Below are 55225 nucleotides of genomic sequence, written 5' to 3' on the forward strand. Positions count from 1 at the left end.
CGTGTCATACGGCCGGACGGGCCGCGCCTGTGGACACCCCGGGAACTCCGGGACGGTGACATCTGCCTTACCCAGAGTGACCAAAATCTGCACCCGTGAGCCGCGCGCCGCTCCCCACTGAGGCACAAGCGGCCTCCAAGTACGGGATGGCTCCATCGAGATCGTGAAACGAATCCTGCTCGCCTTCCTCGTCCTGTTCCTGTTACCCCTGCATCCGGCGGAAGCCACGCCGGTGCAGGGGTATCTCAACTGGTCCGTCCTGATGTGCAAGTTCGCCGACCGGCCCGGGGAGCCGCGGGACCGGCTGTTCTTCGAGGAGCTCTTCACGCCGGTCGGCGCGGGTCAGCGCGGCCTGCACGACTTCATCGCGTCCCAGTCACGCGGACGCGCCACCACCGGGGGAACGGTGGTCAAGGGCTGGTTCACCATGCCCTACACCTGGCAGCAGTCCAAGGAGGCCCCTCGCGCCGAACGCATCGACCAGTGCGTCCGCACGGTCAGGGCCGCGGGCTACACGCCGCCGCCCGAGCACCGCATCGCGGTCATGCTCAACGCCGGCGACATCGACTCCGGTGCCTACGGCACCGCCTTCCTGCTGGACGCCCATGGCTGGAACTCGGCCTGGGCCGTGCACGAGGCCATGCACACCCTCGGCGTCGGTCACGGCTTCTCCGACGACCTGACGCTCAAGCGCTACGACTGGTCGCAGCCGGGCGAGTACGACGATCACTGGGACGTCATGAGCGTCGACCACATCCACCACTCGCGCTGGAGCGACAAGTTCGGGCAGGGCGCCATCGGCTTCAACGCCCCGCGCCTGGACGAGGTGGGCTGGCTGCCGCAGAACCGCGTGCTCACCGCGGGCAAGGACGGCCAGGTGACCACGAGTGTGCAGCTCGCCCCGATCGAACGGCAGGACCTGCCCGGCACGCTCATGGTGCGCGTGCCGTACGACGCGAAGAACCTCAACCGCTACTACACGGTCGAGTTCAGGAAGAAGACCGGCCTGAGCGAAGGCATCCCGAAGGCCACCGTCCTCATCCACTCGGTCGAGGGCGGGCTGCCCCGGCTGATGCGCGACATGAGCCTGCCGAACCGTGACCCGATCCAACGGGTGTCGGCCAACGGCGTCACCATCAAGGTCGACGAGGTGGGCGCCAATTCGGCCATCGTCACCGTCTCGGTCAGCAAGACGCTCATCGATACCTGCCTGGGCGACTGGGTGCACCGCAAGGCCATGCCCCACGACGTGACCTGCGTCAGCACCGCGGTCCGCGACCAGACCGCCATGGACAACCGCAACGCGGCGGAGTACGTGGACGAGTACGGCAACTGCACCTTCGGCCGGGTCCGGCGGCTCGCGGTCCCCGGCGACCTCGTCTGCGTGACGCCGCTCACCCGGGGCCAGGTGGCCAACGACAACAAGGCCGCGGAGAGCCGGCGGAACCCGATCAAGAACCTGTGGGGGCCGAACGCCTGCAAGGCCGGGTTCGTCTGGCGGGGCGCCGACGAGAGCGACCAGGTCTGCGTGCCGCTCTCGACCCGGGAGCAGATCCTCGTCGACAACGGCCTCGCCGCCTCCCGCTGGGTCGACGGACCGTACGGCCCGCAGACCTGCGTCCCTGGGTACGTGTGGCGGGAGGCGTTCATCGGCGACAAGGTCTGCGTGACGCCCGAGACCCGGGCGCTGGCCAGGGCGGACAACCTGCGCACGCACGACCGGGTGGACCCGCCCTGGGACTAGCCCCTCTCCGTCCGCCTATCCTTGCCGTCGGCCGGGCACTGGCGGCGAGGTGGGCTGGAGGCGGGTCTGATGGAGTGGCAGCGGATCCTGCGGCGGCGACGGCTGGCCCGGATCGGTGACCTGGTCCTGGACGATGTCACCTGCGTCGGCGGTTCGGCCCGGTGGTCGCCGGTCGAGCCCGACGAGGGCTGGGCCGTGGTTCTGGTCCGGGCGGGGGCCTTCCGCCGCGAAGCGGACGGCCGCGCGGCCTTCCTCGACCCCAGCCGGGGCTACCTCAGCAGGGAAGGCACGGAGGAGCGGTTCGCCTTCACCGCCGGCGGCGGCCAGCGTTGCACCGTGATCGGGCTGACCGCCGAGCTGTACGACGCGCACGCGCTGGCCGCGGCCTCGGACTGGTTGCTCGCGCCGCCGACCCGGTTCGACCTGCGCCACCGGAGCCTGCTGGCCGCCACGACGCGGGGCGTGGACGGCTTCGAGGCCGCAGAACGGGTGCTGCGCCTGCTGGGCTCGCTGGGCCCGGCCCCCGAGGCCGCCGCGTCCCGGCGTCCGGCCACGCGGGAGGCGCACGGCCGGCTCGTCGCCTCGGTGCAGGAGGCGCTCGCGACGGAGCACCTGTCCGCCGGACTGGACGAGCTGGCCGCTCGGGTGGGCGCGTCGGCGCACCACCTCAGCCGGGTCTTCCGGCAGGTCACCGGCCGCACGCTCACCGACTACCGCAACGAGCTGCGGGTCCGGCGGGTGCTGCAGGACCTGTCCGAGGGGAGCTCGGCCGGGCTCAGCACGCTCGCGGCGGCGTACGGCTTCGCCGACCAGGCCCACCTGTGCCGGGTGGTCAAGCAGTACGCCGGCCGTACGCCCAGCGAGTTGCGGCGGGAACTGAGCATGAATCTTCAAGCGGGCGCCACCCTCGGCGGCCGACCATGACGTAGCCCCTTTCCCTCGTCATGCGGAGGCCGGCTTGTCAGCGCCGAAGAAGGCCGTCATCGCGGCGCTCGTCGTCGCCGCCGCTCTGGCGGCGTGGTTCGCCGTCGGCCGCACGTCCGTTGTGGATCGGGACGCCGAGATCGCGTGCGGCCTCGTCGCCGGCACCTCGGGTTCGGCCAACCGCATCCTGGCCGGGATGGAGTTCGCCTCCGCCGCCGCGGCGACCGACCCGGAGCACCGCCCGCTGGCCGAGGCCTTCGTACGGCTGGCCAAGGCGGTCACCGGCTCCTCGGCCCCGGACGCTCCAGCGATCGACGAGGCCCTGGCCGCGGTCACCGGCCACTGCGGGGCGGCCCGCCCGCTCGACTCCCTGGCCGGGACCGCGTGCGAGAGCCTGCACCGGTCGCCGAGCTGGCGCACCGACAACGGTGACGCGCCCCGGCGCATCGGCGCCGAGCGGCTCGCGGACGCGGCGGCCGAGGCCGACGCCCGCTACGGGGCGCTGGCCGAGGCGATGGGGGCGGTGAACCTCGAGAGCTACCCGGACGGGTGGCGGAAGCCGGTGGTCGTCGAACTGGACCAGCGGGTCCGCAGCCTCTGCGCCGCCACCCGCTAGGGCGCGGCTCACGGAGCCGCGCCCTACCGGCCTACCCCCAGATGACGTCGGGAGCACCCCAGATCACTTCCGCGGTGTGCCAGGTGGAGTCGCGCGTGATCCGCATGTCCATCGCCTCTTCCCATGTCGAGCGGTGCTTACGTGCTCCAGTCTGGGAAGCCGGGTGCCGGTGAGGCTTGAACATTCATGCTCGTTCCCGGCAAGCACATCGGAGTGGCGGATAGTCGTCGCAGAACGGCAGTTCTCGGTCTCATCGCCGCCCAGGCACGGCTGCCAGCATGAATCCGTCATCGCCCAACGAGCGGAGGAATCATGCGACGCCTCATCACGATCCTGCTGACCGCCGGAACCCTGGCCGCCGGTCTCGCCACCGTCACCGCGCTGCCGAGCTCGGCCGACAGCGTGCGCATCACCGGTGGAGGGACCGAGAACCGCGAATGGTGAACAGCCCGCACGCTCACCTTCACGGCCTGGCTGGACCACCGGTCGGCCGTGCCGTTCGCCGGGGCGGCTACGCATCCCCGGTCAGGTCGCCGGACGTCGTGAAGGTCTTCCGGCCGACCGGGAACGGGCGGTGGCGGCCGGCGATCGAGGCGCACACGGAGAAGATCCTGGCCAACGCGCCGGGGTGGACGCCCGGCGGCCCGATCCTCTGCCAGTTCGTCCAGGCGGGCTGATCCCGGACCGGCCGCGGAAGGGGAGGATGGCGTCATGCCCAGTTCCTCCGGCCGCCGCCGCCCGCACGTGGTCGCGGTCGCCGTGACCGATCTCGTGCCGGCCTTCGAGCTCGCGGTGCCGTGCGAGGTGTTCGGCGTGGACCGCGCCGATCTCGCCGACCCGTGGTACGACCTGCGCCTGTGCGCGGTGGAGCCGGGCGAGGTGCGGACCGCGGCCGGGCTCCGGATCGCCTCCGGACACGGCCTCGACGACCTGGTCGAGGCCGACACGGTCATCGTCCCGGCGCTCGCGCGCGGCATCCAGCTCAACCCGCCCCAGCTCCTGGTCAAGGCGGTCCGGGCGGCGCACGAGCACGGCCGCCGCGTCGTCTCGCTGTGCACCGGCGCGTACGTGCTCGCCGCCGCCGGGCTGCTCGACGGGCGCAAGGTCACCACCCACTGGATGAACGCCGGCGACTTCGCCCGCCGCTTCCCGGCGGTCGAGGTCGATCCCCGAGCGCTCTACACCGACGACGGCGACGTCCTGACCTCGGCCGGGACGGCCGCGGCCATCGATCTGTGCCTTCATCTCGTCCGGCTCGACCACGGCGCCGCGGTGGCCGCCGAGGTCGCCCGCCGGATGGTCGTCCCGCCGCCGCGCGAGGCGGCCGAGGCGCAGGTGGCCAGGCTGCTGGTACGGCCCGGCACCGGTGACGCCCTCGCGCCGGTGCTGAACTGGGCGAGGGAGCACCTCGACCAGCCGCTCACCGTCGCCGACTTCGCCCAGGCGGCCCGGATGAGCGAGCGCACCCTCGCCCGCCGCTTCCGCGACGTCGTCGGCCTCACCCCGAAGCAGTGGCTCCTGCAGCAGCGGGTACGGCTGGCGCAGGAGCTGCTGGAGACCTCCGACGAGACGATCGACCGGATCGCCAGGCGGACCGGGTTCGGCGCCGCCGCCAACTTCCGGCACCACTTCCGCCGCCTCACCGGGCAGTCCCCGAAGACCTACCGCCACGTCTTCCGCGACCGCGCCGCCCGGCGCGACCTGCTCGACTGACGGTCACGCCCCGCCGAGGTGGACCGCGACCGGTTCCAGGAGGGTCGTGATGTCGCGCGTCGGATCCCCGGCGACGATCAGGAGATCGGCGTCCCGGCCGGGCTGGATGCGGCCCTTCCGTCCGGCCAGCCCGAGGGCGTGCGCCGCCACGGAGGTGGCCGCCGCCAGCGCGGCCTCCGCCGGCCAGCCGGAGCGCACGTACTCCTCCAAAGTGCGGGGGAGCAGGCCGTGCGGCTTGGCCGGGCCGATGCCGCCGTCGGACCCGGCCACCATGCGCACCCCGCGCGCCCGCAGCCGGGCGGCCGTCTCCTGGAGCGCCGCCTCGGTGATGCCGGCCCGGGCCGCGTAGGCGATGACCTCGGGCGGGACGACGATGGCGGGGTCGGAGCCCAGCGTCGCGCAGACCGCGATCCCCGAACCGGCCAGGCGGTCCACGAGCTCGTCGTCGAGGCGGACGCCGTCGGCGGTGAGGCAGGTGCAGTGCTCGATGCCGTCCACGCCCGCGTCGGCGGCCAGCCGTACCGCCTCCAGGGCGTGGGCGTGCGCGGTGACCGGGACGCCGAGGCGGTGCGCCTCGTCCACCGCCTGGCGCAGCTCGTGCCCGCTGAACTGCGCCTTGGTGGTGTCGGTCCCCGGCGTGAGCACGCCGCCGCTGGCCATGATCTTGATCACGTCGGCGCCGAGCGCGGCCCGCTCCCGCACCGCCTGAAGCAGCTCGTCCACGCCGTTCACCGCGCCGCCGAGCGTCCAGCAGTGCCCTCCGGCGCTGGTGAGCGGCCGGCCCGAGGCCACGACGTACGGCAGGCCGGGCGCGCCGCCGCCTCGCCAGTGCAGCACCGCGTCACGCAGGTCGCCGAGGTCGCGGACGGTGGTGACGCCGGCCGCGAGGTGCGTGCGGAGCGACGCCTCGATGGTCGCCGCCACCTGCTCGGCGTCGCTGTGCGCCAGCCGGTCGAGCGCGCCGGGACCGCTGTCCGCGCACAGGTGCACGTGCGCGTCGATCAGCCCCGGCAGCAACGTGCCGTCGTGGCGGTGGGCCGGCCAGCCGTCCGGAGCCCGGACGCCCGGCTCGACCGAGACGATCCGCCCCTCCTCGACGAGCACCACGTGCGGCCCGTCGAGCAGGCGCTCGCCGTCGAACACCCGCGCCACCTCGAACGCGGCCCTCATACGCGAGCTCCCGCTGCCGTCCCCGGCAGATCACGCAGCACCACGGTGCACCCTCCAGAACGAATGGAACGCCACAGCCGTACTCGGGTGATTCTCGCCGCGAACCGCCCGCCGCGGACAGGGCCGGTCCGGTCAAGGTCCGCCCGATTCCCGCCACCCGCTCAGCAGCGCCCGCGGTCCGGCGCGCAGAGGCGCACCTCGGGGTAGCGCGCGGACGGCTGGTCGAGCAGCGGCCGCTTCTTGCCGCGCAGGTGGGTGTCGAAGAAGGCGCTCACGTAGGCGCGGGTGATCGCCAGCGCGCGCTTGCCGGGCAGCTTCGCGCCCACGTCGAGCCCAAGCTGCTCGGCCAGCGGCCCGATGTCGTTGAACGACGCGTGCACGGTGCCGTCCACCAGCAGCCACCGCTTCCAGCCGGTCATCAGCTTCCAGTCGCGCTCCCAGCTCGCCGCCTCGGGCCCGGTGCCGGGGGTGTAGGTGGACGGCTTGCCGAGGAACAGGAAGGGACGCGCCAGGGCGCCGGTCAGGATCTCGGCGTCGGTGGTGCCGTCGAGGTCGATCCCGGCGCGCAGCCGGGAGTCCTCGACCAGGGCGGCGATGGTGCTGGCGCCGCCGACCGAGTGCCCGGCCATGGCCATCCTGGCGGGGTCGATCAGGGTGGGGTAGCGCCTGGTCAGCTCGTCGAGCACGAAGGAGACGTCGGCCGCGCGGCCCCGCTGCAGCTTGACGAAGAGCGCGGGGGTGCGCGGGCCCTCGCACGGGATGCAGGTGGTGACCCGGCCGTCGGGGAAGGTCGTGGCGACGCTCTCGTAGGTGTGGTCGATGGCGGCGACCATGTACCCCTTGCTGGCCAGGTCCTCGGCCAGCGCGGTCAGCGTGCTGCGCGGCTTGGAGAAGCCGGGGGAGAGCACCACGAGCGGCAGGCCGCGGCCTGCGGGCCGTACGTCGGTGAAGGCGTTGGTGCGCGTCCGGCTCAGCAGGTCGGGGGCCACGCCGGGCACCTTCTCGTCCTTCAGCAGCAGCTCGGACTCCTTCGGCGTCATGTAGCGCGCCCGCTCGCGCCCCTTCCCCTTCGCCGGGTACCACAGGGACACCATCAGCTCACGCGTGTCGGCTCCGGCCTTCCACGGATCGGGGCGGGAGGTGTCGGTCAGGTGCAGGGCGGTGGTGCCGACGCTGCGCGCTCCCGTCGGTCTCTCCAGGTACGGCAGGCGTCCCTCCGCCGAGGCGGGCTGGGCCGTGAGGGCGGCCGTGAGGGTGAGCACCCCGGTGACGATGGCCATTCGGCGCACGGATATCGGTCCTCTCAGCAGACGTTCTGGCCGGCCCGACGCTAAGAGAACCCGCGGTCCGGGCACGTCGGTCGCTGCGCCGAAATCGGGTCGTCCTGGAGGACGACCCGCCGCCGGGTCATCCCTGCGATGTACTCCGGACGGTCATCGAGCACGATGCACGACATATCGCCCGAACGGCACAATGTCCTGATGCTCGCGGCACCTCGATCCCGATGGCAGCGCCTGGCCGGCCTGCTGCGCCCCTCGCACCGCGCCGACCTGGTGCTCGCCCTCGTCCTGACCGCCCTCGCGCTGCTGACGGCCGACGGCTCCGGGCCTCGCCACCCCGGCGGCGAGCAGCCGAGCCCCGTCGCCGAGCTGGTACGGCTGGCGCCCCCGCCGCCACCCCTGCCGTCCTTGCCGTCCACCGGCACCGGGCCGATCACCCTTCCGGCGGATCAGAGCGAAGCGCCGCTCCCCCTGGTCGCGCTGACCACGCTGCCCCTGGCCTACCGGCGCCGCCACCCGGTGGGCGCCTTCGGCGTCGTCCTGCTCGCGGTGCTCATCATGGACGGCGGCGAGACCTGGATCACCGTGCTGGCCGCGGCGATCGCCGCCTACAGCGCCGTCGCGCACAGCCGCAGCCGGGCCGTGGCGGTGGCCGCGCTGCTGGCCGGCGCGATCGTCGCCGGGGCGCTGGAGCGCGACCTCGTGCCGAGCCTGCCCGTCTGGCTGGGGCCGTACGTCATCCTGATCAGCGCCGGCGCCCTGGCCGGGCTCGTGCAGGTGTGGCGGCAGAACCGCGAGCGGCTGGCCGCGCTCGGCCGGGAGCGGGAGAGCGCGATGCGCGAGGCCGTCCAGGCCGAGCGCTCCAGGATCGCCGGCGAGCTGCACGACGTGGTGACCCACAATGTGAGCGTGATGCTGATCCAGGCCGGGGCGGCGCGCAAGGTGATGGACGCGCACCCGGAACAGACGCGCCGGGCACTGGAGGCGATCGAGGCCAGCGGCCGGGCGGCCATGGCCGAACTGCGCAACGTCATGGGGCTGCTGGCCGGCGACGAGGACCGGGCGCGGCCCGACGGGCTGGAACCGCAACCGGGCCTGGGCGAGATCGAGGACCTGGTCGAACGGGTGCGCGCCGCCGGGACCGAGGTGGACCTGAGCCTCACGCCACCGCGCGAACCCCTGCCCGACGGGGTGGGCCTGGCCGCCTACCGGGTGGTCCAAGAGGCACTGACCAACACCATGAAGCACGCCGCCGGGGCCACGGCGGCGGTGGTGGTCGGCCACGACGGCGAGCACCTGCGGATCGAGGTCACCGACACCGGCGGCGATCCTGCGCGGGCCGTGAGCGGGAACGGCAGAGGCCTCATCGGGCTGCGCGAGCGGCTCGCGCTCTACGGCGGGACCCTGGAGGCGGCCCGCCACGGCGGCGGCTTCCGGCTCCTCGCCCGCATCCCGTGGAGGAGCGCGTGAGCGAGACCCTGCGGGCCGTCATCGCCGACGACCAGGCGCTGGTCAGGACCGGTTTCGGCATGATCCTCGGCGCCGACGGCATCGACGTGGTCGCCGAGGCGGCCGACGGCGAGGAAGCGATCGCCGCCGTCCGCCGTACCCGCCCGGACGTGGTGCTGATGGACATCCGGATGCCGCGCATGGACGGCATCGAGGCCACCCGCCGGATCACCGAGGCCGGGTCGCAGGAGACCAAGGTGCTGATCCTGACCACCTACGACCTCGACCGCTACGTCTACGCCGCCCTCCGCGCCGGGGCCAGCGGGTTCCTGCTCAAGGACGTCAGCCCCGAGCACCTGGTCAGCGCGGTCCGCCTGGTCCGCACCGGCGACGCCCTGCTCGCCCCGGCCATCACCCGCCGCCTGGTCGAACGCTTCGCCCTCCGCGACGACGCCCGGTCCGGGCTGCACCGCGACCTGGCCGAGCTGACGCCGCGCGAACTGGAGGTGCTGCGCCTGCTCGCCACCGGCCTCAGCAACGCCGAGCTGGCCGAACGGCTCACCCTCAGCTCCACCACGGTCAAGACCCACGTGGCCCGCATCCTGGCCAAGCTCGGCCTGCGCGACCGTGTCCAGGCCGTCGTCCTGGCCTACGAGAGCGGCCTGGTCTCGCCCGGCGCCTCATGACCTCACCGCCGGTACGGCTCTCGCCGGAGCGAGCGAGGTCGTGTGGCACAACGATCTGTGGCCGGGCGCCATCGTCCACCACGATCTCGGGCGTAGGTGATCCGAGCAGGTCAAGGCGGACCACGCCTGGGTGAGCCAGCACCGCGAAGAGCTGGTCAGCGGGACACGGTGGCCTCCGGGTAGCGCGGGTCCGGGCCGTCGAACAGCGTGGTCGTCCGGCCCTTGAGGTGCAGGTCGAAGAAGGCCCCCAGGTAAGCCCGTTGCGCGGCCACGGAGTGGGACGGGTCGATGGTGCCGACGAAGTCGGTCAGCTCGGGGACGAGCGCCTGGAGGTCGGTGAAGGAACCGTGGGCCGCACCGGCCAGCCGTACCTCACGCTTCCAGCCGGGGGTGGCGGACCAGAAGGTCTTCCAGGTCGGGTCGCCGGCCCGGGTGTGGTCCTGCGCGGCGAACTGGAGGAAGGGCTTGCGCGCGCCGGTGCGGGCCACGGGGCCGACGTAGGAGCCGTCCAGGTTGACGGCGGCGTCCACGCGGTCGTCGGCGCGGGTGAGGTGGGCGGCGACCGAGCCGCCGATGGACTGGCCGAGGACGCCGACCTTCGACAGGTCCGCCGCCGCGCTCAGCCCCTCGACGGCCGGGAGCCGGTCGAGGACGAAGCGCAGGTCGGCGAGGCGGATCCTGGCATGGCTGCGGAGCAGCTTCGCGATCACGGCCGGGGTGAGCTTGTCCGGCAGCGGGACCGCGCGCTCGACCCGGCCGCCGGGGAACTCGACCTGGTCGGCCTCGTAGGTGTGGTCCACGGTGACCACCAGGTAGCCGCGGCTGGCGAGGTCCTCGACCAGGGCGGTGCCCAGCGTGCGGGGGCCGCCGTCGCCGGGGGTGAACAGCACGACCGGGAGGCGGCCGGCGGTGGGGTCGAAGGGGGCGTTCCGGCGGGCGTGGGTCCGGGTGCCGGACCAGTCCAGGGTGCCCGGCCTGATCCCCATGCCGGGGGCCGAGCGGGTGTCCCAGTCGGCCGCCGCCTTCGGGGCCATGTGCGGGGCGAGGGGGTCGGGGGAGTCGGCGGCGGGGTACCAGAGGCTCACCATCAGTTCACGGTACGGCTTGGCCTTGACCAGGGGGTCGCGGCGGGAGGTGTCCACCAGGCGGACCGAGCGGGTGCCGATCCGGTGGGCGCCGGTGGGGGCGGGCAGGGTGAGCTCGCGGGGCTTGGCGACGGCGTCGGTCGTCGCGCCGGTCGTCGCGGTGGCGGAGGTCGCTGCCAAGGGGAGGAGCGCGGCTGCCAGGCCGAGGGCGGCGGCAGCCGTACGGCGAGCAAGAACAGGGGCGCCGGTACGGCCGGCAACCAACGGGGCAGCCGTGCGGTGGGCGTGGGTGGAAGTCGGCATGGGTGGGCTCCGTTCTGGTCGGTGAAAACGGAGCCTCGCAGCGGCGACGAGGTTCGTACGAGCGGCCACGGACTGAGCCGGCCGTACGACTTGGAGCTGACCCTCCTCCCGGAGGAGGAGCCGATCGCCGCAGGCGGGTGACCTAGGGTGGCGGCATGAACGCTCGGTCCTGGGCGGTGGACGCCCTGCTGGCCGCCGCGATCTGCCTGTTCACCCTCGGTCCCGGACAGGTGCTGCCCGGCGGGCCGGGCGTGCTGGCGCTGCAGGCCGGGCTGACCGTGCCGCTGGCGTGGCGGCGGCGGGCGCCGGTCGCGGTGTTCGGGGTGATCGCGGCGGTGGCGGCGGTGCAGTGGCTGGCCGGGGTGCGACTGCCGGCCGACGTGGCTTTGCTGGTCGCGCTCTACACGGTCGCGGCGACGGCCGCCTGGCCGTACCCGCTCGTGGCGTCGGCGGTGACCGGGGTGGGGGTGGTCCTGGCCTCGGTGCGGTGGGCGCCGGAGGGGCGGGTGCTCCTGTCGGTGGTGGCGCTGGCGGCGATGGCCGGGGCGGCGGTGGCCGCCGGGCTGCACCAGCGGACCAGGCGGGACTACTTGACCGCCCTGGAACGTGACCGCGACCAGCGGGCGCGGCTGGCGGTGGCCGAGGACCGGGCGCGGATGGCGCGGGACCTGCACGACATCGTCACGCACAACCTGTCGGTCATGGTGGCCTTGGCGGACAGCGCGCACTATGTCCGGGACAGTGCTCCCCAACGGGCGGCCGCGGCGGTCAGCCAGATCGCGGAGACCGGCCGGCAGGCCCTCGCCGACATGCGCCGCAGCCTCGCACCCGGGGAAGCCGGGGAGTGGGCGGGCGCGAGTGGGCCGGGGCGGGAGGAGCTGCGGCCGGCGCCTGGACTGGCCGAGCTTCCCGGTCTGGCCGATCGGGTGCGGGGCGCCGGGCTGGCTGTCGATCTTCAGGTGCGCGGTCCGGCGGGGCAGGTTCCGGCAGGTGCGCAGCTGACCGTCTATCGGCTGGTCCAGGAGGCGCTCACGAACACCCTCAAGCACGCCCCGCCGCAGACCCGGGCCGAGATCCGGATCGGGCTGAGCCCTGGAGCGGTGACCGTCGACATCGTGGACGACGGGCCGGCTGGGCAAAGACCGGGGGCTGGCGGGGGATACGGGCTCAAGGGGATGCGTGATCGGGTGGCCGCCTATGGCGGGACGTTCCGGGCCGGTCCGCGCGCGGCAGGCGGCTGGCAGGTGACGGCCCGGCTGGACCTCCGCACGGGCGACCCGGAAGGCATGGGCCATCCCGACGACGCGGGTGTTTCAGCGAGGGCGGGGCGGGCGTGACCATCCGGGTCGTGCTGGCCGATGATGAGGCGCTGCTGCGCATGGCCTTCACGATGATCCTGGACACCCAGCCCGGCCTGTCCGTCGTCGGCGAGGCGGCGGACGGGGCCGAGGCGGCGGTGCTGGCCGGGCGGTTGCGCCCCGACGTGGTCCTGATGGACGTCCGGATGCCCGTGACGCACGGGATCGAGGCCACCCGGCGCATCGTCCGGGACTGCCCGGGGACGAGAGTGCTCATCCTGACCACCTTCGACCTGGACGAGTACGCCTTCGCCGCGCTCAAGGCGGGGGCGTCGGGCTTCCTGCTGAAGAACTCCCGGCCGGACGACCTGCTCGCCGCGATCCGCACCATCGCGGCCGGTGACGCGGTGGTGTCGCCGCGGATCACCCGCCGGCTGCTGGACACCTTCGCCCCGCAACTGCTCAACGGAAGCGGCGGGGGAGGGGACGGACGGCTGGACCTGCTGACCGCGCGGGAGCGAGAGGTGCTGGTGCTGGTGGGGCGCGGGCTGTCCAACGCGGAGATCGCCACGGCGTTGCACCTGGCCGAGGCGACGGTGAAGACCCACCTGGGGCGGGTCCTGGACAAGCTGCAGCTTCGTGACCGGGTGCAGGCGGTGGTGTTCGCCTACGAGTCGCGCCTCGTTCACCCCGGCTGACCGGGAGCAGGTTTCACCGCGGGCCAGACCGTGCGGAAGCCGGCGGGAATGTCGGTGGCGCGTGACAGGGTGGAAGCATGCGCTACGGAATCAATGTCGCCATCCTCGGTGGCCTCGCGGAGCCCGGACGCGTGATCGAGTTCGCGCAGGAGGCCGAGCGGGCCGGCTGGGAGGCCATGTTCGTCTGGGACCACCTCGCCTTCGCCTGGGGTGTGCCCTCGGCCGACCCGTTCGTCGTGCTGGCGGGGGCGGCGCGGGCCACGTCCCGGATCCGGCTCGGCACCGCGGTCACGCCGATCGCCCGGCACCGGCCCGAGCAGCTCGCCCAGACCGTCGCCACGCTCGACCGGCTCAGCGGGGGCCGCGTCGTCCTCGGCGCGGGGCTGGGCGGGGTGCAGGCCGAGTTCACCGCCTTCGGCACGCCGTACCCCTCCGGAGCCCAGCTCGACGAGGCCCTCGACGTGCTGGGCGCGCTGCTGGCGGGGGAGGAGGTGCGGCATGCCGGGGCCCACTACGCCATCGACGGGGTACGGCTGGCGCCGCTTCCGGTGCAACGGCCGCGGGTCCCGATCTGGATCGGCGGCACGAGTCCTGCCGCGGTCCGCCGGGCAGAACGCTGGGACGGCTGGATCATCGCCGGCGACGGCGAGGACGGCGGCATGACGATGACGCCCGACCGGGTGCCCGGCCATTCCGGCTGCCTGGCCCTCATCGGCACCTCCGACCCCGGCCAGTCGCTGGCCGCCTACGCCGAGGCGGGCGTGGACTGGTGGCTGGAGCACCTGCACGAACGCCGCATGGACCACGACGCCCTCCTCGCCCGCATCCGCAGCGGCCCCGGCCAGCCGTAAAGCCCGACGACACGCCGCGGCGGCCTGCCCCGGAAGAAGACACGGGCCGCGCCGGCTCAGCATCGAGCTCGCCGACACGAGGACGGGCGGTCAGGGAGCCGGCTTCGGCTCGATGAGCTTGAGGCCGATCACGCACCCCACGATCCCGGCGAGGAAGAGCACCTTGAGCGCGGACACGGCCTCGCCGCCGGTGAGCATCGCCCAGGCGACGGTCAGCGCGGCGCCCACGCCGGTCCAGACGGCGTAGGCGGTGCTGATCGGGATCTTCTTGGCGGCCCATCCCAGCCCGAGCATGCTCAAGGTGACCGCGACCAGGAACACCGCGGTCGCGACCGGCCGGGTGAACCCCTCGCTCGCGCCCAGGGCGGTGGCCCAGACCGCTTCCAGCACCGCGCTGAGCAGGAGAACCACCCACGCCATCTCAGCTCACCGCCTTCAGGCCCACGACGCAGGCGACCAGCCCCGCCAGCAGTGCGGCCCGCACCACCGACAGCTTCTCCTGGCCGCGCGCCACGGCGATGAGCACGGTGAGCGCCGCGCCGATGCCGACCCACACGGCGTAGGCCGTGCCCACCGGCACCTCGGTCATCGCGAAGGCCAGCCCCAGCATGCTCAACGCCATGGCGACGACGAACACCACGGTGGGCACGATGCGCCGGAACCCCCTCGAGGCGCTGAGCGCGGTGGCCCAGACGGCCTCCAGCAGACCCGAAGCGATCAGTACCAGCCAGGCCATGGCATGCCCCCTCTGTAACACCAATCCCGTATACACCGTTGTCTCACACAACGTCCCCCGGGTGCGGGAGGCGCCTTCGGGGACGCGGCTCGAACTGTCGGTGCCCTGCGCCAGGATGATCCCCATGCGCCTGGTAACCGATGAGGAGCGCCGCGCCCGCCTGGGCGTACGGCACGCGCTCACGCCCACGGCCAAGGCGGCCTCCGCCGAGGAGGCCGCCCGTGCGGTGGTGTGCCTGCACGCCACCGACCCGCCGAGCGTGCATCTGTCCTGCTGGGCCCGGGCCGGCGCGCTGACCGCCGCGGACGTCGAGCGGGCGCTCTACGACACCCGCTCCCTCGTCCGGCAGCAGTCGATGCGCGAGACCCTGTTCGTCTTCCCCCGCGATCTCGTGCCGGCGGTGTGGGGCAGCGCCTCGGCGCGGGTGGCCGCGGTCCATCGCAACCGGCTGGTCAAGGACCTCGAACGCTGGGGGCCGGCGGCCGAGGGGCAGGGAGGCGCCTGGCTCGCGCACGCGGAGGAGGCGGTGCTGGCCTGCCTGGCCGACGGCGTGCCGCGCACGTCGAAGCAGATCCGCCAGGAGGTGCCCGAGGCCGCGGGCGTCATCGAGACGGCCCCGGACAAGCCCTGGGGCGGACGGACCGCGATCGCGCCGCGCGTGCTCACGCAGCTCAGCCTGGACGCCGTGGTGGCGCGCGCGGCCAACGCCGGACCCTGGTACACCAGCCGCCCGACCTGGACGACGACTCGGGCGTGGTGGAGGGACGAGGCGCCGAAGGCGCTCACCTCGCGGGAGGGTTACGCCGAGCTGGTGTCCCGGTGGCTGTGGTCCTACGGCCCCGGCACCGTCGACGACCTCGCCTGGTGGCTCGGCGGCACCAAGACCGCGGTCCGCACCGCGCTGGAGGACGTGGGCGCGCAGCGGGTGTCGCTGGAGGACGGCTCGGCCGCGTGGCTGCGCGCGGACGATCTCGACCCGGTCGTCGCCACCGAGCCGTGGGTCGCGCTCCTGCCGTTGCTCGATCCCACCGTGATGGGCTGGAAGGCGCGCGGCTTCTTCCTCGGCGTGCACGCGCCCCAGTTGTTCGACAGCGCCGGCAACGCCGGCACCACCGTCTGGGTCGACGGCCGCGTGGTGGGGGTGTGGGTGCAGGATCCCGGCGGGGTGGTCGAGCTGCGCCTGCTCGAAGACGACATCTCCGCGCAGGCTCGCGAGGCGTTGGCGGCCGAGGCGCGACGGCTCACCGCGTGGCTCGACGGCCAGCGGGTGTTCGCCGTCTACCCCTCACCGGCCATGCAGCCCCTCGCCGGGCGCTGACGCCGCCGGGTCCCGGGTTCCGGTGATGAGGCGCCGGCCCCAGGCCCGCATGTACGCGATGGCTTCCGGCGGGCCGTGGATCACCACGGGGGCCTCGATCGCGCCGAGGCAGAAGGTGGCCCAGTCCAGGGTGTCGGTGGCGATCTCCACCCGGCACGAGGTGTCGTCGATCGGTTCGGCCGTCCCGTAGGGCGCGAGCTCCGCCCGCACCCGTTCGACGGGGGCCCACACGGTGGCGCGCACGGAGTACCTGACCGGCATCGCCCTGATCCGGCCGCGCACGTACTCGACGGGGTCGTCGGCGGGGAGGGGACGGCGGGCGAACGTCGTGCCGGTACGGCTCACCTCCCCGAGGCGGTCGACGCGGAAGGTGCGCCAGTCGGCCCGGTCGAGGTCCCAGGCGATGAGGTACAGGCGGTTCTCGACCCGGACGATGTGGTGCGGGTGGACCGTCCGGTCCGCGGTCTCACCGGCGCGGGTGCGGTAGCCGAACTGCACCGCGTCGGCGTCCCGGCAGGCCAGGGCGAGGGTCGTCAGCGAGGCGATGTCGGTGAGGCCCGCCCGCGCCTCGGGGTCCCGCGCCGGGACGGCGACGGCCCGCAGGCTGTCGATGCGGCGCCGGATCCGCACCGGAAGCACCTGGACGATCTTGGCCATGGCGCTCAGCGCGGCCTCGGCCGACGTCGGGGACGGGCCGGAGGTGATCTCCTGGAGCCCCATGACGATCGCGGCGGCCTCGTCCTCGCTGAGCACCAGAGGCGGGAGCGAGGCGCCGGGGCTGAGCTGGTAGCCGCCGCCGGTGCCGCGGGTGGCGGTGATCGGGTACCCGAGCTCCTGAAGGCTGTCGATGTCGCGGCGGAGCGTGCGCTGGCTGACGCCGAGGCGGCGCGCGAGTTCGTGGCTGGGCCAGTGGCGGCGGTTCTGCAGCAGCCCGAGGAGTTCGAGGGCACGGGTACCGGTCGACATGACCTCACCCTAGGGCCACTTGTGGACATATACCGGCCACAAGCCCGGCGAGGATGGGTTCAGCCACCGAAGCGGAAACGGAGCGTACGCCGACCCATGATCAACACTGTCAGTCTGTCCCGGACCTTCCGGGCGCCCGACGGCGAGGAGGTCCAGGCCGTCCGGGGCATCGACCTCTCCGTGGCGCAAGGGGAGATGGTCGCCGTCCTCGGCCCCAACGGCGCGGGCAAGAGCACGCTCATGCGGATGCTCTCCACGCTGCTCCCGCCCACGGGCGGCACCGCCCGCGTCGCCGGCTACGACGTCCGGACCCAGGCCGCGCTGGTGCGCGAGCGCATCGGCTACGTCGGCCAGGGCAACAGCTCCGGGCACACCCAGCGCGCCCTGGACGAGGTCGTCACCCAGGGCCGCATCTACGGCCTCGACCGGGCCGCGGCCCGCGCCCGGGCCGCCGAACTGCTCTCGGCGCTCGGCCTGGAACACCTGGCTCGCCGCAGGACGCAGGCGATGAGCGGCGGCCAGCGGCGGCGGCTCGACCTGGCGATCGGGCTGGTGCACCTGCCGGCGCTGATGTTCCTGGACGAGCCGACGACCGGCCTCGACCCCCAGAACCGCAACAACCTCTGGGACCACATCACCGGGATGCGCAGCCGCGGCGACCTGACCGTCGTCTTCAGCACCCACTACCTGGAGGAGGCCGACCAGGAGGCGGACCGCATCGTCGTCATCGACCACGGGCGCATCCTCGCCGAGGGCACGCCGACCCAGCTCAAACAGCGTCATGTCGGCGACCGGCTGACCCTGGAGACCACCGACCCCGCCGCCGCCGAGCGCCTGCGCGCGCTCCTCGCCGCCATGGACGGAGTCGGTACGGTGACCCGCCAGGACACCGTGGTCACCGGCCAGGTCACCGACGGCCGCGCGGCACTGCCGAACGCCATCGCCGCCGCCCTCGACCAGGGGATCACCGTGGTCGCGGCCGACACCCGGCTGCCCACGCTCGACGACGTGTTCCTCGAACTCACCGGCCGGAGCCTGCGCGACGACGGCGGACGACCCGCCACCGACGCCGACGCCGACGCCAGTGAGCTGACCACGGAGAAGGCCGCATGAGCACCCTCACCCCGACCCGCCGCCGCAACGTCGTGAGCGACATCCTCATCGTGATGTCCCGCGAGCTGCGCCCGGTGACCGGTGACCCGTTCTCCCTGGTCGTCGGGCTGATCCAGCCGCTGTTCTTCCTGCTTCTCTTCGGCCCGCTGATCGCTGGCGCCGGCCAGTCGCCGTGGGCGTGGTTCGTCCCGGGGATCCTCGTGATGACCTCGCTGTTCGGGACGGCCGGGACCGGGTCGAACCTCCAGTACGACCTTCAGGACGGCTCGCACGAACGGCTCCTGGTCACGCCGCTGGCCCGGTCGGCACTGTTCATCGGGCGCGCGATCAAGGAGTTCGTGCCGCTCGTCGTCCAGGCCGTCGTGGTCGTCGTGGTCATGATCCCGTTCGGGTTCCGGCCCGACGCCGGCGGCGGGGTCCTGGGGCTGGTGCTCCTGGGCGTCCTCGGCGTCGGGATCGGCTCGCTCAGCTACGCCCTGGCCATCGCCGTACGCGAGCAGGACTGGATGTTCTGGACCGTGCACCAGACGGTCCTGTTCCCGCTGATGATCCTGTCCGGGATGTTGCTCCCCCTCGACGAGGGGCCGGGGTGGATGCGTGTCCTCGCGCAGTTCAACCCGCTCACCCACGTCGTCGAGGCCGAACGCGACCTGTTCGCCGGGCAGATCCTGACCCCCGACGTCGGCTACGGATTCCTCGCCGCCGCCGCGACCGCCGTCCTCGGCTTCGTCCTCGGGCTGCGCGCCCTGCGCGCCAGCACCGACTGACCACACCTCTGCGAAAGGACCCAAGATCATGCGTATTCTCGTCACCGGAGCGACCGGCAACGTCGGGCGGCACATCGTCGCCCAGCTCCACGCCGCCGGGCACGACGTCCGCGCCCTCTCCCGCAACCCCGCCAAGGCCGGCCTCCCGGCCGGGGTCGAGGTGGTGGCGGGCGACCTCACCGACATCTCCACGCTGGGGCCCGCCCTCGAAGGCGTCGACGCGATCCACCTGATCACCTTCGGCGGCGACGCCGACCTCACCAACGGCCCCGAGATCGTCGACCTCGTCGCCCGGCACGGCATCACCCGGGCCACGGTCCTGTGCGGCTGGTCGCCGACCAGCGTCGAGAGCGCCCTGGAGTCCAGCGCGATCCGCTGGACCTTCCTGCAACTAGCGGAGTTCATGGGCAATGCCCTGGAATGGGCCGACGAGATCCGTTCCCACGGCACCGTGTCCACGCTCGCCACCTTCCGCAGCGTGGTGGTGCACGAGGCCGACATCGCCGCCGTCGCCGCCGCCGCGCTCACCCAGGACGGGCACGAGGGCCGGACCTACCTGATCACCGGCCCCGAAGCCCTCACCCCGGCGGAACGCACCCAGATCATCGCCGAGGCCATCGGGCAGGACCTCACCTTCGTGCACCTGAACGAGGAGCAGGAACGCGCCCGGCTGCGCGGCTTCGGGTACGACGAGGACTACGTGGAGTTCGGCATCCGGCTGGCCATGAGCCCGCCCGGCGTCAGCGACGTGGTCCACCCCACCGTCGAGGAGGTCACCGGCCGGCCCGCGCGCACCTTCGCCCAGTGGGCCCGCGAACACGCCGACCACTTCCGCCCCACCCCCTGACCCACCCGCGGTCAGGTCAGGGCGGCCAGGGCGGGGCCGGTGAGCGGCGCCACCAGGCGAGTGCTGTGCCGTACCGTGTCATCACCACCCGCTCACCCTGCGGCGGGTGCGTCTCCCTCGGCGTCGAGCTGGTGGTCCGCCCAGACGTAGCTCTCGGGGAGGAGGGAGGCGACGGGCACCGTCCGGAGGCCGTCCTTCGTCGCGACGATGACCTCAAGGGTGGGGAAGTAGTCCAGAAGGACCTGGCGGCAGCGGCCGCACGGGGGCACGACGCCGCGGTCACGGTCACCCACGGCGACGATGGTGTCCAGGTCGTAGGCGCCCTGGGCGGCGGCGGCGCCGATCAGGACCAGTTCCGCGCAGGGGCCTCCGGTGAAGTGGTAGGCGTTCACCGCGGTGAGGATCCGGCCGTCCCGGGCGCGGGCCGCGGCGGCCATGGTGTGGTTGTCGCCGCGGCAGCGGGTGGCCGCGACGTGCGCCGCCGCCTGGATCAGTTCGTGGTCGACACGGTCGGTCTGTGGAGTCATCTTCTCTGCCCTCGCCTTCGGTACCTATGTACAGGTCTACCGTCGAGGTATGACACGAGACCTGGGCTTGGGCTGGGTGCCTTCGGCCTGCACGCTGCCCACGGCCGAGCAGCCGTTGCGGGTGGCCGAGTTCGACGGGTTGTTCGCCGAGGCGGTGCAGGGGGTGGAGCGGGTGGAGCCCACCCGGCTGCGTCTGGAGCTCGGGTTCAGCCCGGGCAACGCCGCCCGGGCGGCGGAGCTGGCCGCGCGGGAGAGCGGGTGCTGTTCGTTCTTCGCCTTCACGCTGGCGATCGCCGACGGCGGGCTGGTGCTGGAGGTGGCGGTGCCGGGCGAGTACGTCGAGGTGCTGGACGCGCTGCAGGCCCGGGCGGGTGGCCGAGGGTAGGAGCGGGTGTCGGCGCCCGCCCGGACGGTTGGACCAATCGGAAAGGATTGCCGGCGGGCGGGCGCCGAGGTCGTGGGGTCAGGCGCCCTTGGCCGCGGTGTAGCGGCTGATGACGTCGTTCCAGTTGATCAGGTCCCAGAGCTTGGTGACGTAGTCCGGGCGCACGTTGCGGTACTGCAGGTAGTAGGCGTGCTCCCAGGCGTCGAACACCAGCAGCGGGGTGGTGTTCATGCCGACGTTGCCGTGGTGGTCGTAGACCTGCTCGACGATCAGGCGGCGGCCGAGCGGCTCCCAGGCCAGCACGCCCCAGCCGGAGCCCTGGACGCCGACGGTCGCGGCGGTGAGCTGCTTCTGGAACGCCTCGAAGGAGCCGAAGTGCTCGGTGATGGCGTCGGCCAGCTCACCGTCGGGGCGGTCGCCGCCGTCGGGGGAGAGGTTCTGCCAGAACTGCGTGTGCAGGACGTGGCCGGACAGGTGGAAGGCGAACGTCTTCTCCAGCCCGACCAGCCCACCGAACTGCGCCTTGTCGCGGGCCTCGGCCAGCTGCTCCAGCGTGTCGTTGGCGCCCTTGACGTAGGCGGCGTGGTGCTTGGCGTGGTGCAGCTCCAGGATCTCGCCGGTGATGGCGGGCTCCAGGGCGGCGTAGTCGTAGGGCATGTCAGGCAGCGAGTACTGGCCCATCTGTGGATCCCCTCATGCTTCGTTATTGCAACCTATGCGCAACAACACTACTACCGCAACAACTGCCGACGCGTGCCTACCTAACCGGGAGGCGGAAGCGGTCCGGGGCTTCAGTCGTCATGACTGATTCGGCCGCGAGCACCTGCTCCCTAAGGTCATGAACACCGACCCCCGGGAGGACCGCTGTGCAGAGCATCGTGCTGGAACCCGTCGCGACAGTCGTCGGCGGGCGCATGGAGACGACCGACGATGACTGGAACGCCGAGAAGGCGGTGATCCGGCTGGACGCGAGCCGGTTCGCCCAGGAAGCGGTGGCCGGGCTGGAGGCCTTCTCGCACCTGGAGGTGGTGTTCCACTTCCACCTCGTGGACCCGTCCTCGATCACCACCACGGCCCGGCACCCCCGGGGCAACACCGGCTGGCCGAAGGTCGGCATCTTCGCCCAGCGCGGGAGGAACCGGCCGAACCTGCTGGGCGTCTCCCGCTGCCGACTGCTCGCCGTGGACGGCCTGGACCTGCAGGTGAGCGGGCTGGACGCGGTCGACGGCACGCCGGTGCTGGACGTCAAGCCGTACCTGGCCGAGTTCGGCCCGCAGGGCGAGACGGTGCAGCCCGAGTGGGCCACCGAGCTGATGCGCGACTACTACTGACCTGGAAGGAGAGCCCGCATGTCCAAGACCGTGCTGGTGACGGGAGCGTCCACCGGGATCGGCCGCGCCACCGCCTTGCTACTGGCCCGCGAGGGCTTCACCGTCCACGCCGGGGTGCGCAAGGAGGCCGACGGCCTGGCGCTCGGCCCGTCGGTCACCCCGATCATCCTCGACGTCACCGACGCCGCGGGGATCGCCGAGGCGGCCGAGCGGATCGGCGAGCTCGACGCGCTGGTCAACAACGCCGGCATCGGGGTGACCGGGCCGCTGGAGTTCGTCCCGCTGGACGCGTTGCGCCTGCAGTACGAGGTGAACGTGTTCGGGCAGGTCGCCGTCACCCAGGCCATGCTGCCCAAGCTGCGCGCCTCGCGCGGCCGGGTGGTGACCGTCGGGTCGGTCGGGAGCTGGATCACCCTGCCGTTCGGCGGGCCGTTGTGCTCCTCCAAGCACGCCATCCGCTCGCTGAACGACGCGCTGCGCATGGAACTCAAGCCGTACGGCGTGGCCGCCGTCCTCATCGAACCCGGCTCCATCCACACCGACGCCGTCGACAAGCTCGAAGACGAGGTCGAGCCCCGCCTGGCCTCGCTCGGCGAGGAGGGGCGGCGGCTGTACGGCCGGGCCTACCGCACCATGACCACCGCCGGGCTGAAGGAGGAGCGCTCCGGGTCGAGCCCGGAGGTGGTCGCCCGGGCGGTGCTGCACGCCCTCACCGCGAGCAGGCCGCGCTCCCGCTACCCGGTCGGGAAGAAGTCCCGGCTGATGAGCACCCTCGGCCGTCTCCTCCCGCAGTACACCCTCGACCGCCTGCGCCTGCGTGCGCTCGGCCTGTCCTGACAGGAGCCCGCCTTGACCCAGCTCGCCGGAGTTGAAGCCCTCATCGCCCTTGACCCCGTCTTCGCCCAGCTCGCCGTGGGCGCGGGGCACAACCTGTGGGGCCTGAAACACCTGACCGCCCGCGAGAAGGCCTTCGTCTGCCTGACCGCCGACCTATGCCACCCCCACCTCGGCCAGCCGCTGGCCATGCACGTGCAGATGGCGCTGAGCAACGGGGTCGATCCCGAGTCGGTCCGCGAGCTCTACCGGCACCTGGCGCCCTACGTCGGCTACCCGATCGTGGTCACCGCCTTCCAGCGGCTGGGCGAGCTCGGCTTCCCGCCGGCCCACGACGACAAGCCGGTCGAGCCCGTCCCGCCCGCCGGGCCGCTGGCGCGAGCCGTACGCGTGCTGGAGGACCTGGACCCGGGCCTGTCCACCTTCATCGAGGACCAGCTCGCCCAGCGCTGGGCCCGTCCGCACCTCAGTGTCCGGGAGCGGGCGCTGGCCTGCCTGGTCGTGGACGTGTTCTACCAGACCCTCGGCCCGTCGCTGCGCCTGCACGCCGACCTGGCCAGGTCGGCCGGGGTCACCGACGAGACCCTGCGCGATCTGCTGCGCGGGGTGGCCGAGTTCGGGATGGCGCGGGTGTGGGCCGCCGCGCGGGCGCTGCTCCGGCCGGCGGAGGAGCCGCCCGTCTCATAATGAAGTCTCGCTATCTTCGTTTATGAGATGAGCGTGAGACGCTCGGCAGCCCCTTACCTGCGGTCAGCTCGTTCGCTAGAGTGCCTACCGGAAGTCAGCCGATTGCTCCGGAAATGGCCGCAGATGATGTATGGGCGTCAGACGGAGCTCTCCGTCCTCACCGACCTGCTGGAAGCCCGCTCGGGCGTGCTGGTGGTGCGCGGCGAGGCCGGCATCGGCAAGTCGGCCCTGCTGGAGAGCGCCGCCTCCGGAGCGCAGGCGCAGGTGTTACGGGTGACCGGCGTCGAGTCCGAGGCCGACCTGCCGTTCGCCGCCCTGCACCTGCTGCTCCGCCCCGTCCTCGGTCACGCCGACGCCTTGCCCCGCCAGCAGGCGGAGGCGTTGCGCGGCGCGCTGGGCCTGGGCGCCGCCACGCCGGGCGACCGCTTCCTGGTCGGGCTGGCCACGCTCAACCTGCTGGTGGAGCTGTCCACCGAGAGCCCGGTGGTCTGCCTGGTCGACGACGCGCAGTGGCTGGACGGCGAGTCCGCCGACGCGCTGCTGTTCGCCGCGCGCCGCCTGCACGCCGAGCCCGTCGCCGTGGTGTTCGCCGCCCGCGACGGCGGGTTCACCGCCAGGGGACTGCCGGAGCTGCGGCTGCCCAAACTGGACACCGAGGCCGCCCGCCTGCTCCTCGCCGAGCGGGCGGGCGACCTGCCGCCCATCGTGCGCGACCAGCTCCTGGTCGAGGCCGAGGGGAACCCGCTGGCGCTGATGGAGCTGCCCGGCATGCTCACCCCGGAGCAGCGCAAAGGCGCCCTCGCCCCGCTGTCGTACTCCGCCGGTACGGCGCGGCCGGTGACCGACCGGGTGCTGATGGGCTTTCGCGACCGCGTCGCGGCGCTGCCCCCGGCCACCCGCTCCTGCCTGCTGGTCGCCGCGCTGAACCACGACGGCGGGCTCGACGTGCTGGCCCGCGCGGCCGACCGGCTCGGCGCCTCCCTGCTCGACCTCGCCGACGCCGAACGCGCCGGCCTGGTCAGGGTCGGGCCCGAAGGCGTCGCCTTCCACCATCCGCTGGTGCGCGCCGCCGTCCTGCTGGCCTGCGACATCGCCGACCGGATGGCCGGTCACCGGGCGCTGGCCGAAACCGCCGACGACGACCGGCGCGCCTGGCACCTGGCCGCGATCACCCTGCTGCCCGACGAGGACGTGGCCGGTGAACTGGAGCGCCTGGCGTTGCGGGCCCTGCGCCGCGGCGGGCAGACCGCGGTGTCGGCGGCCTACGCGCGCTCGGCCGAGCTGTCCGCCGACCCCCGGCTGGCCGTGCCGCGGTGGACCGCCGCGGCCCAGGCCGCGATCGAGGCGGGGCTGTGGCAGCGCGCCGACGAGCTCGTCACCAAGGCTCGCCGGCAGGCCGAGACGGTCACACTCACCGGGTCTGCCCGGGCGGACCTCGCCTACGTGCGCGCCAAGCTGGAGGTCGAGGCGGGCCGGCCGCTGGACGGGGTGCGGCTGCTGCACGAGGGGGTCGAGGCGACCGGCGACCTGTCCACCAAGCTGTCGCTGCTGGCGATGGCGGGCTACTACACCTGGGCCAGCGCCGCCCACCCCGACCAGCTCGCGCTCGCCCGCCGTACCGAGGAGCTGTCCCCGGACGGCGAAGGGCAGGTCGCCGTGGTGCGCACCATGAACCACGCCTTCCGCCACGTCCTGGAGGGGGACGACGCCACCACGACGCTGACCGGGACGGCGCTCCGTGACGACCCGCTCCCGTACGAGCTGCGCTGCCTGCACGTCTTCCAGGGCATCGTCCGCGACGACATCGCCGGCATGCTGGAGCGCGCGAACCGGCTGGTCGAGGAGTGCCGGGCGGAGGGGCGGCTGGGACGGCTGCCGCAGACCATGGTGATCCTGGCCATCGCCCAGCTCCTCGGCGGTCGGCACCCCTCCGCGCGGACCACGGTGAGCGCCGGCCTGGCGCTGGCCTCCGACGTCGGGCAGCCGATGTGGCGCGGCTACCTGGCCGGGGTGGCCGCCTGGCTGGCGGCGGTCGCCGGCGCGGAGGCCGAGTGCGAGGCGATGGCCCAGCAGGCGCTGCGCGACGCCGACCAGCGCAGGTGGCTGCCGGGCATCGGCTGGGTCGAGTGTGCCCGCGCGATCCTCGACTTCGGGCAGGGCCGCCACGAGGCGCTGCTCGACCGGGTGGACCGGGCGATGACCGGCCCGACCAGGCACGCCTTCCTGTGGCGTTACTCCTGGCCCGACTACATCGAGGCCGCCGTCCGCATCGGTGAGCCGCAGCGGGCGCGGAACCTGATCGGCAGCCTGGCCGGCTCGGCCGAGGCCACCGGCCGGACCGCGCCGCTCGCCCTGCTCCACCGCTCCCGGGCGCTGCTGGCTCCCGACGCCGAGGCCGGGGCGTTGTACGAGCGGGCGTTGTCGCTGCACGCGCAGGACCGGCAGCCCTTCGACGAGGCCCGCACCCGCCTGGTCTACGGCGAGTGGCTGCGCCGCACCAAACGGCGGGCCGAGGCGCGCGTCCACCTCCAGGCCGCCCTGGAAGCCTTCGACCAGCTCGGTGCCGTCCCGTGGTCGGCCCGTGCCGCCGCCGAGCTGCGCGCCACCGGGGCCACGCCGGCTCGCCGTACCGACACGGTGGCCGACCTCACCCCGCAGGAGCTCCAGGTGGTACGGCTGGCCGCCACGGGCGCCTCCAACCGGGAGATCGGCACGCGGATGTTCCTGAGCCCGCGCACCGTCGCCTCCCACCTGTACAAGGCCTTCCCGAAGCTCGGCGTCTCCTCCCGCGCCGAGCTGGCGAGGCTCACCCTGGGCGAGGACTGACCGGCTGCCCTTCGACTCGTTGGGTCATGGCCGGGACGCCAGGGAGGGCGTGCGGTCGCTCGCCTCTGCCAGGTGACAGTCACGTGACAGAGGCGGCCGGGCCCGCGTGCCCCGTAGCGTCCTGACCATGCAAGTGATCAGGCTCGCCGCCGCGGCGGTGTTGCTGGTGGTGTGCCTTCCGGTCCCGGCCGGGTTGCGCCGGGCGTGAGCCCGCTGAGCTGCGGGCCCTCGTCCTCGGGCCGCACGAGCCGCGGATGCGGGCCGGTGATGAGGGGTCGGTGATCCCGTTACGGGTGCCGGTGCCGCGCCGGTGGCCGAGTCCGGCTGGGGCCGGCGGAAGGAAGGCGCTCGGCATCAGCATGGTCGTCGACCGGTGAACTTCAGTAGGTTGACGGAAGCGGCCCCCGGATGCCCCCGGCTAGCGTCGCCGGCATGAAACTGATCAACGATCACCTGGCCGTCCGGGCCCGCGTCCTGCCCACGACCGGTGACGGCTTCCTGCTGCTGGCCGGTGAGACCGGCACCTGGCGCGGGCCGTTCGCGTCCGCCCCCGTCCAGCTCGCGGCCCGGCTCAAGGCGCTGGCCGCGGGCGTCGAGGCGCGCGAGGCCACCGTCTTCCGCGCCGCGCTCCGCCCGCCCGGCGAGGGGGACGAGGTGCTGGCCGCCCGCGGGCTGCGGCCGGCGCGCTTCGACCTCGTCGTCCAGTTCCGCACCGAATCCGTGCAGGCGGCCATGGACCTGCGCGAGAGCCCCGCCTACCAGGAACTCGCCAAGACGCTCGGCGGCGCGGCCCGCCGTACGCACGAGATCGTCGCCGACCACGCCGGCCGGCTCGGCGACGTGGACCACAGCCGCGACCATCGCTTCCTGTTCAACTACTTCTACGCCGACGACCGTGACGTCCTGCTCCAGGTGTGGGAGTACACCGCCGGGTGGTTCCAGGCCAAGACCGCGCTGCCCGACTCCGCGCTGATGCGGCCGGTGGCGGGGGAGCCGGCCGACTTCGGGCTGATCAACCACGCGAGCTGGCCGACGTGGCGGACCTTCCTGCCCAGCCTGCTGTTCCGGCCCACCTTCCGCCGGTTCGTGCTGGCCAACTTCAAGGCCAACGGCATCGCCGCCCAGCCGATCATCTACCGCCGGGTCTGAATCCCCGAGGTATGCCGGAGCGGGTATAGCGGACGCCCGCTTTGGTATTAGACGACTCCCGGCAGAAAGGTATCCTAAATTGGATCCAATCAGCGTCCCGGGGGGTGGGCATGTTCAGCGGTCGCGTCCACCACCCAGCCGCCTGCCACCGGCCGGTAGCCGGGCAACGCCGTCGCCCAGGTGGCACGGACCGGCGGAGTCAGCCTGCCCTCGGCGCCCACCGGCAGCTCGATGCCCACCCCGGCGGCGGCGTCGATCAGCGGCCCGAACCGGTGCCAGGGGTCGACGTCGGTGATGAGGCCGACCGCCGAGTTGAGCATGTGCAGCTCCTGCACCCGCCTGGCCCGGACGCCGTCCCTGGCCCGCATCGCCTCCAGGAAGGCCAGGTCGAGCTCCTGGGCGAAGGCGGGGATCCGCCGGCCCCGGTAGTAGAAGCGCTGCAGCCGCGACAACCGCAGGTAGAGGTCGTTGACGACCTTGTCCAGCGTGGGGCCGAAGGTGGCCTGCAGCGTGCGGTGAAACTCGAAGTGGTCGCGGTGGAAGTCGCGCGGCTCCTGCGGCACGGTCCGCATCGTCAGGGACAGCTCCGCCATCCGCGCCAGCGCCTCGGCCGAGACCTCCCTGGCCGCCCGGGCCAGCAGCGGCGGCTGCAGCAGGAGCAGCGCGGCGAACAGTTCCTCGGCCTCGTCCAGGTCGAGCGGGGCGACGGTGATGCCGTGGTTGGCCCGGGAGACGACGAAGCCCTCGGCCTCCAGCATCCGGAGCGCCTCGCGCACCGGCGTGCGGCCCGCGTTCAGGCGGTCCGACAGCTCCCGCTGCGTGAGCCGCTGCCCGGGCAGCAGGTGCCCGGCGAGGATGAGCTCTCTCAGCTCCTCGTGCACCAGCGGCACGGCGTCCCCCGCCCGCGACCTGTCTTCTGTATCCACCTTTGGATCATATCTTCGGGCCGGCGAGGGAGGCGGACATCGACCTGCTCCACGGCCGCCTGAAGCTCCGTCACCTCGTCGTGGTCGTCGCCGTCGCCGACCAGGGCAGCGTGCTGCGCGCCGCCGACCGGCTCCGGCTGGCCCAGCCCGCCGTCACCCGGTGCCTGCGCGAGCTAGAGCAGATCCTCGGCGTGCAGTTGTTCGTCCGCGGGCCGCGCGGGGTGACGCCGACCCCGTCGGGCGAGGCGTTCCTGGAGCACGCCCGCGCCGCGCTCGCCGAGCTGCGCCGGGCGGGCGAGCGCGTGTCCGGGCTGGCCAGGGGCGCGATGGGCACGGTCCGGGTGGGCACGTTACTGGCCGGTTCCAGCGTCCTGCTGCCGCAGGCGATCGCCGGCCTCAAGCGCACCCACCCCGGGGTTACCGTGGCCGTCCACGAGGCGACGTTCGACACGCACGCGCCCCGGCTGCTGGCCGGCGAGCTCGACCTGATCGTCGGGCGGCTCAACCCGATCACCAGGCTCGGCGGGCTGCGCCAGATCAAGCTCTGCAACGAGCCGATGCGGCTGGTGGTCCGGCGCGGGCATCCCGCGCTGGCACAGGACGCGCCGGCTCTCGCCGGTCTGCTGGCCTACCCGTGGATCCTGCCGCTGCAGCAGACCGCGCTGCGGCGCGAGGTCGAGCAGGTCTTCGCCGACGAGGGCCTGGAACCGCCCACCGACCTGGTGGAGTGCACCTCGATCCTGACCGTGCGCGCGTTGCTCCGGCAGACCGACATGATCGCCGTGCTGCCGGAGCCGATCGTCGCCGCCGACCGCGACCTCGCGCCGCTGGCCGTGCCCCTGGACCGGATCCGCCGGCCGGTCGGTGTGACGCTGCCGCAGGGCCGGGCGCTCGCGCCGCCGGCGACGCTCCTGCTGGACCTGCTGAGGGAGCGGGCGGCGGCCCTCGCCGGCTCCTAGAGGGAGGCGAACAGGCCGAGCAGGGCGCGGCCGAGCGCCGAGTCCCGCCGGGCGAGGCCGAGCACGACGTCGTAGTGGTGGACGTCCGGCACGATGAGCAGCTCGGCGTCTGGGCCCCAGTCCCGGTGGAAGCGGACGCTCTGGTCGAGGAAGCCGGAGCCGTCGTGCTCGGCGACGGCGATCACCGCGCGAGGCCGTCTCGCCGGCAGGTGCAGCGCTGGGCTGAGCGCGGCGGCCCGCTCGGCGTCGAGCCCGAGCCAGTCGTTGGCGAAGCTGTGCACCAGCGGCCTGAGGTCGAACAGCCCGCTGATCGGCAGGGCCGCCTTGACGACGTCCCGGGGCAGGCCGAGCGGCTCCTGCCAGCCGTCGAGCATGAGCATGCCGGTCAGGTGCCCGCCGGCCGAGCTGCCGCCGACGACGATGCGGTCGGGGTCCAGCCCGAGTGCGCGGCCCTCCCGGTGCACGAAGGCCACGGCCGCGCGGACCTGGCGGACGATCTCCTCCAGCGTCGCGTGCGGCGCGAGCGTGTAGTCGACCGCCACGGTCGCGATGCCCTGCTCGGCCAGCATCCCGGCCATGAACGCCGAGTCGGCCCGCGACAGGGCCCGCCAGTAGCCCCCGTGCACGAACACGAAGACCGGCCGTGGCCGCTCACCGACGCCCCAGACGTCCAGCCGCTCCCCGCTGGCGGGGTCGTGGACCAGTCCCGGGTGGCCGCGCAGCCCGTCCACCGCGGCCTCCGACCAGGCCCGGTAGCGCCGCATGCACTCCTCGAAGACCGGCACGGGTACGGTGGCCCGCACGTTGAAGGCCCGGTCGGTCTCCTGCCGGAGGCTCATCGGCGTCGTTTCCATGGCGATCTTCCTCGTGTGTTCCGCCTGTTCAAACGATCGTGCCGGAGAACACCCGCCGGACGCCAATGCCGATTAGCGCCCGACCTATACCAGGATGGACCCCGGGCCTCCCGGCTCGCTGAAGCACCATCCGTTGAAAGGTGGAACCGATGGCTTACGAAGTCCGCGGTGTGGTCGCGCGTGGCAAGGGCGCGGCCGTGACGCTGGAGACCGTCCTGGTCCCCGACCCGGGACCGGGCGAGGCCGTGGTGAACGTCCAGGCGTGCGGGGTGTGCCACACCGACCTGCACTACCGCGAGGGCGGCATCAACGACGAGTTCCCCTTCCTGCTCGGCCACGAGGCCGCGGGCGTGGTCGAGGCGGTCGGGCCCGGCGTCACCGACGTGGTGCCCGGCGACTACGTCATCCTCAACTGGCGCGCGGTGTGCGGCGACTGCCGCGCCTGCCGCCGGGGGCGGCCGTGGTACTGCTTCAACACCCACAACGCCACGCAGCGGATGACGCTCGCCGACGGCACGCCGCTCAGCCCGGCGCTCGGCATCGGCGCCTTCGCCGAGAAGACCCTGGTCGCCGCCGGGCAGTGCACCAAGGTGGACCCGGCCGCCGCGCCCGCGGTGGCCGGCCTGCTCGGCTGCGGCGTCATGGCGGGCATCGGCGCCGCGCTCAACACCGGCAACGTCGGCCGGGGCGACACCGTGGCCGTCATCGGCTGCGGGGGAGTGGGCAGCGCCGCGGTCCTGGGCGCCTCGCTCGCCGGCGCGTCGAAGATCATCGCGGTGGACGTGGACGACCGGAAGCTGGAGTGGGCCCGCTCCTTCGGCGCCACCCACACCGTCGACTCGCGCTCGGCCGACCCGGTCGAGGCCATCCGCGAGCTGACCGGCGGCTTCGGCGCCGACGTGGTCATCGAGGCGGTCGGCCGGCCCGAGACCTACAAGCAGGCCTTCTACGCCCGCGACCTGGCCGGCACCGTCGTCCTGGTGGGCGTGCCGACGCCGGAGATGACGCTGGAGCTGCCGCTGCTCGACGTCTTCGGGCGGGGCGGCGCGCTGAAGTCCTCCTGGTACGGCGACTGCCTGCCCAGCCGGGACTTCCCCATGCTGATCGACCTGCACCTGCAGGGCCGGCTCGACCTCGACCGCTTCGTCACCGAGACGATCGCGCTCGACCAGGTCGAGGAGGCCTTCGCCAAGATGCACCGCGGCGAGGTCCTGCGTTCGGTGGTGGTCCTGTGATCGAGCGCGTGATCACCTCGGGGACCTTCTCGCTCGACGGGGGCACCTGGGAGGTGGACAACAACGTGTGGATCGTCGGCGACGACACCGAGGTGATCGTCATCGACGCCGCGCACGACGCCTCGGCCATTCTGGAGGCGGTCGGCGAGCGGCGGATCAAGGCCGTGGTGTGCACGCACGCGCACAACGACCACATCAACGCTGCCGCCGGGCTGGGGGCGCCCATCCGGCTCCACCCGGCCGACGACGTGCTGTGGCGTCAGCAGTATCCCAACGGCCTGCCGTGCGAGCCGCTGGCCGACGGCGAGCGGATCACGGCCGGCGGGATCGAGCTGGAGGTCCTGCACACGCCGGGGCACTCGCCCGGCGCGGTGTGCCTGTACGCGGCCGGCGAAGGGGTCGTCTTCACCGGCGACACGCTGTTCAAGGGCGGCCCGGGCGCGACCGGCCGGTCGTACTCCTCCTACGACACGATCGTCGAGTCGATCAGGACCCGGCTGCTCACCCTGCCGCCGGAGACGGTGGTGCGCACCGGGCACGGCGACGAGACCACGATCGGCGCCGAGGCGGTCTAGGCGGGCTCCAGCCGGACCACGATCGCCTTCGAGGTCGGCGTGTTGCTGAAGTCGGCCACGCTGTCCAGCGGCACGAGGACGTTGGTCTCGGGGTAGTAGGCGGCGGCCGAGCCCGGCACGGTGGGATAGGCGACGACGGTGAAGGAGCGCGCCCTGCGCTCCGAGCCGTCGGTCCAGACGCCCACCAGGTCGACCCGGTCGCCGTCGGCGACGCCCAGCTCCGCCAGGTCGGCCGGGTTGACCATGACGATCCGGCGCGAGCCGCGGATGCCGCGGTAGCGGTCGTCGTCGGTGTAGGGGATGGTGTTCCACTGGTCGTGCGAGCGCAGCGTCTGCAGGATCAGGTGGCCGGGCGGCGCGGTCAGGCTGGTGAAGTCGTTGGCGGTGAAGACGGCCTTGCCGGAGGCGGTGGCGAAGACGCGCCGGTTGACCGGGTTGGGCAGGGTGAAGCCGCCGGGCTCGCGCACGCGGGCGTTGAAGTCCGCGAAGCCCGGCACGACCCGGGAGATGCGGTCGCGGATGGTGTCGTAGTCGGCCTCGAACTCCGCCCACGGCAGCTCCGGCAGCCCCGGCCGCCCGCCGAGGGTGAGCCGGGCGAGCCGGCTGATGATGGCGACCTCGCTCAGCAGATCGGGCGAGGCGGGGGCGAGCCGGCCGCGTGAGGCGTGGACCTGGCTCATCGAGTCCTCGACCGTGACGAACTGCTCGCCGCCCGCCTGCACGTCGCGGTCGCTGCGGCCCAGCGTGGGCAGGATCAGCGCGGTCTCGCCGCACACCGCGTGCGAGCGGTTGAGCTTGGTCGAGATGTGCGCGGTCAGCCGGCACGAGCGCATCGCCCGCTCGGTCACGTCGCTGTCGGGCGTGGCACGGACGAAGTTGCCGCCCACGCCGAGGAAGACCTTCGCCCGGCCGTCGCGCATCGCCCGGATGGCCTCGACGGTGTCCAGGCCGTGCTCGGCCGGCGGGGTGAAGCCGAACTCCTTCTCCAGCGCGTCGAGGAAGGCGCGCGGCGGACGCTCCCAGATGCCCATGGTCCGGTCGCCCTGCACGTTGCTGTGGCCGCGCACCGGGCAGACGCCGGCGCCGGGGCGGCCGACGTTGCCGCGCAGCAGCAGGAAGTCGACGATCTCCCGGATCGTCGGGACGCCGTGCTTGTGCTGGGTGAGTCCCATCGCCCAGCAGACGATGATCTTCTCGCTGGCCAGGACCCGGGCGTGCACGTCCTCGATCTGCTCGCGGGTGAGCCCGGTCGCCTCCAGCACCCGCGGCCAGGTGACGGTGCGGGCGTGCGCGGCGAAGGCGTCGAAGCCGGTGGTGTGCTCGTCGATGAACGCGCGGTCCAGGATCGTGCCGGGCGCCTCGTCCTCCGCCTGGAGCAGCAGCAGGTTGAGCATCTGGAACAGCGCCAGGTCCCCGCCCGGCCGGATCTGCAGGAACACGTCCGCCAGCTCGGTGCCCCGGCCGACCAGCCCGCGCAGCTTCTGCGGGTGCTTGAACCGCATCAGCCCGGCCTCGGGCAGCGGGTTGACCGCGATCACCTGGCCGCCGTTGCGCTTGGTCACCTCCAGCGCCGACAACATCCGCGGATGGTTGGTGCCCGGGTTCTGGCCGACCACGAAGACCAGGTCGGCCTGGTGCAGGTCGTCGAGGCTGACGCTGCCCTTGCCGATCCCGAGCGTCTGGTTCAGCGCGACGCCGCTCGACTCGTGACACATGTTGGAGCAGTCCGGCAGGTTGTTGGTGCCCAGGGCCCTCGCGAACAGCTGCAGCAGGAAGGCGGCCTCGTTGCCGAGCCGGCCCGAGGTGTAGAACAGCGCCTCGTCCGGGTCGTCCAGCGCCCGCAGCTCGGCGGCGATGAGGCCGAGCGCCTCGTCCCAGCCGATCGGCTCGTAGTGGGTGGCGCCCGGCCGCTTCACCATGGGCTCGGTGAGACGGCCCTGCTGGTTGAGCCACCGGTCGGTACGGCCGGCCAGTTCCTCGACCGGGTGCTCGCGGAAGAAGTCACGGGTCACCCGGGCCGAGGTCGCCTCGTCGCTGACGTGCTTGGCGCCGTTCTCGCAGTACTCGTTGCGGTGCCGGCGCTCCGGCTCCGGCCAGGCGCATCCCGGGCAGTCGAGCCCGGCCGGCTGGTTGGTGCTCAGCAGCGTCAGCGCCGTGCGCCGGACCGAGGTCTGGCCGAGCGCGTACTCCAGCGCGTGCGCGACCCCAGGCAGGCCCGCGGCCCAGGTCTTGGGCGGGGAGACCTTGAGGCGGTCCTGCTCTTCGTTCGTGCTCACGGCTGTTCTGCTCTCCCCGCTCGGTCGGTTCCACGGACCATCCTGTCGCCTTTCGCCGACGGTGGACAACGGGCGTGTCCGCACAGCGGGACCGGATCCCCGGCGAGCCGCCGGGGATCCGGGGTGAGGTCAGGCCGGTTCGACGGGGAGCCAGAGCTCGCAGGTCGCCGTGCTGAAGTCGGCCGCGCGGTCGAGCACGGCGACGATCGAGGGGCCCGGCCGCAGCCGCCACGGGTTGGAGGGGAACCAGTCGGTGGCCGTCGCGGCCCAGGCCGTCTGGAGTGCCTCCGGGTACGGCCCGGCCGTACGGAAGATCGCCCACCGGCCTGCGGCCACCTCGATGGCGTCCAGGTCGTCGGGCACCGGGGCGTCCGAGGGAACGGCGACGCCGTGCAGGTAGGTGAGTTCGCTGCCCTCGGCGGCGTCGGGGCCGTCGAGGTCGTCGCTGACCTGCAGCAGGCCGGCGGGCTCGGTGGCCGACAAGGCCTTGAGCCGCAGGTGCTCCTCCTGCGGGAGGGCCGCGATGTGCTGCTGGATGTGCGGGTTGACGCCCTGGTGGATGAGCGGGACGCGGGCCGCGTGGCCGATCAGCCGGAACGCGGGGCGCTCGGTGAGGCGGGTGTCCATGGGGATGTTCCCTTCGACGGTCAGGCGGAACCTGAGCTGGGGTTGACTGCGCAGGGGGCCTCCGTCGCGGCGCACCTCGCCGGGTCCCGCGCCGTGCACGGCGCGGAACGCGCGGCCGAACGCCTCGGTCGAGCCGTAGCCGTACCGGACGGCGATGCTCAGCAGATCGTCGTCGCCCCGGACGACGTCGGCCGCGGCGACCGTCATCCGGCGGCGGCGCGCGTACTGCGTCAGCGGCAGACCGGCCAGCGAGGAGAACATCCGCCGCAGGTGGTATCCGGTCGTGCCGAGCTCTGTGGCCAGGCCGTCCACGTCGAGCTCGCCGAAGGGGTCGGCGAGCTGTGCTTCGACGAGGTCGACGAGCCGGTTGAGCGCTGAGATCACGAGGCCTCCCTGTTTCCAGGTCAACCTTGCCGGACGGGGCGGCACCGGCACCCGACCGCCGCGATCCGATTCGATCGGGTGCCTGAGCTGCCGCCCCCTCGGGTCAGCGCGTGATCTTCACGTCGTCGACGCCCGCCTCGACCAGGCTGGCGCCTGAGGCGTCGGCCGCCTCGATCAGGATCGTGACGGTCTGCCCGGCGTAGGCGGACAGGTTGGCGCTTGCCGTACTCCAGGCCCCGTCCCGGTCGGAGGCCGCGCCGAGCTGCTCGAAGACGGTCGTCCCGTTGACCTTCACGCGCAGGAAGTCGGCGCTGGAGGAGTTGGAGCCGTGCGCCAGGTACCACGACAGCGACAGGGTCAGGGCGGCCCCGGACGGCAGGGTGATCGGCGGTGACTGCACGGAGCTGACGCCGCCGTCCAGGTCGTGGTCGCCCGCGGCGGCCCCGGCCAGCCGGCCGGTCACCAGGTCGTTGACGCCGCTGACCGTGGTGCCGAGCTGCTTGGCGCCGCTGGAGGTGGTGGCCGCGGGGTCGCCGCGCTCCCACTGCCCGGTGGTGGCGGTGTCGGTGCCGGCCGGGTTGGTGGTCCAGCCGGTGGCCGACTCGAAGTCGTCGGACCAGACGGTCACCGGCGGTACGGCGGTGCTGATCGTCCAGACGGCGTGGGCGATGGCGTCGGCGTTGCGGTCGAGCGCGGTGTCGTTGATGTTGGCGGTGGTGTCGCAGGCGCGGTGGTAGCAGACGTCGAAGGCCTGCCCCGCCGTACCGCCCCAGAGCTGGGCCTGGGCGCTGGACTTGATCCCCTCGGCGCCGGTGAAGGTGCCGCCGGCCGGGATGCCGCGGGAGATGAACGGGCCGTAGTCGGAGCGGCCGTCGAAGTCGGTGCCGCGGGTGGGCACGCCGATCGAGGTGAAGTAGCTCTGCAGGACCTGTTCGAGCTGCGCAGAGCCGGCCGGGCCGGGGCCGGAGCCGACGCCGTCGGAGTTGTCGCCGTCGTAGACGAAGTAGCCGGCGTTCGGCGAGCCGACCATGTCGAAGTTCAGGTAGCCCTTGATCTTGGCCCGCTCGGTGGCGGCCAGGTTGGTGACGTAGTACTGCGAGCCGCGCAGGCCCAGCTCCTCCGCGCCCCACCAGGCGAAACGCAGGTGCTTGGCAGGCTGGAGCGACTGCCGGGCGACTTCGAGCGCGGTCTCCAGGATCGCGGCGCTGCCGGAGCCGTTGTCGTTGATGCCCGGTCCCGCGCTCACGCTGTCGAGGTGCGCGCCGACCATGAGGATGTCGTCGGGATTGCCGCCGGGCCAGTCGGCGAGCACGTTGTACCCGGTCGCGCCGTTGTAGGTGAACGACTGCAGGACCGTCTGGAACCCGACGGCGTCGAGCTGCGCCTTCACGTAGTTGGCCGAGGCCAGGTAGCCGGGGCGGCCGTGCGCCCGGTTGCCGCCGTTGCTGGTGGCGATCGTCTGGAACTGCGTCAGGTGGGCCTTGACATTGGCCAGCGAGATGTTCGGCGGGGCGAGCCGGACCGCTGCCGCCGGGGCCGCGTGGACGAGCGGCGCGGCCAGGGTCAGGGCCGCGAGTGCTGCGAGGAGCCTGGCTTTCATGAACCATCCTCCGTGGGGGGTGAGGCGGAGGACGGCCCGGCGAACAGGGTGACGGCGGACAGACCTCCGATAGGGCACTGAGCGGAAGGTAAGCCGCCATCGCCCACTTTGGAAGGGCACCGGCCGAGGTTGCTCCGAGTCGGTCCCGGCGGGTCACGCCACCCCGCGCTCGTACGCCTGCCGGGCCGCCTCGACGCTGTCGTACACGCGGACGTGCTTCATCAGCCCGGTGATCGTGAACAGCCGGTACGGCGCGCCCTGCAACCCGGTGAAGAACAGGTGGCCGCCCGCCTGGTCCTCGATCGTCCGGCGCGCGATGACCAGGGCGTTCAGCCCCGAACTGTCCATGAAGTCCAGACCGCTGAGGTCCAGGATGAGCGGCTTGCCCTCCGGGCAGTCCTGCAGGGCTTCGGTGAGTTGTCCGACGTTGGTCGCGTCGACCTCGCCGGTGACGGCCAGGACCGTGACCTCAGCCTCGCGCGAGCATGTGAACGACACCGACGACATGAACACCTTGCTAGTCCAGGAGCAGCGTTATGACAGCGAACAGCCTACGCTGAACGATCGCTGGGAAGCTCGCAAGGATCATCGTTCGCGCCTTGCCGCCCTGTCCCGCCCGGCAGGGGCGAAGGCCGCGGGGCGCCGCCGGTCGCCGGCCCAGACGAGCAGCGCGCAGGCCGCGAACCCGGCGCCGAGCAGGCTGGACCCGGTCCACCCGTGGGCGGCGAAGACGGAGGTGGTGGCGACCGCGCCGAGAGCGGAGCCGAGGGAGTAGAAGACCATGTACCCGCCGATGACCCCGCCGGCGCGCTCGGGCCAGGCGGCGGTCAGCGCGTGCTGGTTGCTCACGTGCACGACCTGGACCGCGAAGTCGAGCAGCACGACGCCTGCGACGAGCAGCCCAAGCGACCAGGAGAGCTGGGCGGTCGCGGCCCACGAGGCGATGAGCAGCGCCAGCGCGAGCCCGCTCACCGGCCCTGCCCGGCCCGCGTCCGCCCACCGCCCCGCCCGCGCCGCGCCCAGCGCGCCGACCAGGCCGGCGAGGCCGAACAGGCCGATCTGGCTCTCGCTCAGCCGCCACGGCTCGCCGGCCAGCGGCAGGGACAGCCCGCTCCACAGGGTCCCGAACGAGGCGAACAGGAAGAACGCGATGAGGCCGCGCGTGAGGAAGAGCCGGTTCCCGAGCGCCGCCACGGCCTGCCGACGCCCCGCCGTACGGGCGCGCCTCTCGTCCGGCAGAGCCCGCACGACGAGGGCGGCGAGCCCGAGCGACACCACCCCGAGCAGGGCGTAGACACTGCGCCAGCCGAACTGCTCGGCGAGCACCCCGGTGACCACCCGCGCGCCCAGGATGCCGGCCACCACGCCCGAGGTCACCACGCCGATGGTCCGCCCGCGTTCGGCAGGGGGCGAGGTCGACGCGGCGTAGGCCACCGTCGTCTGCACCACGACCGCGAACATCCCGGCCAGCGCCAGCCCCGCGAAGGCCATCCACGCGGCGGACGCCGCGGCGGTCAGCCCGAGGCCCGCCGCGGTGATCGCCAGGTGGACCGCGATGAGCCGGCGCCTGCTGGCCACCACGTCCCCGAGCGGCACCAGCAGCACCAGCCCGGCCAGGTAGCCGACCTGGCCCACCGAGACGATCCACCCCAGATGCTGCGCCGGCACGCCGAGGGCGGCTCCCATCGGGATCAGCACCGGCTGGGCGGCGTACACGCCGGCCACCGCCACCCCGCACACGATCGCGAGCAACCACCTTCGCCGGCCGTCCATCGCACCTCCAATTAGATGAGTTTCAAAATGCAACCAATCGGACCGTAGGGCATGATGGTTTCACTTCGCAACTCATCGGGAGGCGTCATGCCGCGCGTACCGGATCCCGCCTGGACCGACCCCGAGTGCCCGGTCGCCCGCACCCTCGACCTCGTCGGCGACCGCTGGAGCCTGCTGGTCGTCCGGGACGCGATGGACGGGGCGCGGACCTTCACCGAGTTCCAGCGGCGGACCGGCATCGCGCGCAACATCCTCAGCGATCGGCTCCGGAGACTCGGCGCGCACGGGATCCTCGCCCAGCGGGCCGCCTCCTCGGGCCGCCGGCTGGAGTACGTGCTCACCGACCGGGGCCGTGACCTGTTCCCGGTGCTCCTCACCCTGCGCCAGTGGGGGGAGCGGCACGCCTTCGAGCCGGGCGAGCCGTACTCGATCCTGGTCGACGAGCACTCGGTGCGGGTGCCCGACCTCACCCCGGCCGCCGCCGACGGCACGCCCCTCGACGCCGGCACCACGCACGTCCAGAAGGTGTGAGGAAGCCGCCGCCCCCGCCCTGGGAGGCGGAGGCAGCGGCCGGGGGTTACTTGAAGATGACCCGGCGGCCCGCGATCCGGAAACCGGCCCGGTCGAAGGTCGCGGCCATCGGGTGGTTGCCCACGTCGGTGTTGTCGGTGATCACCTGCTCGCCCTCCTCGGCGAAGCGGTGCATCGACTCCACCAGCAGGTCGTAGGCATAGCCCCGGCCCCGGTGGGGGCCGGCGACGCCGATGTAGCCGTGCGTGGCGAAGTGGACGTTCTTGGTCGGCATCACCATGCCCACCAGTTCGCCCGCCTCGTTGTAGCCCAGCCGCCAGCGGTCGCGGCCGCCGGGCATGCCCGCGATGCCGGTGAGGGCCTCGTTCGCGGCCTCACGCAGCGACATCTTGGTGAGCGACTCCTGGTCCCAGGCGTCGAGGCTGCCGGTGATGATCTCCGCCAGCAGGTCGAGCAGCACCTCGTCGTCGGTGACGGGCTCCAGCGTGAGCCGGCCGGTGCGGGCGGGCAGGCCGTACTCCGCCTCCCAGCGCAGGTTGAGCCGCTCGACGTGGAAGTGCAGCCCGGCCTTCTCCGCGGCGTCCATCCGCTGACGGGCGTCCCGCAGCGCGTCCGGCCGCTCGCGCCAGTCGGCGGGCAGGAACAGGTGGTAGTCGGGCCGCTCGTTGCCGAGCGGGTGGTGGTAGCCGGCCGGGACCAGCGCCTCGTAGGCGGCCCGGAGCAGCGCGGCGCCGGTGTCGACGTCGTCGAAGTCGAAGAAGTCGACGCTCATCGGGTGGGCGGCGTCGGCCGGCCCCCAGAAGGCGGCACGGGCGGCCGGCCGGTCACCGTCGAGCGCGAGCCACAGCCATTCCGGCCGGTAGTCGCCTTCGGCGGCGAGCTGGGCGAAGGGCTTCATCCGCGCGCCGACGCCGGAGGCGGGCAGGGCGAAGGTGTCGAAAAGGGGGAATTCATCAGATGAGGCGAGTGAACGGAACAACACGGTGTCTCCTGAAGGAAGGAGCGCTCCCCGTCAGACGGTGACGAGGTGGGAGCGCGAAATCTGGGCGAACATGCGACTGCCACCTCCTTCTTCTCTCGTCTTTTCGCGATGACCTTAGCACGGGTCCGCGCTCTGGCGAGCGCGGTGGGCGCGGAGTTTGTGGCGGTTTCCGCAGCGTTCCATCGCGCACCAGCGGCGGGCGCCCGGCCGGGAGGTGTCGACGAAGACCAGCGGGCAGGTGTCGCTCGCGCACTCGCGGATGCGTCCGGAGAGCGGCCCGGACAGCAGGTCGATCATCTCCCTGGCCAGGGCCGACAGCACCTGGGCCGGGCGGACCGGGTCGGCCCAGCGGGCCGTGACGCCGTCGGCGGCGAGTTGGGGGACCAGGGGCGGGCCGGCGGCGGCCCGGTTGAGGGCGGCGACCGCCGCGCCGGGCAGGGGGCGCTGGTCGGCGCGGGCGTGGGCGGCCTCCCAGATCGCCTGGCGCAGTGTCTTGGCCTCGGCGAGGTCGGCGGCGGTCACGGGAGCCGTCAGCACCACGGAGAGCGGCGGCTCCGCGAGCCAGCGGACCAGGTCGGCGGGCTCGTGCAGGGTCTCGAAGACCGCGTAGTCGCCCTCGCCGCCGGTGTGGGCGAAGTCCAGGCAGACCGCTCCGGCGTCGAACCGGAACGAGCCGCCCCTGGGGTCGTGCAGGACCCGTCCGGTTGCGTTTCCTCGCATGACACCACTATAACTGGTGTCGGAAGCGAAACCAGTTGAACCGGTTTCATGATTCGAGGAGGAACGCATGGGCGTCCGGCACATCAACCCCGAAGGACTCCACCGCAGCCCCGCCTTCAGCCAGGCGGTCGTCGTGGAGCAGCCGGCCAAGACGATCTACATCGGCGGGCAGAACGGCGTCGACGCCGACGGCAAGGTCGTCGGGCCCACCGTCGGCGAGCAGGCCCGGCAGATCTTCCGCAACCTCGCCACGCTGCTGGAGAGCGAGGGCGCGACCCTGGCGAACATCGTGCACTGGCGCATCGCCGTGGTGGCGGGGCACACCTTCGACGAGGGAGTGGCCGCCTTCCAGGAGGCCTGGAACCGCAACGACCCGCCGCCCGCGATCACCGTCCACTCCGTGGCCGGCCTCGGGCCGGGCTTCCTCGTCGAGCTCGACGCCGTCGCCGTCGTCTGATCCCGGTCTGGTCCAGCCCGGTGGTGGCCCGGGAGCGGTCGATCTCTACGATGGCGAGCGCCGGCTCACCTTTGGAGGACCCGCTGATGATCACACCCGCCGACGAGCGGCTGCTGCGCCGCGCCATCGAGATCGCGGCGCACGCCGTCACCCTGGGCGACGCGCCCTACGGCTCGCTCCTGGCCGGGCCGGACGGCGAGATCCTGGCCGAGGCGCACAACACGGTACGGCGGGACGACGACATCAGCGCGCACCCCGAGCTCAAGCTCGCCCGCTGGGCCGCCCGCGAGCTCGACCCGGACGTCGCCGCGCAGACCACGATGTACACCAGTTGCCAGCCCTGCGGCATGTGCACCGGCGGCATCGTCCGCTCCGGGCTCGGGCGGGTCGTGTACGCGCTCTCGACCGAGCAGCTCGTCGAGCTCAACCCGGGGTCGAGCTGGCCGACGGTGGAGCAGGAGGGCCCGGCGCTGTTCGAGGAGGCGCGCCTGCCCATCGAGACCTTCTACCGGCGCTGACCGGCCAGCCGGAGTTCGAGGCCGGCGAAGTACCCGCGGTGGACGGCGACCAGGTCCACCCGCTCCGGATCCAGCAGCCACAGCAGGTGGACGCCCTCCAGGAAGGCGGCGGTCTCCGTCGCCAGCGTCGCGGCGTCCTCGGCCGAGGCCCGCTCGAACAGCGCGGTGAGCCGGTCGCGCAGCACCCGCCCGCGCTCCCGGAACCAGGTGTGCAGCGACCCGCCTGGCTCCAGGTTCTCGGCCAGGAGGCCGGCGTGCAGGGCGGCCAGGTCGCGCGCCTCGGCGGCGGTGTGGGCCGCGTCGCGGACGAACCACTCGACCGCCTGCTCCAGCGTCGGCTCGGCCCCCGGCCAGGCCTCCAGCCGGTCGAGCGCGCGCCGGTCGGCCTCCTCCAGAACGGCCTGGACCAGCCCGTCCTTGCTGCCGAAGTGATGGATCAGCGCCGAGGGGGTCACCCCGGCGCGCTCGGCGACCGCGGCCACGCCCGTGCCGCGCACGCCCTGCCGGGCGAACAGCTCGATCGCCGCGTCGACCATGGCGCGCCGCCGCTCCACGCCGCGCTTCTGCACCTGCCCCTTGACTCCGGCCATGGGAACCAGGGTGCCCGGTGCGGGCGGCGACCTCCAACTCGGAAAACCGGTGGCCGGTCGGTCAGGTCGTCATTATCTTGAACGACCATGCAGGAAAATGACTACCTCTCCGGCGTCGAGCGGCTCGTGCCCGCCGGCGACCTCACGCTCTGGGCCGAAGGCTTCGGCGACCCGCGCGACCCCGCCATCCTCCTGGTGATGGGCGCGGGCGCCCAGGGCGTGCAGTGGAACGACGGGCTCATCGCCCGGCTGGCCGCCGCCGGGCACCACGTGATCCGCTACGACCACCGCGACACCGGCCGCTCCTCCACGGTCGACTTCGCCACCAGCCCGTACACCGTCGCCGACCTGGCCTCCGACGCGCTCGCCGTCCTGGACGCCTTCGCCGTCGAGCGCGCCCACCTCGTCGGCGTCTCCCTGGGCGGCCTGCTGGTCCAGCACCTGGCCCGCACCCACCCGCACCGAGTGCGCACCCAGACCGTCATCTCCTCCACGCCGCTCGGCGCCGACACCGGGGCCGCGGTCGAGCGTGCGCTCGCCGGGCTGGAGCCGCTGCCCGGGATGCTGCCGCCGCCCAGCCTCGCGGTCCTGTCCGCGCTCGCCGCCTCGCTGCCGCCGGCCGGCGCGAGCGCCGCCGACTACCTCGCCGCCCGCCGGCCGCTCTGGCGGGTCCTGCACGGGGGCGTGCTGCCCTTTCCCGAGGAGGAGTACGGCAGGCTGGAGGCGAGGGTGCACGCGCGTGCCCGCGACCTGTCGGCGGCGGTGAACCATTCGCTCGCGGGGGCGGCCGGCTTCGACGCGATGGGCGGGGCCGGCGGCGGGGCGGGTGATCGGCCGCCTGCGCTGGTGATCCACGGGAGCGAGGACCCGATGTTCCCGCCCGAGCACGGCCGGGCCGTCGCTGACGCCCTCCCCGGCGCCACGCTGGTCATGGTCGACGGCATGGGCCACACCCTGCCGGCCTGCCTCGACGGCCTGCTCGCCGAGGCCGTCCTCGACCACATCGGACGCCGCGTCAACGCGGGGTGACCAGCCGCGCCTCGTAGGCGGCGATGACGAGCTGGGCGCGGTCGCGGGCGTTGAGCTTGGCCAGCAGGTGGCCGATGTGCGTCTTCACCGTCCCCGCGCTCACCTGGAGGTGCTCGCAGAGCTCGGCGTTGGACAGGCCGTGCGCGATGAGGGTGAGCACCTCGCGCTCCCGGTCGGTCAGGGTGTCGAGCCCGCGGACCGGCTGCTGGGCCGGGCGCCGGACGAACTCGGCGATGAGCCGGGTGGTGACGGCCGGCGCGAGCAGCGTCTCGCCCGAGGCCACCACCCGGATGCCGTGCAGGAGGTCGTCCGGCGGGGTGTCCTTGAGCAGGAAGCCGCTGGCGCCGGCCCGCAGGGCGGAGTAGACGTACTCGTCGAGGTCGAAGGTGGTCAGGATGAGGACCCGGGTGTCGGCGGCGATCTCCCTGGTGGCGGCGATGCCGTCCATCTCGGGCATGCGGACGTCCATGAGGACCACGTCGGGGGACTCGGTGCGGGTGAGCTCGACCGCCTCGCGTCCGTCGCTCGCCTCGCCGACCACGGTGAGGTCGTCCTCGGAGTCGATGAGCAGGCGGAAGGTGCCGCGCAGGAGGGCCTGGTCGTCGGCGATCAGCACCCGGATCACGGCAACTCCCAGCAGGCGGGGTGGTCGGTCATGGCAGGTCCCAGGAGGTGTGTACGGCGAAGCCGCGGGCGCCGGGGAGCGGGCCGGCCTCGAAGTCGCCGCCGTACTGCAGGGCGCGCTCGCGCATACCCGCCAGCCCATGCCCGCCCGTCGGACCGGGCCGCGTCCGCCGGCGGGCGCCGTCGTCGACGATGGAGATCCGCACCCGTCCATTGTCGGCCGACACCCGGACCTGGCACCGCGCGGGGGCGGCGTGCTTGACGACGTTGGTGATCGCCTCCTGCACGATGCGGTAGACCGCCGGCCCCATGCTCTCGGGCACGCCGCCGTCCACGGACAGCTCCACCCGCACCCCCGCCTCCGCCGCCCGCTCGGCCAGGGACGGCAGGTCGGCCAGCCGGGGGAGCGGCATGGTCTCGGCCTCACTCCCGGGTGCGCGCAACGCGCCGAGGAACTGCCGCATCTCGGTGAGCGAGCCGCGCCCGATCTCCTCGATGGCCACCAGCGCCTTGCGCCCTTCGTCCGGGTGCTTGTCCAGGACCTTGACGGCCACCCCGGCCTTGACGGTGATCAGGCTCAGCGAGTGGGCGACGACGTCGTGCAGCTCGCGGGCGATCCGCAGGCGTTCGTCGGCCGCCGCCTGCTCGGCCTGCCGCCGGGCCTCGCGGGCGGCGAACTCTCGCCGGGTCCGCGCCGCCGTACCGAGGCTCCAGCTCGCGCCGAGGATCAGCCAGCTCGTGGCCAGGACGAACACCGGGTCGGGCCAGCCGTTCGAGGCCGTGGTCCGGCCGGCCGTGGAGAGCAGCAGGGCGCCGCCGTTGCCGAGCAGGCCGGCCGCCAGGGCGATGGCCGAGCGCCGCACCGGACGGCCGGTCGCGACCGGGTAGACGGCCAGCGCGAGGGCCGCGGTCGGCAGCAGCCGGTTGGCCTCCAGCGCGAGGACGGCCAGGCCGATCAGGAGCGCGCCGTAGTAGGCGGGCTCCGGCCAGATCCGGCGCACCGCCACGCTCAGCGCGAGCAGCCAGCAGAGCACGGTCGCCGGGGCGCTCAGGTCCGGCTCCGCCGAGCCGGTCGTGGACACCACCACGAGCAGCACCGCGAGCACGGCATCGGCCAGGATGAGCAGCCACGCGGGAGGCCGCCGGGCGAGCAGGTTCACATCTCGACGTTAGCGAGGAACCGCCCGGGAGGGATCGGCGCGCGGGCCGTCGGACCAGGGTCGTAGACCTGGCTCGGGGGCGCCTGCCGTACGACCGTGGTCCGAGGCCGGAGATCGGATCCGGCTCCGATGTGCCCGGCGGCCCGGTCGCGGATCGTTGGCGGTATGAACCGACCCAGACTCATCGCCCTGGGCGTGGCGGCCTGCCTCGCCGTACCGCTCGGCGGGATCGCGCTGGCCTCGGCGCGGCAGCCGTCCGGCCTGGTGTGGAAGGACTGCGGCGACGGCCTGCGGTGCGCCGAGCTGGTCGTCCCGGTCGACTGGGCCGACCCCGCCGGGCCGCGAACCGCGGTGCACGTGGCCGAACTGCCCGCGACGGGCAAGAGCCGCGGCCCGCTGGTCGTCAACTTCGGCGGCCCGGGCACCAGCACCGCCCTGCTCAGGCGCAAGACCCACGCCGACGCCCAGCCGGAACTGCCGGGCCTGCTCGCCGAGCTGCGGCGCGACTTCGACGTCGTCGCCCTCGACCCGCGCGGCCTGTCCGAGCCCGGCGGCGGCAAGCAGGTGAGCTGCGCCGAACCCGACGCCTCCGTCTACGGCCTGCTGGTGGCCCGGACGAAGCAGGACTGGGACGCGCACGCCGCCAGGAACGCCGCCCACCAGGCGAGCTGCCGCGCGAGCGCCGGATCGGCCTGGCGCGGGCTGACGGCGTGGAACGTCGCCCACGACCTCGACGCCCTGCGCGCCGCGCTCGGCCAGGACAAGCTCGTCTACGCGGGCAACTCCTACGGAACCGTCTACGCGCAGGCCTACCTGGAGCTGTTCCCGGAGCGGGTGGGCCGGATGTCCTTCGACGGCACCGCCGACCACACCCGGCCGGAGTTCGAGCCGTGGGTCCGTGACGCCGCGCTCACCCAGGAACGCCAGCTCACCCGCTTCCGCGACTGGTGCGCCGGCCGTACCGGCTGCGACCTGCGCGGCACGGACGCGGGCCGGGCGTGGGACGAGCTCGTCGCGCGGGCGCGCCGCGCGCCCCTGCCCGCCTCGGCCGGCCGTACGGTCCACGAAGGACAGCTCCACGCCGGCGCGATCAAGGGCCTGAACCCGGCCCGGTGGCCCGAGCTGGCCACCGCCATCCGCAAGGCCCTCGACGGCGACGCCGGCGACTTCCTCGACGAACTGCGCCCCGACGAGGGCGGCGGATCGGTGAGCCAGGACTCGCTGTGCAACGACTTCATGCCCGAGCTCCCGACCTACGAGCAGTTCCAGGGCATCGAGTCCCGGCTCCGGCAGCTCGCGCCGCGGGTCGGCTGGCTCGAAGGCCGTTTCCAGCTCGGCCGGTGCTGGGGACGGAGCGGAGGCGCGGCCTGGGCGCCGCGCCCGCTGCCCGCCCGCGACCTGCCGCCGCTGCTGTTCGTGATCGGCGAGCTCGACAACAACACCAATCACCGCGGCCAGGCGCACGTCGCCGGCCGGCTCCCGGCCGCGCGCGTCCTGTGGCACGGCGACGGGCACGCGGCCTGGGCACGGAACACCTGCCTGCGCCGGCACGTCCACGCCTACCTGACCACGGGCGCGCTGCCCGCCCCGGGCACCCGCTGCCCGGGCGAAGCCATCCGGAAGGTGGGAACATGATCGAGGTCCTCGACCTGACCAAGGTGTACGGCTCCGCCCAGGTGGTGTCCGGCCTGACCTTCCGCGCCGAACCCGGACAGGTCACCGGCTTCCTTGGCCACAACGGCGCCGGCAAGACCACCACCATGCGCATGATCCTCGGCCTCCAGACGCCCACGTCCGGCCGGGCGCTGATCAACGGCGTCCGCAAGCGCGACCTGCGCGACCCCATGCACCAGGTCGGCGCCATGCTCGACGCGACCGAGGTGCAGGGCGGGCGCACCGCCTTCGCCCACCTGCACGCGCTGGCGTACGCCGGCGGCCTGGGACGCCGCCGCGTCGAGACGGTGCTGGAGGAGGTCGGCCTGACCTCGGTCGCGGGCCGGCGCATCGCCGGCTTCTCCCAGGGCATGCGCCAGCGCCTCGGCATCGCGGCGGCCCTGCTCGGCGACCCGGGCGTGCTCATCCTCGACGAGCCGGTGAACGGCCTCGACCCCGACGGCATCCGCTGGCTCAGGACCCTGCTCAAGTCCCTCGCCGCCGAGGGGCGCACGGTCCTGCTGTCGAGCCACTTGATGACCGAGATGTCGCTCACCGCCGATCACCTGGTCATCATCGGCCGGGGCCGGCTGATCGAGGACACCTCGACGGCCGCCCTGCTGGCCCGCCACCAGGGCGGCGTGCTGGTGCGCTCGCCGCAGGCCGGCCGCCTGGCCCGGGCCCTCGAAGCGGCCGGCGCGACCCTCCGCCCGGACCCGGAAGCCGGGGACGGGCTGATGGTGAGCGGGCTGAGCGCGGCCACGATCGGCGACCTCGCCCTGGCCGCCGGGTGCGCGGTGCACGAACTCGTGACCCGCGGCACCTCCCTGGAAGAGGCGTTCATGGAGCTGACCCGATGACCGAGCCTGGAAGACGTCTTCATGGAGCTGACGCGATGATCGACCTCGTCGCCTCGGAGTGGCTGAAGCTGCGGTCGCTCCGGGCCACCTCCTACGTCCTGGCCGCCACGCTCTCGGCCCTCGCGCTCACGGCGTTCTCGGCCTACTCGATCTCCCGCTACTACGACAGCCGCGGCTGGGGCGGCGAACCGGTCGGCACGGGCCTGAGCCTCGGCGCCGACCTGCCGCCGGTGCTGTTCGGCCTGCTGGGCGTCTTCGCCATCTCCGGCGAGTACGCCACCGGCATGATCCGGCTCACCCTCACCACGGTCCGGAGCCGGTGGATGCTGCTGCTGGCCAAGGCCGCCGTGGTGGCCGCCGTCGCCGCCGTCGCGGGCCAGGTGCTGGCGTTCGCCACCTACTTCACCGCGCAGGCCGTCGTCGCCGGGCGGCCGATCGGCGCCTCGCTCGCCGAACCCGGCGCCCTGGCCGAGGTGCTGACCACCGGGGCGGGGGCCGCCGTCGCCGCGGTGCTGGGCCTGACCCTGGCGACGGTGCTGCGCTCGACGCCGGGGGCGCTGCTCGTGCTGGTCGCGCTCCCGCTCGGGCCGCTCGTGCTCGGCCGGTTCCTGCCGGCTCCGTGGAACGACTGGATCGCCTCGCTGACCATCCCGGCGCTGGCGCGGCAACTGGCCGCCGTCCCCGACGCGGGCGCCTTCGGGCCCGCGACCGCCGCGCTCATCCTGGCGGGGTACGGCGCCGCCCTCCTCGCAGCCACCCTGGCGATCAGCCGCCGCGACGCCTGACCCCGGGCGGCCCGCGGTGATCCACAGCGGCGGGGCGCCCGATAGATTCGCTTCTGCGGTACCCCGATGACCGAGGGCGTTTCGAGGAGGACCGATGGCCGACCCGTCCGGCCGGCCTTCGCGCGGCCGAAGGAAGGACGCCGTTGGACCTGCTGGGACGTGAACGGGAGATCACCCAGGTCGAACGCCTGGTGGCGGCGCTGCCCGAGCACGGCGACGCGCTGGTGGTCCGGGGCGAGGCCGGGATCGGCAAGTCGGCGCTTCTCGCCCTGGCACTGGAGCGCGCCCGCGACCACGGCTTCGCGACCGCCGTGGTCGCGGGCGTGCAGAGCGAGACGCACCTGCCCTTCGCCGGGCTGCACCACCTGGTCCAGCCCATGCTGCCCACCGTCACCGAACTGCCCGCCGCCCAGCGCGACGCGCTGCGCAACGCCTTCGGCATGGGCGACGGCCAGGCGCCACAGCCCTTCCTGGTGGCGCTGGCCGTACTGAACCTGCTCGGCGAGGCCGCGGCGGCCACGCCCCTGCTGGTCGTGGTGGAGGACCTGCAGTGGCTGGACCGGCCCACCACCGAGGTGCTCGCCTTCGTCGCCCGGCGGCTGCGGTCGGAGCCGATCGGCATGCTCCTGGCCGTACGCGAGGGACACGCGACCACGTTCGACGACATCGGCCTGCCCGAGCTGACCCTGGGCACGCTCGACCCGGCGGCGGCGGAGGCGCTGCTGGACAGCCAGGCGGCCGAGCTGCCCGCCGGGGTGCGCTGGCGGGTGCTGGCCGAGGCGGCCGGCAACCCGCTGGCCCTGGTGGAGCTGCCGATCGCCCTCGGGCGGGAGCCGGGGCCGCCCACCGGGGAGTTCCTGCCGCTCACCACCCGGCTGGAGCGCTCCTTCGCCACCCGGCTGGCCGAGCTGCCCCGCCGTACCAGGACGTTGCTGCTGGCCTGCGCCGCCAACGACGGTCACGACCTGCGCGAGGCCCTGGCCGCCGCCGGTACGGTCGCCCGCGCCGACCTCTCCCTGGCCGACCTGGCCCCGGCGATCGAGCTCGGCCTGGTGACGCTGCACGATCGCGCCATCCGCTTCCGCCACCCGCTGGTGCGCTCGGCGATCTACCAGAAGGCCGGCCCGCTGGCCCGGCAGGTCATCCACCTGTCGCTGGCCGACGTGCACGCCCCCGACCCCGACCGCCGGGCCTGGCATCGGGCGGCCGCCCTCGACCGGCCCGACGAGAGCGTCGCCGCCGACCTGGAGCAGGTGGCACTGCGGGCGCGGCGGCGCGGCGCGCTCACCGTGGCCATCACCGCGCTGCGCCGCGCGGCGGAGCTCAGCGAGCATCCGGCCGACCGGGCCGTCCGCCTGCTGCGCGCCGCCGAGCTCGCCTTCGAGCTGGGCCGCGGCGAGCTGATCGCCGAGCTGCTCGCCCTGACCGACCCGGCCCAGCTCGGCGACCTCGAACGGGCCCGGCTGGCGTGGCTGAACGAGATGCGCGAGGAGGGCCGCGACGAGGGCCCGCCACGGGTGCGCCGGCTCATCGCGATCGCCGAGACGCTGGCGCACACGCCGGAACAGGACCTGGCGCGCAACTTCGTCCGTGCCGCCGCGCTGCGCTGCTGGTGGCGCGACCCGGGCACCGAGCTCCGCCACCGGGTCATCGCGCTGGCCGAACGGCTGGCCAGGCACGAGGACGACCCCGAGCTGCTGGTGGCGCTGGCCGCCGCGGCGCCGGTGGAACGGGCCGGGGAGCTGATCGGCCGGCTGACCAGGCTGCGCGAGACCCGGCTGGACGGCGCCATGGCCAGGCTGCTGGGCGTGGCCGCCAGCACGATCGGCGCGCACGAGCTGTCGGCCGCCTTCCTCGAGGACTCGATCGGCGAACTGCGCGCCCAGGGCCGGCTGGGCGTGCTGGCGCAGTCGCTGACCTCGCAGATGCTCAACCGCGTCCTGGGCGGCGACTGGCCGAGCGCCATGCTGGTGGCCGAGGAGTGCGAGCGGCTGACCAGGGAGACCCAGCAGCCGCGCTGGCAGTCGGCGGCCCTGTCCGTGCTGGCCATCCTCGCCGGGCTGCGCGGGGACGTCGCCCAGGGACTGGAGCTGGCCGAGCGGAGCGAGCGGGTGCTGGGCAGCGTCATGATCGCCTCCAACCTCGCCCAGGTCCAGTACGCCCGAGGGGTGATCGCGTTGTGCGGCGGGCAGCACGCGACCGCCTTCGCGCACCTGTGGCGGGTGTTCGACCCCGGCGACGCGGCCTACCACCCCATCTGGGGCTCCTGGATGATCAGCGAGCTGGCCGAGGCCGCCGTGCCGGCCGAGCACCGGGACCTGGCCCGCACGGCTCTCGCCGCGCTGGAGGAGATGGGCGCCCAGACACCCTCCCCGTACCTGCACGTCGGCCTGCGGCACGCCAGAGCCGTCCTGGCCGACGACGCCGACGCCGAAGCCCTGTTCAGAGCCGCGTACGACGCGGACCTGTCGGGCTGGCCCACCGCCGCGGCGCGGCTGTCGCTCGCCCACGGCGTCTGGCTGCGCCGCCGGCGGCGGACCGTCGAGGCCAGGGAGCCGCTGCGCACGGCCCGTGACGCCTGCGACAAGCTCGGCCTGCTGGCCTGGGGTGAGAAGGCCCGCGCGGAACTGCGCGCCACCGGCGAGGGCAGCCACCTGCGCGTGCCCAGCACCGCCGAGCGGCTCACCCCGCAGGAGCTGCACATCGCCAAGCTGGCCGCCACCGGCCTGTCCAACCGCGAGATCGGCGAGCAGCTCTACCTGTCCCACCGCACCGTCGGCACCCACCTGCACAACGCCTTCCGCAAGCTGGGCGTCGTCTCCCGCGCCCAGCTCCGCGACGCCCTCTGAACCCTAGGCGGGCTCGTCGTCGGGGTAGAAGCTCAGGCCGGCGTGCTCGGGGTCGGTGTAGACCTTCACCGTGCCGTCCGGGTAGGCCGCGAACGGCAGGACGACGCCGTCCGGGCACGGGTGCAGGAACATCAGCGTCTCGCCGACGACGACGAACGAGCTGGCCTGCGGGGTGGCGTGCTCGGCGCCGTGCGCGGCACGCCACTCCTCGACCCGCTCGGCCGCGCCGGGCCGGCCGGCGACGTCGCCGACCTTGCCGATCAGGTCCTCGACGGCCGGACGGTCCAGGATCTCGATGCTCAGGTAGGACGGCTGTGCCATGGGTGCTCCTCGGCTCGGTCGGTGGTGCGGTCAGTTCTGGATCGCGGCGAAGGCCAGGCAGGCGAGGACGAGCAGCAGCGCGACGGCGACCGTGATCCGGGTCATGTAGGTGTGGCGCATGGTTCCCCTCCGGGCTCAGACCCAGGTGAAGCGTTCGGTGTGAATGCGGTCGAGCGGCACGCCCACCTGCGGCAGCGTGGCCTCCATGGCGTCGAGCATGGCGTTCGGGCCGCAGACGAAGTACTGCAGGCGCGGGCCGGCCGCGGGCAGGTGGCGGCGGAGCGTCTCGGCGGTGACGTAGCCGCGTTCGCCGCTCCAGCCGGGCGGCGGCTGCTCCAGGACGTGCACGAGGGTCAGGTTCAACCGGGTGGCCAGCTCGTCGAGCTCCTCGCGGAACGGGATGCTGTCCCAGTCGGGGTGGGCCGACAGCAGCACCACCGGCCGCAGGTCGCCGCGGTCGGCCATGGTGCGGAGCATGCTCAGCGCGGGCACGAGGCCGACGCCGCCGGCGATCAGGCAGAAGCCGGGGCCCTCGTACTGGTCGATCGAGAAGACGCCGTGCGGGCCGTCGACGTAGACGGTCGTGCCCGGCTTCGTCGCGGCGACCGCGGTGGTGAAGTCGCCCAGCGCCTTGACCGCCACGCTCAGCGTGCCGTGCTCCTCGGCGCTGGAGGCCAGCGAGAAGGGGTGCGCGGTCACCGCGAACGGCGAGCCGCCCACGGTGATCCAGGCGAACTGGCCCGGCTCGAAGCGCAGCCCGTCGTGTCCGCGCGGCCGCAGGACCAGGACCGTGATGCGCCCGCGCTCCGCGATCACCCGCTCGACCGACCACGGCCGCCGGCGCAGCCTCAACGGGCGCAGGATCCTGATCCAGAGGAGGAGACCCACGAAGGCCGCGGTCATGAGCGTCCACAGCGCCTTCTTCCACGCGCTGTCGATGTAGTGGTCGACCAGCAATACGTGCACCAGCGCCGCGACGACCGCGAACGTCGCCGTCACCGCGTGCACGACCTGCCAGACCTCGTACGACAGCCGCAACCGCTTGCGCCACACCGACGTCACCGCCAGCGCCAGCAGCGCCACCACCGACAGCACCGCGAAGCGGGCCCGCCACGGCAGCTCGGCGAGCCCGAAGGCGCCGAACACCCCAGGCCCCGACAGCGCCACATGCACCACGACGAAACTCAGCCCGACGTAGCCGATCTGCCGGTGGAACTGCACCACCGCATCCGTGCCGAACGGCTCCGCGACCGCCCGCACCCGCGCCACCAGCGCGAACTCCAACCCCATCAGCGCCAGGCCCACGAACCCGAGGGCCACGGAGAAGTCGGTCCAGAAGCCCTGTCCGGTACGGCTCGCGCCGATCAGCGCGAACGCCAGGGGCGCCACGCACACGCCCACGAACACGCCGATCCACACGATCCCCTGTGCGGCGCTCCTCATCCCGGACGTCGCACCGACCGACAGCCGCGCCTCTGCCCGCAGCACGAATCCAACACCGCTCACACCCCCGTGATGAGCTGCACCAACATGCCCTGCGTACCCGGCGGCCCCACCCCCAAAACGACCTTGAACACCGTCCGGTTAGGCCCAGCGACGCCTCGCCCAGTCCCTGACGGCAGCCGGCCTCGCGCGACCCCCCGAGCCCACCGTGCGACCCCCTGCGCACCCGCTGTTCGGTGGCCCCGAACCCACCGCGCCCGCCGTTCGGTGCCCCCGGACTCACGGTGCGGCCACCGCAGGGTCCTCTCGAGCCCGTCGAGCGGACCCGCCGCGACTGCCGTTCGAACCGGGCGGGGCCGTCGGGCGGTCAGGTCGAGGCCATCCGCACGCCAGCGGCGCCACCCGCGTGCACCTGAGGTGGGTGTCGCCGCTAGCCCCACGAGATCCCCGTCAACCGCCGCCACCGCGGGAGCCCGCCAGCCGCGTTGCCGCGGCCACCCGGTCGGCCCGGCGATCGAGGCGGCCGGGCCGCCGGGTCGGCTCGGCCACCGACCACCCACCCGGCGTTCCCCCACCACGACCGACCTCGTCCAGCCTCGGAAACTGTCGGTGCCACCTGCGAGCATGTCCACCTTGCCGGACAGAACGACGGCCGGTGGACGAGGAGAGGGGCTCCGTGCTCGGATCGCTGCCTACGGCGGCCAGGACGTTGATGTGGGTGCGGATCCTCAACCAGCTCGGCGCCTACGCGCTGTCGTTCCTGGCGGTCCTCGCCGGGCCTGAGCTGGCGCCGGCCGCGCTGGTGCTGTTCGGCGTGATGGCCCTGATCTCACGCTGGACGGGAGCCTTCCTGCTCGACCGGTTCGCACCCCGCGCCGTCCTGGCCGCCGGGCTCGCCGCGACCGGCGTCGCCCTGGCCACCCTGGCCATGGCCCAGGGCCCGGCGCAGGTGCTCGTCGCGGTCGCCCTGGTCGGGCTGGCCTTCGAGATCTACGAGCCGGCCACCCAGGAGGTCCTGGCCCGGGCCAGCTCGGGGGAGCAGCGCCACACGACGTACGCGGTGATGGGCGTGGTGCTGTCGGCGGCCGGAGCGGTCGCGGGGCTGCTGGCCGCGGTGCTGCTGCCCCTGGGGGTGCGCTGGCTGGTGGTGGCCGACGCCCTCACCTGCCTGACCGCCGCCGTCGTGGCCCTGGCCTGCCTGCCCCGCGAACGGCCCGCCGTGGGGCACCTCGAGACCTCCGCGCTGCCGGGTAACAGCCCCGTACCTTCACCTCCACCGTCGACTTCACGCGCATCCTCACCGTCAGCCCAGTCGGCCGCCCGCCAGCACCCTTCACCTGCGGCACAGCGGGACGGCGGGCGGGCCTCGGGGATCGCGGCGGCTCCGTCGCAGCGGTGGCGCCCCTCACTGGGGGCTCGCCTGGGTGGCCGGTGGCGGGTCGCGCGTGGGGTGCGCCAGGGTGCGCGGTGGCGGCCGCCGGGGGTGTTGGTGTGGCTGACGGTGGCGGGGACGGCGTTTGCGGTGGGGTATCTGGCGGTGATGATGTATCTGCCGCTGGCGCTGCTGGAGCGGGGGGTGGCGGCGTGGGTGCCTGGGCTGACGTTGGCGGGTGCGGCGGTGGTGGCGCCGGGGGCGTTGTGGGTGGCTCGGCGGTTCCTCGTCGGGCGGTCGCACGGGGCGATCATCGGTGGCGGCACGGTGTTGCTCGGTGGGTTGGCGGTGGTCATGGGGCTGACCAGCAGTCCGCAGGTCACCATAGCCGCGTATCTGGCCTGCACGGCGGTCAACGGGGTTCTGCTCGGGCGGTGGCAGTCGGTGGTGGCTGATGCGGCGCCGGAGGAGGAGCGACCTCGGTGGTTCGCGTTCCAGGGGTCGTCGTGGGGGCTGGCTCAGCCTGCCGTACCACCGCTGGCCGCGCTGGCCGCGGCGGCGGTCGGCGCGGTCGGGTCCGGGGCGTTTCTGGCGGCGGGGGTGGCGTTCCTGCTGGTGCCGTTCGCGTTGCGACGCACCCAGGGGGTCACCGCCTGACACCGCACCGATGAGTTTGTCCCTCGATGGGAGTCTGCTCACCTGACCAGCCCAAAGAGGGCACAACACACTGGCCTGTCCTATCAAGCTCGCCCCGACGCACCATGAGGGAATCTGTGAACTCCGACAAGAGACTGACCACCACCGGCTCGACGGCAAAGG

At 73.4% G+C, this 55225-nt stretch carries 56 protein-coding genes (1 of these 56 cut by a window edge); 34 read left to right on the plus strand and 22 right to left on the minus strand.

From position 1 onward, the window contains the following. Positions 1–163: 163 nt before the first annotated feature. From AB0I67_RS40415 to AB0I67_RS40440, 6 genes are all read left to right on the plus strand, one after another. The gene (locus AB0I67_RS40415) at positions 164–1744 is read left to right on the plus strand and encodes a hypothetical protein (protein WP_357935667.1); all 1581 of its coding nucleotides are present in this window, start codon (positions 164–166) and stop codon (positions 1742–1744) included. A 69-nt stretch (positions 1745–1813) separates the two neighbouring features. Further along, complete coding sequence (locus tag AB0I67_RS40420) at positions 1814–2668, plus strand: helix-turn-helix transcriptional regulator (protein WP_357935669.1); 855 nt, start codon at positions 1814–1816, stop codon at positions 2666–2668. Positions 2669–2702: 34 nt separating this feature from the next. Then, entirely contained in the window at positions 2703–3284 is a 582-nt protein-coding gene (locus AB0I67_RS40425; RefSeq protein WP_357935671.1) for a hypothetical protein, read from the plus strand. Positions 3285–3596: 312 nt separating this feature from the next. Next, positions 3597–3728: a hypothetical protein gene (locus AB0I67_RS40430; protein ID WP_357935673.1), complete on the plus strand. Its 132-nt coding sequence runs from the start codon at positions 3597–3599 to the stop codon at positions 3726–3728. Between the two features lie 98 nt (positions 3729–3826). Further along, entirely contained in the window at positions 3827–3961 is a 135-nt protein-coding gene (locus AB0I67_RS40435) for a hypothetical protein (RefSeq protein ID WP_357935675.1), read from the plus strand. A 34-nt stretch (positions 3962–3995) separates the two neighbouring features. Further along, positions 3996–4997, plus strand: a complete 1002-nt coding sequence (locus tag AB0I67_RS40440) for a helix-turn-helix domain-containing protein (RefSeq protein ID WP_357935676.1) — start codon at positions 3996–3998, stop codon at positions 4995–4997. Positions 4998–5000: 3 nt separating this feature from the next. On the opposite strand, the gene AB0I67_RS40445 is transcribed toward AB0I67_RS40440, so the two are convergent. Together AB0I67_RS40445 and AB0I67_RS40450 are read right to left on the minus strand one after the other, a co-directional pair. After that, a complete protein-coding gene (locus AB0I67_RS40445; RefSeq protein WP_357935679.1) occupies positions 5001–6167 on the minus strand; it encodes an amidohydrolase family protein in 1167 nt (388 codons plus the stop codon). 161 nt (positions 6168–6328) lie between these two features. Then, positions 6329–7447, minus strand: a complete 1119-nt coding sequence (locus AB0I67_RS40450) for an alpha/beta hydrolase (protein ID WP_357935836.1) — start codon at positions 7445–7447, stop codon at positions 6329–6331. 201 nt (positions 7448–7648) lie between these two features. On the opposite strand from AB0I67_RS40450, the gene AB0I67_RS40455 reads away from it, so the two are divergent. Together AB0I67_RS40455 and AB0I67_RS40460 are read left to right on the plus strand one after the other, a co-directional pair. Further along, positions 7649–8917 carry a histidine kinase gene (locus tag AB0I67_RS40455; protein WP_357935682.1) on the plus strand — a complete coding sequence of 423 codons (1269 nt, stop codon included), beginning with the start codon at positions 7649–7651 and terminating at the stop codon, positions 8915–8917. After that, positions 8914–9582, plus strand: coding sequence for a response regulator transcription factor (locus AB0I67_RS40460; RefSeq protein ID WP_357935685.1), 669 nt, complete (start codon positions 8914–8916; stop codon positions 9580–9582). The genes AB0I67_RS40455 and AB0I67_RS40460 overlap by 4 nt, the downstream gene beginning before the upstream one ends. A 155-nt stretch (positions 9583–9737) precedes the next feature. Here AB0I67_RS40460 and AB0I67_RS40465 read toward each other — a convergent pair whose 3' ends face one another. Then, entirely contained in the window at positions 9738–10970 is a 1233-nt protein-coding gene (locus AB0I67_RS40465; RefSeq protein ID WP_357935688.1) for a lipase, read from the minus strand. A gap of 155 nt (positions 10971–11125) precedes the next feature. Between AB0I67_RS40465 and AB0I67_RS40470 the strand changes: the two genes are divergently transcribed. The 3 genes from AB0I67_RS40470 to AB0I67_RS40480 all read left to right on the plus strand — a co-directional run bounded on the left by AB0I67_RS40470 (position 11126) and on the right by AB0I67_RS40480 (position 13817). Beyond that, positions 11126–12307 (plus strand): histidine kinase, encoded by a 1182-nt coding sequence (locus AB0I67_RS40470; RefSeq protein WP_357935690.1) that lies wholly within the window; start codon positions 11126–11128, stop codon positions 12305–12307. Next, positions 12304–12966, plus strand: coding sequence for a response regulator transcription factor (locus AB0I67_RS40475; RefSeq protein WP_357935693.1), 663 nt, complete (start codon positions 12304–12306; stop codon positions 12964–12966). Before AB0I67_RS40470 ends, AB0I67_RS40475 begins: the two co-directional genes overlap by 4 nt. A 77-nt stretch (positions 12967–13043) precedes the next feature. Beyond that, positions 13044–13817 carry an LLM class flavin-dependent oxidoreductase gene (locus AB0I67_RS40480; protein ID WP_357935696.1) on the plus strand — a complete coding sequence of 258 codons (774 nt, stop codon included), beginning with the start codon at positions 13044–13046 and terminating at the stop codon, positions 13815–13817. Between the two features lie 90 nt (positions 13818–13907). On the opposite strand, the gene AB0I67_RS40485 is transcribed toward AB0I67_RS40480, so the two are convergent. Beyond that, entirely contained in the window at positions 13908–14237 is a 330-nt protein-coding gene (locus AB0I67_RS40485) for a multidrug efflux SMR transporter (protein ID WP_357935699.1), read from the minus strand. 1 nt (position 14238) lies between these two features. Further along, positions 14239–14553, minus strand: a complete 315-nt coding sequence (locus AB0I67_RS40490) for a multidrug efflux SMR transporter (protein WP_357935702.1) — start codon at positions 14551–14553, stop codon at positions 14239–14241. A 124-nt stretch (positions 14554–14677) separates the two neighbouring features. On the opposite strand from AB0I67_RS40490, the gene AB0I67_RS40495 reads away from it, so the two are divergent. Next, a complete protein-coding gene (locus tag AB0I67_RS40495) occupies positions 14678–15871 on the plus strand; it encodes a winged helix DNA-binding domain-containing protein (protein ID WP_357935704.1) in 1194 nt (397 codons plus the stop codon). Here the strand turns inward: AB0I67_RS40495 and AB0I67_RS40500 are convergent. Continuing rightward, the gene (locus AB0I67_RS40500) at positions 15839–16837 is read right to left on the minus strand and encodes a transcriptional regulator (protein ID WP_357935707.1); all 999 of its coding nucleotides are present in this window, start codon (positions 16835–16837) and stop codon (positions 15839–15841) included. The two genes, AB0I67_RS40495 and AB0I67_RS40500, sit on opposite strands and share 33 nt — an antisense overlap. Positions 16838–16933: 96 nt before the next feature. Between AB0I67_RS40500 and AB0I67_RS40505 the strand changes: the two genes are divergently transcribed. Genes AB0I67_RS40505 through AB0I67_RS40515 form a run of 3 tightly spaced genes read left to right on the plus strand, consistent with a single transcriptional unit; the run spans position 16934 to position 19564 of the window. Next, positions 16934–17950, plus strand: coding sequence for an ATP-binding cassette domain-containing protein (locus AB0I67_RS40505; protein WP_357935710.1), 1017 nt, complete (start codon positions 16934–16936; stop codon positions 17948–17950). Further along, positions 17947–18717: an ABC transporter permease gene (locus AB0I67_RS40510; RefSeq protein WP_357935713.1), complete on the plus strand. Its 771-nt coding sequence runs from the start codon at positions 17947–17949 to the stop codon at positions 18715–18717. The genes AB0I67_RS40505 and AB0I67_RS40510 overlap by 4 nt, the downstream gene beginning before the upstream one ends. Before the next feature lie 28 nt (positions 18718–18745). Further along, positions 18746–19564: an NAD(P)H-binding protein gene (locus AB0I67_RS40515; RefSeq protein WP_357935716.1), complete on the plus strand. Its 819-nt coding sequence runs from the start codon at positions 18746–18748 to the stop codon at positions 19562–19564. Positions 19565–19656: 92 nt separating this feature from the next. On the opposite strand, the gene AB0I67_RS40520 is transcribed toward AB0I67_RS40515, so the two are convergent. After that, complete coding sequence (locus tag AB0I67_RS40520; RefSeq protein WP_357935718.1) at positions 19657–20091, minus strand: cytidine deaminase; 435 nt, start codon at positions 20089–20091, stop codon at positions 19657–19659. A 49-nt stretch (positions 20092–20140) separates the two neighbouring features. Here AB0I67_RS40520 and AB0I67_RS40525 point away from each other — a divergent pair, with 49 nt between their 5' ends. After that, entirely contained in the window at positions 20141–20476 is a 336-nt protein-coding gene (locus AB0I67_RS40525; protein WP_357935721.1) for a hypothetical protein, read from the plus strand. Between the two features lie 78 nt (positions 20477–20554). Here the strand turns inward: AB0I67_RS40525 and AB0I67_RS40530 are convergent, their stop codons facing one another. Continuing rightward, positions 20555–21157 (minus strand): superoxide dismutase, encoded by a 603-nt coding sequence (locus AB0I67_RS40530; RefSeq protein WP_357935723.1) that lies wholly within the window; start codon positions 21155–21157, stop codon positions 20555–20557. 185 nt (positions 21158–21342) lie between these two features. Between AB0I67_RS40530 and AB0I67_RS40535 the strand changes: the two genes are divergently transcribed. From AB0I67_RS40535 to AB0I67_RS40555, 5 genes are all read left to right on the plus strand, one after another. After that, positions 21343–21807 (plus strand): SAM-dependent methyltransferase, encoded by a 465-nt coding sequence (locus AB0I67_RS40535; RefSeq protein WP_357935726.1) that lies wholly within the window; start codon positions 21343–21345, stop codon positions 21805–21807. 18 nt (positions 21808–21825) lie between these two features. Next, complete coding sequence (locus AB0I67_RS40540; protein ID WP_357935729.1) at positions 21826–22644, plus strand: SDR family oxidoreductase; 819 nt, start codon at positions 21826–21828, stop codon at positions 22642–22644. Positions 22645–22656: 12 nt separating this feature from the next. Next, positions 22657–23328: a carboxymuconolactone decarboxylase family protein gene (locus AB0I67_RS40545; protein ID WP_357935732.1), complete on the plus strand. Its 672-nt coding sequence runs from the start codon at positions 22657–22659 to the stop codon at positions 23326–23328. Positions 23329–23451: 123 nt separating this feature from the next. After that, complete coding sequence (locus tag AB0I67_RS40550) at positions 23452–26154, plus strand: AAA family ATPase (protein WP_357935735.1); 2703 nt, start codon at positions 23452–23454, stop codon at positions 26152–26154. 432 nt (positions 26155–26586) lie between these two features. After that, on the plus strand, positions 26587–27303 hold the full coding sequence (locus AB0I67_RS40555) for a hypothetical protein (protein WP_357935738.1): 717 nt from the start codon (positions 26587–26589) through the stop codon (positions 27301–27303). A gap of 89 nt (positions 27304–27392) precedes the next feature. On the opposite strand, the gene AB0I67_RS40560 is transcribed toward AB0I67_RS40555, so the two are convergent. Continuing rightward, on the minus strand, positions 27393–28229 hold the full coding sequence (locus tag AB0I67_RS40560) for a GntR family transcriptional regulator (RefSeq protein WP_357935741.1): 837 nt from the start codon (positions 28227–28229) through the stop codon (positions 27393–27395). A 2-nt stretch (positions 28230–28231) separates the two neighbouring features. On the opposite strand from AB0I67_RS40560, the gene AB0I67_RS40565 reads away from it, so the two are divergent. Beyond that, positions 28232–29188 carry a LysR substrate-binding domain-containing protein gene (locus AB0I67_RS40565; RefSeq protein WP_357935744.1) on the plus strand — a complete coding sequence of 319 codons (957 nt, stop codon included), beginning with the start codon at positions 28232–28234 and terminating at the stop codon, positions 29186–29188. Here the strand turns inward: AB0I67_RS40565 and AB0I67_RS40570 are convergent. Next, positions 29185–30042, minus strand: coding sequence for an alpha/beta hydrolase (locus tag AB0I67_RS40570; RefSeq protein WP_357935747.1), 858 nt, complete (start codon positions 30040–30042; stop codon positions 29185–29187). The genes AB0I67_RS40565 and AB0I67_RS40570 overlap by 4 nt on opposite strands. A gap of 149 nt (positions 30043–30191) precedes the next feature. Here AB0I67_RS40570 and AB0I67_RS40575 point away from each other — a divergent pair, with 149 nt between their 5' ends. Together AB0I67_RS40575 and AB0I67_RS40580 are read left to right on the plus strand one after the other, a co-directional pair. Further along, positions 30192–31277, plus strand: coding sequence for an S-(hydroxymethyl)mycothiol dehydrogenase (locus AB0I67_RS40575; protein WP_357935750.1), 1086 nt, complete (start codon positions 30192–30194; stop codon positions 31275–31277). Next, the gene (locus AB0I67_RS40580) at positions 31274–31852 is read left to right on the plus strand and encodes an MBL fold metallo-hydrolase (protein ID WP_357935752.1); all 579 of its coding nucleotides are present in this window, start codon (positions 31274–31276) and stop codon (positions 31850–31852) included. The genes AB0I67_RS40575 and AB0I67_RS40580 overlap by 4 nt, the downstream gene beginning before the upstream one ends. Here the strand turns inward: AB0I67_RS40580 and AB0I67_RS40585 are convergent. The 5 genes from AB0I67_RS40585 to AB0I67_RS40605 form a co-directional block, all read right to left on the minus strand. Further along, on the minus strand, positions 31849–34128 hold the full coding sequence (locus tag AB0I67_RS40585; RefSeq protein ID WP_357935755.1) for an FdhF/YdeP family oxidoreductase: 2280 nt from the start codon (positions 34126–34128) through the stop codon (positions 31849–31851). The genes AB0I67_RS40580 and AB0I67_RS40585 overlap by 4 nt on opposite strands. Before the next feature lie 129 nt (positions 34129–34257). Beyond that, positions 34258–35139, minus strand: coding sequence for an AraC family transcriptional regulator (locus AB0I67_RS40590; protein ID WP_357935758.1), 882 nt, complete (start codon positions 35137–35139; stop codon positions 34258–34260). Between the two features lie 103 nt (positions 35140–35242). Next, positions 35243–36739: a M28 family peptidase gene (locus AB0I67_RS40595; protein WP_357935761.1), complete on the minus strand. Its 1497-nt coding sequence runs from the start codon at positions 36737–36739 to the stop codon at positions 35243–35245. Positions 36740–36892: 153 nt separating this feature from the next. Beyond that, the gene (locus AB0I67_RS40600; protein WP_357935764.1) at positions 36893–37237 is read right to left on the minus strand and encodes an STAS domain-containing protein; all 345 of its coding nucleotides are present in this window, start codon (positions 37235–37237) and stop codon (positions 36893–36895) included. Between the two features lie 87 nt (positions 37238–37324). Then, the gene (locus AB0I67_RS40605; protein WP_357935767.1) at positions 37325–38512 is read right to left on the minus strand and encodes an MFS transporter; all 1188 of its coding nucleotides are present in this window, start codon (positions 38510–38512) and stop codon (positions 37325–37327) included. Positions 38513–38599: 87 nt separating this feature from the next. Here AB0I67_RS40605 and AB0I67_RS40610 point away from each other — a divergent pair, with 87 nt between their 5' ends. Then, positions 38600–39043, plus strand: a complete 444-nt coding sequence (locus AB0I67_RS40610) for a helix-turn-helix domain-containing protein (protein WP_357935770.1) — start codon at positions 38600–38602, stop codon at positions 39041–39043. Positions 39044–39089: 46 nt separating this feature from the next. Here AB0I67_RS40610 and AB0I67_RS40615 read toward each other — a convergent pair whose 3' ends face one another. Together AB0I67_RS40615 and AB0I67_RS40620 are read right to left on the minus strand one after the other, a co-directional pair. Continuing rightward, on the minus strand, positions 39090–40025 hold the full coding sequence (locus AB0I67_RS40615; RefSeq protein ID WP_357935773.1) for a GNAT family N-acetyltransferase: 936 nt from the start codon (positions 40023–40025) through the stop codon (positions 39090–39092). Positions 40026–40139: 114 nt separating this feature from the next. After that, a complete protein-coding gene (locus tag AB0I67_RS40620) occupies positions 40140–40745 on the minus strand; it encodes an ABATE domain-containing protein (RefSeq protein ID WP_357935776.1) in 606 nt (201 codons plus the stop codon). A 67-nt stretch (positions 40746–40812) separates the two neighbouring features. Between AB0I67_RS40620 and AB0I67_RS40625 the strand changes: the two genes are divergently transcribed. Next, the gene (locus AB0I67_RS40625) at positions 40813–41202 is read left to right on the plus strand and encodes a RidA family protein (RefSeq protein WP_357935778.1); all 390 of its coding nucleotides are present in this window, start codon (positions 40813–40815) and stop codon (positions 41200–41202) included. A gap of 86 nt (positions 41203–41288) precedes the next feature. Then, positions 41289–41720 carry a nucleoside deaminase gene (locus AB0I67_RS40630; RefSeq protein WP_357935781.1) on the plus strand — a complete coding sequence of 144 codons (432 nt, stop codon included), beginning with the start codon at positions 41289–41291 and terminating at the stop codon, positions 41718–41720. Here AB0I67_RS40630 and AB0I67_RS40635 read toward each other — a convergent pair. Continuing rightward, on the minus strand, positions 41708–42310 hold the full coding sequence (locus tag AB0I67_RS40635; RefSeq protein ID WP_357935783.1) for a helix-turn-helix domain-containing protein: 603 nt from the start codon (positions 42308–42310) through the stop codon (positions 41708–41710). The genes AB0I67_RS40630 and AB0I67_RS40635 overlap by 13 nt on opposite strands. An 87-nt stretch (positions 42311–42397) precedes the next feature. Here AB0I67_RS40635 and AB0I67_RS40640 point away from each other — a divergent pair, with 87 nt between their 5' ends. Continuing rightward, on the plus strand, positions 42398–43339 hold the full coding sequence (locus tag AB0I67_RS40640) for an alpha/beta fold hydrolase (RefSeq protein ID WP_357935785.1): 942 nt from the start codon (positions 42398–42400) through the stop codon (positions 43337–43339). Here the strand turns inward: AB0I67_RS40640 and AB0I67_RS40645 are convergent. Together AB0I67_RS40645 and AB0I67_RS40650 are read right to left on the minus strand one after the other, a co-directional pair. Next, positions 43326–43964, minus strand: a complete 639-nt coding sequence (locus AB0I67_RS40645; protein ID WP_357935788.1) for a response regulator transcription factor — start codon at positions 43962–43964, stop codon at positions 43326–43328. The genes AB0I67_RS40640 and AB0I67_RS40645 overlap by 14 nt on opposite strands. A 28-nt stretch (positions 43965–43992) precedes the next feature. Beyond that, on the minus strand, positions 43993–45123 hold the full coding sequence (locus tag AB0I67_RS40650) for a sensor histidine kinase (protein ID WP_357935791.1): 1131 nt from the start codon (positions 45121–45123) through the stop codon (positions 43993–43995). Between the two features lie 165 nt (positions 45124–45288). On the opposite strand from AB0I67_RS40650, the gene AB0I67_RS40655 reads away from it, so the two are divergent. The 4 genes from AB0I67_RS40655 to AB0I67_RS40670 all read left to right on the plus strand — a co-directional run bounded on the left by AB0I67_RS40655 (position 45289) and on the right by AB0I67_RS40670 (position 51270). After that, positions 45289–46758 carry an alpha/beta fold hydrolase gene (locus AB0I67_RS40655; RefSeq protein WP_357935793.1) on the plus strand — a complete coding sequence of 490 codons (1470 nt, stop codon included), beginning with the start codon at positions 45289–45291 and terminating at the stop codon, positions 46756–46758. Further along, on the plus strand, positions 46755–47636 hold the full coding sequence (locus tag AB0I67_RS40660; RefSeq protein WP_357935796.1) for an ATP-binding cassette domain-containing protein: 882 nt from the start codon (positions 46755–46757) through the stop codon (positions 47634–47636). The genes AB0I67_RS40655 and AB0I67_RS40660 overlap by 4 nt, the downstream gene beginning before the upstream one ends. Positions 47637–47671: 35 nt before the next feature. Further along, positions 47672–48421 (plus strand): ABC transporter permease, encoded by a 750-nt coding sequence (locus AB0I67_RS40665; RefSeq protein ID WP_357935798.1) that lies wholly within the window; start codon positions 47672–47674, stop codon positions 48419–48421. Between the two features lie 143 nt (positions 48422–48564). Continuing rightward, positions 48565–51270, plus strand: coding sequence for an AAA family ATPase (locus AB0I67_RS40670; protein ID WP_357935801.1), 2706 nt, complete (start codon positions 48565–48567; stop codon positions 51268–51270). A gap of 3 nt (positions 51271–51273) precedes the next feature. Here the strand turns inward: AB0I67_RS40670 and AB0I67_RS40675 are convergent, their stop codons facing one another. After that, on the minus strand, positions 51274–51591 hold the full coding sequence (locus AB0I67_RS40675) for a hypothetical protein (protein ID WP_357935804.1): 318 nt from the start codon (positions 51589–51591) through the stop codon (positions 51274–51276). A 135-nt stretch (positions 51592–51726) separates the two neighbouring features. After that, positions 51727–53097: a ferric reductase-like transmembrane domain-containing protein gene (locus tag AB0I67_RS40680; RefSeq protein WP_357935807.1), complete on the minus strand. Its 1371-nt coding sequence runs from the start codon at positions 53095–53097 to the stop codon at positions 51727–51729. A 613-nt stretch (positions 53098–53710) separates the two neighbouring features. On the opposite strand from AB0I67_RS40680, the gene AB0I67_RS40685 reads away from it, so the two are divergent. Both AB0I67_RS40685 and AB0I67_RS40690 read left to right on the plus strand, forming a co-directional pair. Further along, positions 53711–55063 carry an MFS transporter gene (locus AB0I67_RS40685; protein ID WP_357935810.1) on the plus strand — a complete coding sequence of 451 codons (1353 nt, stop codon included), beginning with the start codon at positions 53711–53713 and terminating at the stop codon, positions 55061–55063. Positions 55064–55179: 116 nt separating this feature from the next. Continuing rightward, positions 55180–55225 carry the 5' portion of a maleylpyruvate isomerase family mycothiol-dependent enzyme gene (locus AB0I67_RS40690; RefSeq protein WP_357935812.1) on the plus strand. 638 nt of this gene lie beyond the right edge of the window, so only the first 46 of its 684 coding nucleotides appear in the window; the start codon lies at positions 55180–55182; the stop codon falls past the right edge of the window.

It is taken from the genome of Nonomuraea sp. NPDC050310 (genome assembly GCF_040655795.1).
Classification (GTDB): domain Bacteria; phylum Actinomycetota; class Actinomycetes; order Streptosporangiales; family Streptosporangiaceae; genus Nonomuraea.

Bases quoted from the DNA above. Each gene is read 5' to 3' on its own strand.
- AB0I67_RS40420 (WP_357935669.1), top strand. From the start codon at position 1,814: ATGGAGTGGCAGCGGATCCTGCGGCGGCGACGGCTGGCCCGGATCGGT.
- AB0I67_RS40430 (WP_357935673.1), top strand. From the start codon at position 3,597: ATGCGACGCCTCATCACGATCCTGCTGACCGCCGGAACCCTGGCCGCC.
- AB0I67_RS40440 (WP_357935676.1), top strand. From the start codon at position 3,996: ATGCCCAGTTCCTCCGGCCGCCGCCGCCCGCACGTGGTCGCGGTCGCC.
- AB0I67_RS40445 (WP_357935679.1), bottom strand. From the start codon at position 6,167: ATGAGGGCCGCGTTCGAGGTGGCGCGGGTGTTCGACGGCGAGCGCCTG.
- AB0I67_RS40450 (WP_357935836.1), bottom strand. From the start codon at position 7,447: ATGGCCATCGTCACCGGGGTGCTCACCCTCACGGCCGCCCTCACGGCC.
- AB0I67_RS40455 (WP_357935682.1), top strand. From the start codon at position 7,649: ATGCTCGCGGCACCTCGATCCCGATGGCAGCGCCTGGCCGGCCTGCTG.
- AB0I67_RS40465 (WP_357935688.1), bottom strand. From the start codon at position 10,970: ATGCCGACTTCCACCCACGCCCACCGCACGGCTGCCCCGTTGGTTGCC.
- AB0I67_RS40470 (WP_357935690.1), top strand. From the start codon at position 11,126: ATGAACGCTCGGTCCTGGGCGGTGGACGCCCTGCTGGCCGCCGCGATC.
- AB0I67_RS40480 (WP_357935696.1), top strand. From the start codon at position 13,044: ATGCGCTACGGAATCAATGTCGCCATCCTCGGTGGCCTCGCGGAGCCC.
- AB0I67_RS40485 (WP_357935699.1), bottom strand. From the start codon at position 14,237: ATGGCGTGGGTGGTTCTCCTGCTCAGCGCGGTGCTGGAAGCGGTCTGG.
- AB0I67_RS40490 (WP_357935702.1), bottom strand. From the start codon at position 14,553: ATGGCCTGGCTGGTACTGATCGCTTCGGGTCTGCTGGAGGCCGTCTGG.
- AB0I67_RS40495 (WP_357935704.1), top strand. From the start codon at position 14,678: ATGCGCCTGGTAACCGATGAGGAGCGCCGCGCCCGCCTGGGCGTACGG.
- AB0I67_RS40500 (WP_357935707.1), bottom strand. From the start codon at position 16,837: ATGTCGACCGGTACCCGTGCCCTCGAACTCCTCGGGCTGCTGCAGAAC.
- AB0I67_RS40505 (WP_357935710.1), top strand. From the start codon at position 16,934: ATGATCAACACTGTCAGTCTGTCCCGGACCTTCCGGGCGCCCGACGGC.
- AB0I67_RS40510 (WP_357935713.1), top strand. From the start codon at position 17,947: ATGAGCACCCTCACCCCGACCCGCCGCCGCAACGTCGTGAGCGACATC.
- AB0I67_RS40515 (WP_357935716.1), top strand. From the start codon at position 18,746: ATGCGTATTCTCGTCACCGGAGCGACCGGCAACGTCGGGCGGCACATC.
- AB0I67_RS40520 (WP_357935718.1), bottom strand. From the start codon at position 20,091: ATGACTCCACAGACCGACCGTGTCGACCACGAACTGATCCAGGCGGCG.
- AB0I67_RS40525 (WP_357935721.1), top strand. From the start codon at position 20,141: ATGACACGAGACCTGGGCTTGGGCTGGGTGCCTTCGGCCTGCACGCTG.
- AB0I67_RS40530 (WP_357935723.1), bottom strand. From the start codon at position 21,157: ATGGGCCAGTACTCGCTGCCTGACATGCCCTACGACTACGCCGCCCTG.
- AB0I67_RS40540 (WP_357935729.1), top strand. From the start codon at position 21,826: ATGTCCAAGACCGTGCTGGTGACGGGAGCGTCCACCGGGATCGGCCGC.
- AB0I67_RS40550 (WP_357935735.1), top strand. From the start codon at position 23,452: ATGATGTATGGGCGTCAGACGGAGCTCTCCGTCCTCACCGACCTGCTG.
- AB0I67_RS40555 (WP_357935738.1), top strand. From the start codon at position 26,587: ATGAAACTGATCAACGATCACCTGGCCGTCCGGGCCCGCGTCCTGCCC.
- AB0I67_RS40570 (WP_357935747.1), bottom strand. From the start codon at position 30,042: ATGGAAACGACGCCGATGAGCCTCCGGCAGGAGACCGACCGGGCCTTC.
- AB0I67_RS40575 (WP_357935750.1), top strand. From the start codon at position 30,192: ATGGCTTACGAAGTCCGCGGTGTGGTCGCGCGTGGCAAGGGCGCGGCC.
- AB0I67_RS40595 (WP_357935761.1), bottom strand. From the start codon at position 36,739: ATGAAAGCCAGGCTCCTCGCAGCACTCGCGGCCCTGACCCTGGCCGCG.
- AB0I67_RS40605 (WP_357935767.1), bottom strand. From the start codon at position 38,512: ATGGACGGCCGGCGAAGGTGGTTGCTCGCGATCGTGTGCGGGGTGGCG.
- AB0I67_RS40610 (WP_357935770.1), top strand. From the start codon at position 38,600: ATGCCGCGCGTACCGGATCCCGCCTGGACCGACCCCGAGTGCCCGGTC.
- AB0I67_RS40620 (WP_357935776.1), bottom strand. From the start codon at position 40,745: ATGCGAGGAAACGCAACCGGACGGGTCCTGCACGACCCCAGGGGCGGC.
- AB0I67_RS40625 (WP_357935778.1), top strand. From the start codon at position 40,813: ATGGGCGTCCGGCACATCAACCCCGAAGGACTCCACCGCAGCCCCGCC.
- AB0I67_RS40630 (WP_357935781.1), top strand. From the start codon at position 41,289: ATGATCACACCCGCCGACGAGCGGCTGCTGCGCCGCGCCATCGAGATC.
- AB0I67_RS40635 (WP_357935783.1), bottom strand. From the start codon at position 42,310: ATGGCCGGAGTCAAGGGGCAGGTGCAGAAGCGCGGCGTGGAGCGGCGG.
- AB0I67_RS40640 (WP_357935785.1), top strand. From the start codon at position 42,398: ATGCAGGAAAATGACTACCTCTCCGGCGTCGAGCGGCTCGTGCCCGCC.
- AB0I67_RS40655 (WP_357935793.1), top strand. From the start codon at position 45,289: ATGAACCGACCCAGACTCATCGCCCTGGGCGTGGCGGCCTGCCTCGCC.
- AB0I67_RS40660 (WP_357935796.1), top strand. From the start codon at position 46,755: ATGATCGAGGTCCTCGACCTGACCAAGGTGTACGGCTCCGCCCAGGTG.
- AB0I67_RS40665 (WP_357935798.1), top strand. From the start codon at position 47,672: ATGATCGACCTCGTCGCCTCGGAGTGGCTGAAGCTGCGGTCGCTCCGG.
- AB0I67_RS40675 (WP_357935804.1), bottom strand. From the start codon at position 51,591: ATGGCACAGCCGTCCTACCTGAGCATCGAGATCCTGGACCGTCCGGCC.